At 69.8% G+C, this 55,641-nt stretch carries 56 protein-coding genes and 1 tRNA gene (1 of these 57 only partly in view); 26 read left to right on the plus strand and 31 right to left on the minus strand.

Features of this window, described 5'->3' with window-relative positions; translation table 11 throughout:
* Positions 1-113: 113 nt before the first annotated feature.
* Positions 114-1,070: an alpha/beta fold hydrolase gene (locus ACZ3I4_RS46235; protein WP_465388542.1), complete on the minus strand. Its 957-nt coding sequence runs from the start codon at positions 1,068-1,070 to the stop codon at positions 114-116.
* Between the two features lie 172 nt (positions 1,071-1,242).
* Here ACZ3I4_RS46235 and ACZ3I4_RS46240 point away from each other — a divergent pair, with 172 nt between their 5' ends.
* Complete coding sequence (locus ACZ3I4_RS46240) at positions 1,243-1,863, plus strand: carbonic anhydrase (protein ID WP_465388543.1); 621 nt, start codon at positions 1,243-1,245, stop codon at positions 1,861-1,863.
* Positions 1,864-1,983: 120 nt separating this feature from the next.
* Here the strand turns inward: ACZ3I4_RS46240 and ACZ3I4_RS46245 are convergent, their stop codons facing one another.
* A complete protein-coding gene (locus ACZ3I4_RS46245; protein WP_465388544.1) occupies positions 1,984-2,310 on the minus strand; it encodes a hypothetical protein in 327 nt (108 codons plus the stop codon).
* 234 nt (positions 2,311-2,544) lie between these two features.
* Here ACZ3I4_RS46245 and ACZ3I4_RS46250 point away from each other — a divergent pair, with 234 nt between their 5' ends.
* Together ACZ3I4_RS46250 and ACZ3I4_RS46255 are read left to right on the plus strand one after the other, a co-directional pair.
* Entirely contained in the window at positions 2,545-3,036 is a 492-nt protein-coding gene (locus ACZ3I4_RS46250; protein WP_465388545.1) for a DUF3145 domain-containing protein, read from the plus strand.
* Positions 3,037-3,078: 42 nt separating this feature from the next.
* Complete coding sequence (locus tag ACZ3I4_RS46255) at positions 3,079-4,797, plus strand: glycoside hydrolase family 3 protein (RefSeq protein WP_465388546.1); 1,719 nt, start codon at positions 3,079-3,081, stop codon at positions 4,795-4,797.
* A 42-nt stretch (positions 4,798-4,839) separates the two neighbouring features.
* Here the strand turns inward: ACZ3I4_RS46255 and fabF are convergent, their stop codons facing one another.
* The 5 genes from fabF to ACZ3I4_RS46280 form a co-directional block, all read right to left on the minus strand.
* On the minus strand, positions 4,840-6,066 hold the full coding sequence (fabF, locus tag ACZ3I4_RS46260) for a beta-ketoacyl-ACP synthase II (RefSeq protein WP_465388547.1): 1,227 nt from the start codon (positions 6,064-6,066) through the stop codon (positions 4,840-4,842).
* A 1-nt stretch (position 6,067) separates the two neighbouring features.
* A complete protein-coding gene (locus ACZ3I4_RS46265) occupies positions 6,068-6,310 on the minus strand; it encodes an acyl carrier protein (RefSeq protein ID WP_184953034.1) in 243 nt (80 codons plus the stop codon).
* Between the two features lie 50 nt (positions 6,311-6,360).
* Complete coding sequence (locus tag ACZ3I4_RS46270; protein ID WP_465388548.1) at positions 6,361-7,311, minus strand: beta-ketoacyl-ACP synthase III; 951 nt, start codon at positions 7,309-7,311, stop codon at positions 6,361-6,363.
* Positions 7,308-8,252 (minus strand): ACP S-malonyltransferase, encoded by a 945-nt coding sequence (locus ACZ3I4_RS46275; protein WP_465388549.1) that lies wholly within the window; start codon positions 8,250-8,252, stop codon positions 7,308-7,310. The genes ACZ3I4_RS46270 and ACZ3I4_RS46275 overlap by 4 nt, the downstream gene beginning before the upstream one ends.
* 154 nt (positions 8,253-8,406) lie before the next feature.
* The gene (locus ACZ3I4_RS46280) at positions 8,407-9,603 is read right to left on the minus strand and encodes a PucR family transcriptional regulator (RefSeq protein WP_465388550.1); all 1,197 of its coding nucleotides are present in this window, start codon (positions 9,601-9,603) and stop codon (positions 8,407-8,409) included.
* Between the two features lie 486 nt (positions 9,604-10,089).
* Between ACZ3I4_RS46280 and ACZ3I4_RS46285 the strand changes: the two genes are divergently transcribed.
* The 4 genes from ACZ3I4_RS46285 to ACZ3I4_RS46300 all read left to right on the plus strand — a co-directional run bounded on the left by ACZ3I4_RS46285 (position 10,090) and on the right by ACZ3I4_RS46300 (position 12,448).
* On the plus strand, positions 10,090-10,329 hold the full coding sequence (locus ACZ3I4_RS46285) for a hypothetical protein (RefSeq protein ID WP_465388551.1): 240 nt from the start codon (positions 10,090-10,092) through the stop codon (positions 10,327-10,329).
* A gap of 219 nt (positions 10,330-10,548) precedes the next feature.
* Positions 10,549-11,106 (plus strand): TetR/AcrR family transcriptional regulator, encoded by a 558-nt coding sequence (locus ACZ3I4_RS46290; protein WP_465388552.1) that lies wholly within the window; start codon positions 10,549-10,551, stop codon positions 11,104-11,106.
* 47 nt (positions 11,107-11,153) lie between these two features.
* Positions 11,154-11,660: an RNA polymerase sigma factor gene (locus ACZ3I4_RS46295; protein ID WP_465388553.1), complete on the plus strand. Its 507-nt coding sequence runs from the start codon at positions 11,154-11,156 to the stop codon at positions 11,658-11,660.
* On the plus strand, positions 11,657-12,448 hold the full coding sequence (locus tag ACZ3I4_RS46300) for a hypothetical protein (protein WP_465388554.1): 792 nt from the start codon (positions 11,657-11,659) through the stop codon (positions 12,446-12,448). The genes ACZ3I4_RS46295 and ACZ3I4_RS46300 overlap by 4 nt, the downstream gene beginning before the upstream one ends.
* A gap of 58 nt (positions 12,449-12,506) precedes the next feature.
* Here the strand turns inward: ACZ3I4_RS46300 and ACZ3I4_RS46305 are convergent, their stop codons facing one another.
* From ACZ3I4_RS46305 to ACZ3I4_RS46315, 3 genes are all read right to left on the minus strand, one after another.
* Positions 12,507-13,163 carry a hypothetical protein gene (locus ACZ3I4_RS46305; protein WP_465388555.1) on the minus strand — a complete coding sequence of 219 codons (657 nt, stop codon included), beginning with the start codon at positions 13,161-13,163 and terminating at the stop codon, positions 12,507-12,509.
* A gap of 318 nt (positions 13,164-13,481) precedes the next feature.
* The gene (gltX, locus tag ACZ3I4_RS46310) at positions 13,482-14,888 is read right to left on the minus strand and encodes a glutamate--tRNA ligase (RefSeq protein WP_465388556.1); all 1,407 of its coding nucleotides are present in this window, start codon (positions 14,886-14,888) and stop codon (positions 13,482-13,484) included.
* Positions 14,889-14,901: 13 nt separating this feature from the next.
* Positions 14,902-16,143, minus strand: coding sequence for an MFS transporter (locus ACZ3I4_RS46315; RefSeq protein ID WP_465388557.1), 1,242 nt, complete (start codon positions 16,141-16,143; stop codon positions 14,902-14,904).
* Positions 16,144-16,358: 215 nt separating this feature from the next.
* Here ACZ3I4_RS46315 and ACZ3I4_RS46320 point away from each other — a divergent pair, with 215 nt between their 5' ends.
* Complete coding sequence (locus ACZ3I4_RS46320) at positions 16,359-16,895, plus strand: dihydrofolate reductase family protein (protein ID WP_465388558.1); 537 nt, start codon at positions 16,359-16,361, stop codon at positions 16,893-16,895.
* Here ACZ3I4_RS46320 and ACZ3I4_RS46325 read toward each other — a convergent pair.
* From ACZ3I4_RS46325 to ACZ3I4_RS46335, 3 genes are all read right to left on the minus strand, one after another.
* Positions 16,885-18,996, minus strand: coding sequence for a methyl-accepting chemotaxis protein (locus tag ACZ3I4_RS46325; RefSeq protein ID WP_465388559.1), 2,112 nt, complete (start codon positions 18,994-18,996; stop codon positions 16,885-16,887). The genes ACZ3I4_RS46320 and ACZ3I4_RS46325 overlap by 11 nt on opposite strands.
* Positions 18,997-19,099: 103 nt before the next feature.
* The gene (aceE, locus tag ACZ3I4_RS46330) at positions 19,100-21,838 is read right to left on the minus strand and encodes a pyruvate dehydrogenase (acetyl-transferring), homodimeric type (RefSeq protein WP_465388560.1); all 2,739 of its coding nucleotides are present in this window, start codon (positions 21,836-21,838) and stop codon (positions 19,100-19,102) included.
* A gap of 144 nt (positions 21,839-21,982) precedes the next feature.
* The gene (locus tag ACZ3I4_RS46335; protein ID WP_465388561.1) at positions 21,983-22,390 is read right to left on the minus strand and encodes a YjbQ family protein; all 408 of its coding nucleotides are present in this window, start codon (positions 22,388-22,390) and stop codon (positions 21,983-21,985) included.
* Positions 22,391-22,454: 64 nt separating this feature from the next.
* On the opposite strand from ACZ3I4_RS46335, the gene ACZ3I4_RS46340 reads away from it, so the two are divergent.
* From ACZ3I4_RS46340 to ACZ3I4_RS46355, 4 genes are all read left to right on the plus strand, one after another.
* The gene (locus tag ACZ3I4_RS46340) at positions 22,455-24,725 is read left to right on the plus strand and encodes a thiamine pyrophosphate-dependent enzyme (protein ID WP_465388562.1); all 2,271 of its coding nucleotides are present in this window, start codon (positions 22,455-22,457) and stop codon (positions 24,723-24,725) included.
* Positions 24,726-24,822: 97 nt separating this feature from the next.
* A complete protein-coding gene (locus ACZ3I4_RS46345; RefSeq protein WP_465388563.1) occupies positions 24,823-25,254 on the plus strand; it encodes a DUF3052 domain-containing protein in 432 nt (143 codons plus the stop codon).
* Between the two features lie 60 nt (positions 25,255-25,314).
* Positions 25,315-25,773: a peroxiredoxin gene (locus ACZ3I4_RS46350; RefSeq protein ID WP_465388564.1), complete on the plus strand. Its 459-nt coding sequence runs from the start codon at positions 25,315-25,317 to the stop codon at positions 25,771-25,773.
* A gap of 26 nt (positions 25,774-25,799) precedes the next feature.
* Positions 25,800-25,871 (plus strand) — tRNA-Val (locus tag ACZ3I4_RS46355).
* Between the two features lie 65 nt (positions 25,872-25,936).
* Here ACZ3I4_RS46355 and ACZ3I4_RS46360 read toward each other — a convergent pair.
* The 13 genes from ACZ3I4_RS46360 to ACZ3I4_RS46420 form a co-directional block, all read right to left on the minus strand.
* On the minus strand, positions 25,937-27,232 hold the full coding sequence (locus tag ACZ3I4_RS46360) for a tyrosine-type recombinase/integrase (RefSeq protein WP_465388565.1): 1,296 nt from the start codon (positions 27,230-27,232) through the stop codon (positions 25,937-25,939).
* 14 nt (positions 27,233-27,246) lie between these two features.
* On the minus strand, positions 27,247-27,456 hold the full coding sequence (locus ACZ3I4_RS46365) for a helix-turn-helix domain-containing protein (RefSeq protein ID WP_465388566.1): 210 nt from the start codon (positions 27,454-27,456) through the stop codon (positions 27,247-27,249).
* Positions 27,457-27,773: 317 nt separating this feature from the next.
* Positions 27,774-29,018, minus strand: a complete 1,245-nt coding sequence (locus ACZ3I4_RS46370; RefSeq protein ID WP_465388567.1) for a DUF3631 domain-containing protein — start codon at positions 29,016-29,018, stop codon at positions 27,774-27,776.
* Complete coding sequence (locus ACZ3I4_RS46375) at positions 29,015-30,139, minus strand: bifunctional DNA primase/polymerase (protein WP_465388568.1); 1,125 nt, start codon at positions 30,137-30,139, stop codon at positions 29,015-29,017. Before ACZ3I4_RS46375 ends, ACZ3I4_RS46370 begins: the two co-directional genes overlap by 4 nt.
* Before the next feature lie 152 nt (positions 30,140-30,291).
* Positions 30,292-31,062: an alpha/beta hydrolase family protein gene (locus ACZ3I4_RS46380; protein ID WP_465388569.1), complete on the minus strand. Its 771-nt coding sequence runs from the start codon at positions 31,060-31,062 to the stop codon at positions 30,292-30,294.
* Entirely contained in the window at positions 31,059-31,409 is a 351-nt protein-coding gene (locus ACZ3I4_RS46385; protein WP_465388570.1) for a hypothetical protein, read from the minus strand. Before ACZ3I4_RS46385 ends, ACZ3I4_RS46380 begins: the two co-directional genes overlap by 4 nt.
* Positions 31,410-31,632: 223 nt before the next feature.
* Positions 31,633-33,630: a hypothetical protein gene (locus tag ACZ3I4_RS46390; protein ID WP_465388571.1), complete on the minus strand. Its 1,998-nt coding sequence runs from the start codon at positions 33,628-33,630 to the stop codon at positions 31,633-31,635.
* On the minus strand, positions 33,627-33,989 hold the full coding sequence (locus ACZ3I4_RS46395) for a hypothetical protein (protein WP_465388572.1): 363 nt from the start codon (positions 33,987-33,989) through the stop codon (positions 33,627-33,629). The genes ACZ3I4_RS46390 and ACZ3I4_RS46395 overlap by 4 nt, the downstream gene beginning before the upstream one ends.
* Before the next feature lie 124 nt (positions 33,990-34,113).
* Positions 34,114-34,641, minus strand: coding sequence for a hypothetical protein (locus tag ACZ3I4_RS46400; RefSeq protein ID WP_465388573.1), 528 nt, complete (start codon positions 34,639-34,641; stop codon positions 34,114-34,116).
* A gap of 185 nt (positions 34,642-34,826) precedes the next feature.
* Entirely contained in the window at positions 34,827-34,964 is a 138-nt protein-coding gene (locus tag ACZ3I4_RS46405) for a hypothetical protein (protein ID WP_465388574.1), read from the minus strand.
* Positions 34,965-35,055: 91 nt separating this feature from the next.
* On the minus strand, positions 35,056-35,904 hold the full coding sequence (locus ACZ3I4_RS46410; RefSeq protein ID WP_465388575.1) for an ABC transporter permease: 849 nt from the start codon (positions 35,902-35,904) through the stop codon (positions 35,056-35,058).
* On the minus strand, positions 35,901-36,272 hold the full coding sequence (locus tag ACZ3I4_RS46415) for an RRQRL motif-containing zinc-binding protein (protein WP_465388576.1): 372 nt from the start codon (positions 36,270-36,272) through the stop codon (positions 35,901-35,903). The genes ACZ3I4_RS46410 and ACZ3I4_RS46415 overlap by 4 nt, the downstream gene beginning before the upstream one ends.
* On the minus strand, positions 36,272-36,520 hold the full coding sequence (locus tag ACZ3I4_RS46420; protein WP_465388577.1) for a DUF6284 family protein: 249 nt from the start codon (positions 36,518-36,520) through the stop codon (positions 36,272-36,274). Before ACZ3I4_RS46420 ends, ACZ3I4_RS46415 begins: the two co-directional genes overlap by 1 nt.
* Before the next feature lie 348 nt (positions 36,521-36,868).
* On the opposite strand from ACZ3I4_RS46420, the gene ACZ3I4_RS46425 reads away from it, so the two are divergent.
* The 3 genes from ACZ3I4_RS46425 (at position 36,869) to ACZ3I4_RS46435 (ending at position 38,949) form a co-directional block, all read left to right on the plus strand.
* On the plus strand, positions 36,869-37,108 hold the full coding sequence (locus ACZ3I4_RS46425) for a hypothetical protein (protein ID WP_465388578.1): 240 nt from the start codon (positions 36,869-36,871) through the stop codon (positions 37,106-37,108).
* 199 nt (positions 37,109-37,307) lie between these two features.
* Positions 37,308-38,369, plus strand: coding sequence for a hypothetical protein (locus ACZ3I4_RS46430; RefSeq protein WP_465388579.1), 1,062 nt, complete (start codon positions 37,308-37,310; stop codon positions 38,367-38,369).
* A 4-nt stretch (positions 38,370-38,373) separates the two neighbouring features.
* Positions 38,374-38,949 (plus strand): cysteine hydrolase family protein, encoded by a 576-nt coding sequence (locus ACZ3I4_RS46435; RefSeq protein ID WP_465388580.1) that lies wholly within the window; start codon positions 38,374-38,376, stop codon positions 38,947-38,949.
* A gap of 26 nt (positions 38,950-38,975) precedes the next feature.
* On the opposite strand, the gene ACZ3I4_RS46440 is transcribed toward ACZ3I4_RS46435, so the two are convergent.
* Positions 38,976-40,274: a PIN-like domain-containing protein gene (locus ACZ3I4_RS46440; protein ID WP_465388581.1), complete on the minus strand. Its 1,299-nt coding sequence runs from the start codon at positions 40,272-40,274 to the stop codon at positions 38,976-38,978.
* Between the two features lie 1,092 nt (positions 40,275-41,366).
* On the opposite strand from ACZ3I4_RS46440, the gene ACZ3I4_RS46445 reads away from it, so the two are divergent.
* Positions 41,367-41,675: a hypothetical protein gene (locus ACZ3I4_RS46445; protein WP_465388582.1), complete on the plus strand. Its 309-nt coding sequence runs from the start codon at positions 41,367-41,369 to the stop codon at positions 41,673-41,675.
* Positions 41,676-41,694: 19 nt separating this feature from the next.
* Entirely contained in the window at positions 41,695-42,627 is a 933-nt protein-coding gene (locus ACZ3I4_RS46450) for a zinc metalloprotease (RefSeq protein ID WP_465388583.1), read from the plus strand.
* A 163-nt stretch (positions 42,628-42,790) separates the two neighbouring features.
* Here the strand turns inward: ACZ3I4_RS46450 and ACZ3I4_RS46455 are convergent, their stop codons facing one another.
* Together ACZ3I4_RS46455 and ACZ3I4_RS46460 are read right to left on the minus strand one after the other, a co-directional pair.
* Positions 42,791-43,318 carry a hypothetical protein gene (locus tag ACZ3I4_RS46455; protein ID WP_465388584.1) on the minus strand — a complete coding sequence of 176 codons (528 nt, stop codon included), beginning with the start codon at positions 43,316-43,318 and terminating at the stop codon, positions 42,791-42,793.
* A gap of 55 nt (positions 43,319-43,373) precedes the next feature.
* Positions 43,374-44,003, minus strand: coding sequence for a maleylpyruvate isomerase family mycothiol-dependent enzyme (locus ACZ3I4_RS46460; RefSeq protein ID WP_465388585.1), 630 nt, complete (start codon positions 44,001-44,003; stop codon positions 43,374-43,376).
* A 204-nt stretch (positions 44,004-44,207) separates the two neighbouring features.
* Here ACZ3I4_RS46460 and ACZ3I4_RS46465 point away from each other — a divergent pair, with 204 nt between their 5' ends.
* The gene (locus tag ACZ3I4_RS46465) at positions 44,208-45,068 is read left to right on the plus strand and encodes a hypothetical protein (RefSeq protein WP_465388586.1); all 861 of its coding nucleotides are present in this window, start codon (positions 44,208-44,210) and stop codon (positions 45,066-45,068) included.
* On the opposite strand, the gene ACZ3I4_RS46470 is transcribed toward ACZ3I4_RS46465, so the two are convergent.
* Positions 45,028-45,864 (minus strand): NAD(P)/FAD-dependent oxidoreductase, encoded by an 837-nt coding sequence (locus tag ACZ3I4_RS46470; RefSeq protein WP_465388587.1) that lies wholly within the window; start codon positions 45,862-45,864, stop codon positions 45,028-45,030. The two genes, ACZ3I4_RS46465 and ACZ3I4_RS46470, sit on opposite strands and share 41 nt — an antisense overlap.
* 47 nt (positions 45,865-45,911) lie before the next feature.
* Between ACZ3I4_RS46470 and ACZ3I4_RS46475 the strand changes: the two genes are divergently transcribed.
* Positions 45,912-46,496: a helix-turn-helix domain-containing protein gene (locus tag ACZ3I4_RS46475; protein WP_465388588.1), complete on the plus strand. Its 585-nt coding sequence runs from the start codon at positions 45,912-45,914 to the stop codon at positions 46,494-46,496.
* 63 nt (positions 46,497-46,559) lie between these two features.
* On the opposite strand, the gene ACZ3I4_RS46480 is transcribed toward ACZ3I4_RS46475, so the two are convergent.
* Positions 46,560-47,222, minus strand: a complete 663-nt coding sequence (locus tag ACZ3I4_RS46480; protein ID WP_465388589.1) for a bifunctional DNA primase/polymerase — start codon at positions 47,220-47,222, stop codon at positions 46,560-46,562.
* A gap of 240 nt (positions 47,223-47,462) precedes the next feature.
* Here ACZ3I4_RS46480 and ACZ3I4_RS46485 point away from each other — a divergent pair, with 240 nt between their 5' ends.
* The 7 genes from ACZ3I4_RS46485 to ACZ3I4_RS46515 form a co-directional block, all read left to right on the plus strand.
* On the plus strand, positions 47,463-48,698 hold the full coding sequence (locus ACZ3I4_RS46485; RefSeq protein WP_465388590.1) for a helix-turn-helix domain-containing protein: 1,236 nt from the start codon (positions 47,463-47,465) through the stop codon (positions 48,696-48,698).
* 13 nt (positions 48,699-48,711) lie between these two features.
* Complete coding sequence (locus ACZ3I4_RS46490) at positions 48,712-49,296, plus strand: flavoprotein (RefSeq protein WP_465388591.1); 585 nt, start codon at positions 48,712-48,714, stop codon at positions 49,294-49,296.
* A gap of 80 nt (positions 49,297-49,376) precedes the next feature.
* Complete coding sequence (locus tag ACZ3I4_RS46495) at positions 49,377-50,198, plus strand: Nif3-like dinuclear metal center hexameric protein (protein WP_465388634.1); 822 nt, start codon at positions 49,377-49,379, stop codon at positions 50,196-50,198.
* On the plus strand, positions 50,195-50,929 hold the full coding sequence (locus ACZ3I4_RS46500; protein ID WP_465388592.1) for a zinc ribbon domain-containing protein: 735 nt from the start codon (positions 50,195-50,197) through the stop codon (positions 50,927-50,929). Before ACZ3I4_RS46495 ends, ACZ3I4_RS46500 begins: the two co-directional genes overlap by 4 nt.
* Positions 50,926-52,023, plus strand: coding sequence for a bifunctional RNase H/acid phosphatase (locus ACZ3I4_RS46505; protein WP_465388593.1), 1,098 nt, complete (start codon positions 50,926-50,928; stop codon positions 52,021-52,023). Before ACZ3I4_RS46500 ends, ACZ3I4_RS46505 begins: the two co-directional genes overlap by 4 nt.
* 79 nt (positions 52,024-52,102) lie before the next feature.
* On the plus strand, positions 52,103-53,383 hold the full coding sequence (locus tag ACZ3I4_RS46510; RefSeq protein ID WP_465388594.1) for a glycoside hydrolase family 18 protein: 1,281 nt from the start codon (positions 52,103-52,105) through the stop codon (positions 53,381-53,383).
* A 148-nt stretch (positions 53,384-53,531) separates the two neighbouring features.
* Positions 53,532-55,641, plus strand: the 5' portion of a protein-coding gene (locus ACZ3I4_RS46515; protein WP_465388595.1) for a colicin D domain-containing protein. 1,622 nt of this gene lie beyond the right edge of the window; only the first 2,110 of its 3,732 coding nucleotides appear in the window; its start codon is at positions 53,532-53,534; its stop codon lies beyond the right edge, outside the window.

Consider the following 55,641-nt stretch of genomic DNA (forward strand, 5'->3'; position numbering starts at 1 on the left):
ACGCCGAAGATCCACCAAGTTCTATCGCGGATGCCATGTGGATAACGAGTCAGACTCGCCGCCAAGGGCCACCCAGCATCTCAACGTGGATAACCGCCGCGCTGTGGAAAACCCTAGGCCGCCTTCTTGAGTGTGCTAGCGCTCCGCCGGCTGCGACGGGCCCGGCGGGCGGGGGCCGGGGTGGCTCGCTCGACGATGGCGGTCAGCGCGGCCGACACCTCGAGCGGCCGTTCCAGCGGCAGCATGTGCCCGGCCCCCGGCACCACCCGGAGCTCGGCGAAGGGCAGCGCCTCGGCGATCGACTCGGCGCAGGCGGGCGGGGTCAGCCGGTCCCGCTCGCCGACCAGCACCGCGGCCGGCATGTCGGCCAGGGCGCTCAGCGTGTCGAGGCGCTGCTGGGCGCCGATCGAGGGGCGGAAGGCGCCGATCGAGCGCAGCGGCGCCCGGCCGAACGAGCGCATGGCCAGGTCGAGCGCGGCCTCGTCGCAGTCGTCGCCGAACAGCAGCCAGCGCACGGCCGGGCGCAGGGCGGGCAGCAGGGCGCGGTGCGGACGCCACGCGCCGGAGCGGGCCAGCAGCCCGGCGCCGATCGTCTCGCCCGCTCGCAGCAGCGCGGCGATCCGGCCCGGCAACCCGTACTGCGTGTGGGTGTGGCCCTCGGCCGTGGTCGAGACGAACAGCAGGCCGGCCACGCGCTCGGCGAACAGCTCGGGGTGGGCGTGGGCGAACTCCATGATCGTCATGCCGCCCATGGAGTGGCCGGCGAGCACGACGGGGCCGGTGGGGGCGTAGTGGCGCAGCACCTCGGCCAAGTCGTCGCCCAGCTGGCCCAGCGTGGCCCCGCCGAGCCCGGTGGGGCTGGACCGGCCGTGGCCGCGGGTGTCGTAGGCGATCACACGGGGGCGGCGGGCGCCGAGCACGCGCAGGGCGGCGATCTGGTTTCTCCACGTACGCCTGTCCTGGCACCAGCCGTGCGCCAGCACCACTGTGAGCGGCGCGTCAGCCGGCCCGTACGCCTCGACGTGCAACCGCACGCCGTCGGGAAGAGTCAACTCCGATCGCTCCGACATGGGCACCTCCGTGATCCGCACGGCCCCGTAGTACCCACGGGTAATAAGCATCACTCGCGATCACCCGAAAAGCCACTTCTGATTCGGCGCACCAGGGCCGAAAGTCCTTCGCTGAACGTGAGTTGGCTCGCACTCGCTGTTCATGCGGCCGAACTGGGCCAGAATCACCTATATGACGACCGACCCGTCGGCGGGGCCCGCCGTACCGATCACCAATGCTGCCGAAGCCCTGGCCGAGCTGGTCGCGGGCAATAAACGGTTCGTCAGTGGCCGCCCCGAGCACGGGCATCGTGTCTCGGCCGCTGCCGCCTCGTCGGGCCGGCAGCAGCCGCATGCGGTGGTGCTGGGCTGCATCGACTCCCGGGTGCCGCTCGAGGCGATCTTCGACCAGACGTTCGGGTCGATCTGCGTGGTGCGTTCGGGGGCCCATGTGGTCGACCGCGCGGTGCTGGGCTCGGTCGGCTTCGCCGTGGCCGAGCTGGGCGTCCCGCTGATCATGGTGCTGGGTCACAAGCGGTGCGGCGCGGTGGCCGCGTCGGTCGCGGCCCTGCGGGCGGGCGAGGTCCCGGCGGGAGAGATCGGCTATCTGGTCGACGAGATCACCCCGGCCGTACGCGCGGTGGGCGTCGACGATCCCGACGCCGCCGAGAAGGCGATGCGGGCCCACGTCGGCCGTACGGTCCGCCGGATGAGCGTGGTCGACGTGGTGGCCGACGCCGTGGCGGCCGGGCGGGTCGACGTGGTCGGCGCCGTTTATGACCTGGATACCGGCGTGGTCGAGCTTTTGCCCTGATCTGTCAGTCACGCGATGGTCGTACCCCGGTGATCTCGGTGGGGTGATCATCAGAAGACGCAAAAAGGCGCCTGTCGGCCGTAAGCCGTCAGGCGCCTTCGTGATCTTGCGGGTGGGCTGTCAGCCCTCGAAAACGCCGGCCTCGGCCAGGCGCTTCTCGGTGGCGCTCCAGCCGTGCGACGGGTTCGCCTCGTCGAGGGCGCCCAGCTCGGCACGGATCTTGGCACCGTGACCGGCCGCGGACAGCAGCCGGATCTCCTCGACGAAAGCGTCGGAGTCGGTCTTGAGGTGCGCGGTCTTGCCGTTGGTCAGGTTCCGCACGTACGCGAAGCGACCGTTGGCCAGCGGGATGAGGTATTTGTACTCACCGAGCACGCTGAGGGCGCCACCGGCGCTCTGGCCGGCGCGGACTGATGCGCGGGCGGTCTTTGAGGTGTTGCTCGCCACGGCGGCACTCCTTGGAGGAAAGCAGAAAAGGCCTTGTCGAACTCTACACGATGTCGGCCGGACCGTGCCGTCCGAGCAGGTTGAAGCGTTGAGCAGGGTGTGCCACTACGGCCGATCCGATGTCGATGTTGCCGATTCCCTGGCGCACCATCCGTACCAACCGGCATCATGGGACACGATCAACCGCGGTCGAGGTCGTAGGGGAAGACGCACCTCGGTCTTCGGGAGGTCACCGTGCCAACGTGTGGCGTCGTATACGTCCACTCGAGCCCACTTGCCGTGTGCCAACACGTCGAGTGGGCGATCGCGCGCGTACTGACAGCGCCGGTCACGCTGCATTGGACGACGCAGCCGGTCGATCCCGGCATGCGGCGCGCCGAGTGCAGCTGGACCGGACGTTCCGGTACTGGCGCCGAGCTGGCTGCTGCCCTCCGGCAGTGGCCCATGATCCGTTTCGAGGTGACCGAGGAACCGAGCCCGGGTGTAGACGGCGAGCGTTTCATGCACGTCCCGGGTCGCGGCCTCTTTCACGGGATCATGGGCGCGTCGGGCGACATCCAGATCGGTGAGGACCGGTTGCGCTCGATCATGGCCTCCGCGCGGGCGCCGGAGGCACTTTCGCATGCCCTGGAAAAGGCGCTGGGCACGGCCTGGGACGCCGAGCTCGAGCCGTACCGGTACGCCGGTGACGGCGCCCCGGTGACGTTGCTCACCCGGGTGGGCTGACCCGCGCGTTACGCCCGGATGGCCCCCTGATTCGATGCTTGCATGAGGATCGTCCGAGCCGCCCTGGTTATCCCGCTCGTGCTGGCCGCCGCGGCGTGCGGCTCCGACGACGCCCCGGCGCCGCAGGCCAGCGCCCCGGCGCCACCGGCCGTGCCCTCGAATCCGCCCTCCGCCCCGGCTTCCGAGCCGGTCGGTGATCCCGCGGCGCGGGCGGCCGCCGCCGTGGCCACGATGAGCGACGCCGACCTGGCCGGTCAGGTGCTCATGCCGTACGCGTACGGAAGCGACGCGACGACGGTGGACAAGGGCTCGGCTGCCGGCAATCAGGGTCTGGCCGCGGTGAACACGCCCGCCGAGATGATCGCCAAGTTCCACCTGGGCGGGCTCATCCTGGTCAGTTTCACCGCCAAGGACCCGACCGGCGCCACCAACCCGACCACCAACGTCGAGAACCCGAAGCAGGTCCGCGCGCTGACCGACGGGCTGCAGGCCGCCGCGCGCCAGTTGCCCGGCGGCGCCCCGCTGATGATCGGCACCGACCAGGAGTACGGGGTCGTCACCCGGGTCACCGAGGGCGTCACCATGCTGCCCTCGGCCATGGGTGCGGGCGCGGCCGGTCAGCCCAAGCTCACCGAGGGGGCGTGGCGGGCGGCCGGTGAGGAGCTGGCGGCCATGGGCATCACCGTCGACTTCGCCCCGGTCGCCGACACCCTGGGCCCGCCGGCCAACACGGTGATCGGCTCGCGCGCGTTCGGCGCCGACGCCAAGGCCAACGCCGCCCAGGTCGCTGCGGCCGTACGGGGTCTGGAAGGTTCGGGGGTGGCAGCCGGTCTCAAGCACTTCCCGGGGCACGGGCACACCAGCGGGGACAGTCATGAGGGGTTGCCCGTGGTGGCGCAGAGCAAGGCCGCCTGGACCGCGCAGGACCTGCCGCCGTTCAAGTCGGGCGTGGACGCGGGCGCCGGCGTGGTGATGTCCGGCCACCTCGACCTGCAGGCGCTCGACAAGGGCGTGCCGGCCACCTTCTCCAAAAAGATCATGACGGACGTGCTGCGCGGGCAGCTCAAGTTCACCGGGGTCGCGGTGACCGACGCGATGAACATGCCGCCGGCGATGAAGTGGGCGCCGGGCGAGGCCGCCGTACGCGCCCTGAACGCCGGAAACGACATGCTGCTGATGCCGCCCAGCATCGGCGGGGCTCGCGACGGCATCCTGGCCGGGCTCAAGGACGGCTCGCTCAAGAAGGACCGCCTGGTCCAGGCGGTCACGCGCATTTTGACCCTCAAGTTCCGCACCGCCGCCAAGAAACAGCCGGACCTGTCGGTTGTCGCGTCGCCGGCCCACGAGCAGGCGGTCTCGGCCCTCGACGCCGCCTCCATCACTGTGCTGCGCGGACCCTGCTCGGGCGCGCTGCTCAGCGGGCCGGTCACGGTCACCGCGTCGGGGGGCCGCGAGGTGGCCCGGGTCACCCTCGTCAAGGCACTGCAGGCCCAGGGCTTCAACGTGCAGGCGGCGGGCGGCACGAAGATCCATCTCGTCGGGTACGGGGACCGGCCGGTCGACCTCGACCCGTCCGCCCGGGTGACGGTCGTGATGGACACGCCCCACCTGCTGTCCGCGGCCAAGTCACCGGTGCTCGTGGCCACGTACTCGTCGAGCAAGCTGTCCCTGGGCGCGCTGGCCGCGGTGGTCGCGGGCAAGGCGAAGGCGCCCGGCAAGTCGCCCGTGGCCGTCGCCGGGCTTCCGCGTACGGCCTGCTGAAAAAGGGCCCGGCCGCAGCGGCCGGGCCCTTCTCGGAAACGATCAGGCGCGGGTGAAGACCAGCGCGACGTTGTGCCCGCCGAAACCGAACGAGTTGTTCATGGCGGCGGGGATGTCGAGCTGGCGGGCCTTGTGCGCCGCCACGTCGAGGTCGAGCTTGTCGTCCGGGTCGTCCAGGTTGATCGTGGGGGGAACCACGCCGTCCCGGATGGCCAGGATGGTGGCGATCGACTCGAGCGCGCCGGCCGCGCCCAGCAGGTGGCCGGACATCGACTTGGTCGAGGTGATCACCGGGTGGGTGCCGATCGCGGCCTTGATGCCGAGGATCTCGCCCATGTCGCCGACCGGGGTCGAGGTGGCGTGGGCGTTGACGTGGACGATGTCGGCGCCGGTCAGGCCGGCGTCGCGGATCGCCCGGCTCATCGCCCGGGCGCCGCCCTTGCACTCCGGGTCGGGCTGGACGATGTCGTAGCCGTCCGACGTGATGCCGGCCCCGGCCAGCCGCGCGTAGATCCGCGCGCCGCGGGCCTTGGCGTGGTCGGCCCGCTCGAGCACCAGCACGCCCGAGCCCTCACCGAAGACGAACCCGTCGCGTCCCTTGTCCCAGGGGCGGGAGGCCTTCTCCGGCTCGTCGTTGCGGGTCGACATGGCCCGCATGTTGGCGAAACCGGCGTACGGCAGCGGGTGGATGACCGCCTCGGTGCCGCCGGCCATGACCACGTCGGCCCGGCCGGAGCGGATGATGTCCAGACCCAGCGCCATCGCCTCGGCGCCGGTCGCGCAGGCGCTGGCCATGGCGTGCACCCCGGCCTGCGCGCCGAGCTCGATGCCGACCCAGGCCGCCGGCCCGTTCGGCATCAGCATCGGCACGGTGTGCGGGCTGACCTTGCGCTGCCCCGACTCCTCCAGGATGTCGTCCTGGTTGAGCAGCGTGAGCGCACCCCCTATGCCGCTGCCGAGGCTGACGGCCAGGCGCTCCTTGTCCAGGTTGGCACCCTCGAGGCCGGCGTCGGCCCAGGCCTGCTTCGCGGCGATCAGGGCGATCGCCTCGGAACGGTCCAGGCGGCGCATGCGGACCCGCTCGATGACCTCGGACGGGTCGACCTTGAGCTGGGCCCCGATCTTGACTGTGAGCTGCTCGGCCCACTCCGTGGTGAGTCGACTCACCCCGGAGCGGCCGGCGAGCAAGGCGTCCCAGGTGGACGCGACGTCCCCGCCCAACGGGGTGGTCGCGCCGAGCCCGGTGACGACGACGTCGACGTTGCTCATGTCAGTGGTTCGCCTCGATGTAGCTGACGGCGTCACCGACGGTCTTGAGGTTCTGGACCTCGTTGTCGGGGATCTTGACGCCGAACTTCTCCTCGGCGGCCACCACGACCTCGACCATGGACAGCGAGTCGACGTCCAGGTCGTCGGTGAAGGACTTGCCCTCGGCGACGTCGTCCGGGTTCACGCCGGCGACCTCCTCGAGGATCTCGGCAAGGCCCGAGGTGATCTCTTCGCGAGTAGCCATTGTCAGGTGTTTCCTCTCAAATGGTGGGGACTGCTCCGGTTGATCAACGCTTACGGACAGCGAATGACCTGGCCGGCGTAGGTGAGGCCGCCGCCGAAGCCGAAGAGCAGCACCGGGGCGCCCGAGGCGACCTCGCCGCTCTCGATCAGCTTGGACAGGGCCAGCGGCACACTGGCCGCGGAGGTGTTGCCGGAGTGGACGATGTCCTTGGCGACGACCACGTTCGGGCCGAGGCCGAGGCGCTTGACGATTCCGTCGATGATCCGGGTGTTCGCCTGGTGCGGCACGAAGGCGGCCAGCTCGGACGGCTTGATGCCGGCCTTCTCGCAGGTCTCCAGCGCGAACGGCGCGAGCGCGGTGGTCGCCCAGCGGAACACCGTCTGACCGTCCTGCTCGATGTAGGGCTGCCAGCCCTCGATGCGCAGCGCGTCGCCCTTCTCGGGGGCCGAGCCCCACAGCACCGGGCCGATGCCGGACTGCTCGCCCTCGGCCACGCCGGTGACGATCGCGGCGCCCGCGCCGTCACCGAACAGCACGGCGGTCGTCCGGTTGGTCCAGTCGGTGACGTCCGACAGCTTCTCGGCCCCGATCACCAGGGCGTTGCGCGACGCGCCGGCCCGGATCGCGTGGTCGGCGGTGCCCAGGGCGTACGAGAAGCCGGAGCACGCGGTGTTGAGGTCGTACGCCGCCGGGGCGTTGATGCCCAGCCGCGCCGCGACCCGGGTCGCCACGTTGGGGCAGCGGTCGATCGAGGAGCAGGTGGCCACCGTGACCAGGTCGATGTCGGCCGCGGTCAGGCCCGAGGCGGCCAGCGCCTTCTCAGCCGCGAAGGTGGCCATGTCGGCGACCGACTCGCTGTCGGCGACCCGGCGCTCCGCGATGCCGACCCGGCTCTTGATCCACTCGTCGTTGGTGTCGATCGTCGCCGCGAGATCGTCGTTGGTGACGACGCGCGAGGGCTGGTAATGCCCCATCGCGAGAATGCGGGTGCCCGCGGTCATCGTGTTGCTCCTTCGATCGGGTGCCCGCTGTGCCGGGCGATGAGGTCGCGGGCGGCGGACAGGTCGTCCGGTGTGTTGAGAGTGACGATCTCCGGGGCCCCATCGCCCTTGAGCTCGCGCTTGACCAGCCCGGCCAGGGTGCCGGCGGGCGGCAGCTCGATCACGCCGGTGACGCCCAGATCGGCCAGCGCGCGCATCACGAGATCCCACCGGACCGGCGCGGTGACCTGGCGGACCAGGCGCCCGACCATCTCGCGGCCCTCGGACACGGCCGTGCCGTCCAGGTCGGAGAGCAGCGTGCGGGCCGGGTCGGCGACGGTCACTCCACCGGCCACCGCGGCCAGCGCGGCCTCGGCCGGAGCCATGTACGGCGTGTGGAACGCCCCGGCCACCTCGAGCGGACGGACGCGGGCCTTCTCCGGCGGCTCGGCGGCCAGCTGGGCCAGCCCGTCGAGCGAACCGGCCGCCACGACCTGACCGGTGGCGTTGCGGTTGGCCGGGTGCAGGCCATGCTTCTCGAGCGCGGCGAGCACCTCCTCGGGGTCGCCACCGAGCACGGCGCTCATGCCGGTCGGTTCGAGCGCACAGGCCGCGGCCATTTCCCTTCCCCGTACGCCGGCCAGCGCGATCGCGGCCTCGGCCGAGAGCACCCCGGCGATGGCCGTGGCGCCCAGCTCACCCACGCTGTGACCGGCGACCACGTCGACCCGCTCCAGCGGCAGCTCGCTCGCGGCGAGCAGGGAGGCGGCGACCAGCAGCGGCTGCGTACGGGCGGTGTCCTTGATCTCGTCGGCCTCGGCGGCGGTGCCGAGGTGCAACAGGTCGACGCCCGCGAGCGCCGACCACCAGCGCAGCTTGGTGTCGGCGCCGGGCAGATCGAGCCACGGGGTCAGGAAGCCGGGCTTCTGAGAGCCTTGGCCGGGGGAGAGTACGGCGAGCACCTCTTCGACTCTTCCGGATCGGTCGGGGTTGCGGGGCTGACGGCGTCTACTAAACCCTACGACTGACGTTGTAGGAATCCTACAAACGTGCCCGGAAATCACTCCCCTTTGTCCGGATTCCAGGAGCTGTGAATTGCTGAACCCGGAAGGTGAGCTACGTCGCAGGGTCCAAACGCCCGACCGCCAGCGCGATCCGCAGCGCGAATGCGTCCCGCCCGTCCAGCGGCGACAGTCCGGTGACCTCGGTGACCCGCTTGAGGCGATACCGGATGGTGTTCGGGTGCACGTACAGCTCCCGGGCGGTGCTCTCGAGTACCCCACCGGCGGCGAAGAAGGCGTCCAAAGTGTCGACGAGACCGCTGCCGGCACGAGCCAGGGCCCCGTACGCGTCACGGCGCAGCGTCCGCCGCGCCTCCATGTCGCCCGCCAGAGCCCGTTCGGGCAGCAGATCGTCCGCCGCCACCGGATTGGGCGCACCCGGCCAGGCCGGGGCCGCGCGATAACCGGCCAGGGCGGCCCGCGCCGACTCGGTGGCCTGATCGAGCGACGGCACCGCCGGACCGACCACGATCGGGCCCTCCCCGAAACTCGGCGCCAGCGCCTCCGCCGTCGCCAGCGGATCGGTCGCGCCGCCCATCACCACCACCAGCCGGTCGCCGTGCACCCCGCCGATCACTTCGATGCGGGCCCGGCGCGCGGCCCGGTAGACGGCGTGCAGCACGGCCGTGATGTCACCACCCGGGGACCGCCCCACCACCACGGCCACCGGCGGCGCGTCGGCCCACCCCAGCGCCGCGGCCCGGCTGGCCAGCACGTCGGACGAGTCACCGCGCAACAGGGCGTCCACCAGCAGCGCCTGCAGCCGGGCGTCCCAGGCCCCCCGCGACTCGGCGGCCCGGGCATAGACCCGCGCGGCCGAGAAGGCGATCTCACGTGAGAACTTGAGGATGGCCTGCAGCAGCGGCTCCTCCTCACCCTGCGCGGCCAGCGCGGCCACCTCGGACTCGGCGACGTCGATCGTGACCTTGATCAGCTGAACCGTCTGCGTCAGCGTGATCGACCGGGCCAGCGCGCGCGGCGCGGCCGCGAACACCTCGTCCGAGATCTCCTGCGTGGTCGCCGCGACCACGCCGCCCGAGCGCAGCCACTCCACCAGGGAACGGACGCCGGCCTGAGCCACGAGCATGACCTGGGACCGCTGATCGGGGGGCAGGGCCCGGAACCAGGGGAGCGTCTCGTCCATCCGCGCCACGGCCGAGGTGGCCAGGACGCCCGCGTGCCGCTCGATGCGCCGCAGGGTGGCGGCGGGAGGCGGCTTGGCTGGGCCCCGGGGTGGTGCGCTGTCAGACACGCCCCCAGCGTGCCACGCCGTCGCTGGGGTGCCGGGCTCGCCTCTTTTGGTTTGGGGCGCTTCTCGTTGTTGGGCACTCCTAGCCTTGGCCCACCTCCCCCGGCCACCCACCCGGGGGGCGTGGTTGGGAACTTAGCGGGCGGTCAAGTCGGGGCGGCTGGTTGTCCACAGGGGCGGTGGGCGGCGTTTCGCGTTGTCCACAGGGAGCGGCCGGAGCTGCGTACTGGGCGTGACCTCGGCAGTCGGGGACATGCGGCGACGGTGTGGGCTGAATGCTGCGGTTTCGGTGGGAGTGGCGCGAACGACTCCTGCGTGATTTGTCCGTTTTTAGGCCTATAGTCCGGAGTAGCGGTGCGCCCCTGCCGCGATTTCTGTCGGTGACCTGGCATGGTGTCGTCCTAGCGTCGGCAGACTCGCTGCCGCCGGGGGTAAAAGCAGGCCGCTAGCTGCCGATCAATGAGCGCGAACATGGTGAGGGGAGGCGAGATGACGGAACGGGAGAACGAACCCGCGCCGCCCGCGGAGACGATGGGCGCGGCCCTTCCGGTGATCGCCGGGCCGGCAGTGGAAGAGCCACCGGTCGATCAGGACGATCCCGATTCGGGTCCGAGCCGGGGCGCCTGCCGCACCGAACTGCGGGGCTGGGCGGGAGCCCACCTGCACGGCGCGGTCCGTCCGCGCCGCCGGGCCGCGGGCCGTGGCCGTCCGCCTGGCCGCTGGTGCTGAGCCGGCTACGACAGACGACGGCGACCGGCCTCTAGAACCGGCCGGCGCCGACCGCGCACGAGCCAAGAGCGCCGACCGCGCACGAGCCAAGAGCGCCGAGCGGCGACATGGCGTGCGAGCCGGTGAAGAGCGGGGCGGCTCACCCGACCGGGTGAGCCCAGCCGGCCACGGTGGGCGCGTCACGGTGGGTGCGGGGCCGAGGCCGGGAACGGTGAACCGGTGGACGACAAGAGACGGCTCATTCTCGACCAGGCGCTCGCTCTCGTTGACGAGCGTGGCCTCGCGGCGATGTCGATGCGGGCGGTGGCCGAGCGGGTCGGGCTCACGTCGATGGCGCTCTACCCGTACGTGGGTGGCAAGGACGCCATGCTCGACGGGCTGGTCGACCTGCTCGGCCTGGAACTGGGCAGCGAAGGCAGCGAAGGCGTCGAAAGCGACAAGCCCGGGGACTGGCGGCACCGCCTGCGGGCGCTCGGCCGGGCCGTACGGGGGCTGGCCAAGCGTCACCCGGGTGCCTTCCCGCTGCTGCTCAACCGGCCCGCGTCGGGGGCGTCGGCGTCCTGGCTCACCGCCGCCCTGCGCAGCGTGCTGCACGACGCGGGTGTGGCCGACGCCCAAGTGCCGCGGATGGCCCGCATGATCCTGGCGTTCCTGCTGGGCTACGCGACCGGCGAGGTCACCGGCGCGACCACCGTGGCCACCGACAGCGATGACGAGTTCGAGGACGACCTGACCGACCTCGTACGCCTCGTGGAGGTCGCCGTTCGAGTCGCGTGATCGGCGTTCCGCACCGGACAGGGCAGTTTTCCGCCTATAAAGGGCCTATGTCCGGCGACAACGAGACGGCCGAGGGCACCAAGAGCGACGACGCCGCCCTGCGCGAGTTCGTCACCAGCCGCCTGCCCCAGATGCGGCGCACGGCTTTCCTCATGTGCGGCGACTGGCAGATGGCTTCCGAGCTGACCCGGGCCACGCTGGCCCGCGTGGTGGCCGACAGCCGGCGCGGCGCGGTCGCCGACCCGGACGTCTTCGCGTACTCGGAGCTGATGGAGGCCTGCCGCCGCCGCAACCGCCGCCGGGAGCACGTCTTCGTGGCGTCGGCGGGCGCGGCGGGCGTCGAGGCGGAGTCGATCCTGCTGCTGGACGCCCTGCACAAGCTCACGCCGCGCTGCCGGGCCGTGCTGGTGCTGCGCTACTGGGACGGCTTCGACGTGGACGCCACGGGGGCGATGCTGGACCTGGAGGACGAGCAGGTTTCCGCGTACGAGCGGGCCGGGCTCGCGGCCCTGGAGAAGCTGCTCGGTGAGTCCGAGGCAGCGATGGCCGGATGAGCGCGCCGCTGAGCCGGCTGCTCGAGCATGTGCTCGAGGGCGAACCGCCGATCGGTGACGAGGTCGACGCCATCTTCCGGCGGGCCGACAAGTTGCGCCGGCGGCGTACGCAGGGCGTGCTGGCTCTGGGCGCGGCCACCGCGGGGATCATCGTCGTGCTCGGCTACGTGCTGACCTCGACCCTGCTGGCGCCCCGCCCGGCCACAATGAAGGCGGCGCCGACCACGGCCGGCGTTGCCGCGGTCACGCCGCCGCCCGTGCCCAGCCGGGCCCCGGCGACCCGGCCGGCCTCCTCGGACGCGGTGCTCGAGGTGATCGAACCGCTGGTCCGGGGGCGTGAGCTGCGGGTGGTGCGGGGGTCGTCCGAGCGCGGCAACGGCTGGCGGCACTACGAGCTCGCCGACGAGGACGGGCAGGCTCGCGGCACGGTCGAGGTCGGAATCTTCGACGTACGCAAGAAGTGGTGTTTCCCGGTGGAGGCGGACGCGGACGCGTGCGCCCGCCCCGATCGCGCGGCCGGCCTGGAGTTCGTCCGCTACGACGACGTGAGCGACCCGGACCGGCAGGTGCGGCAGACCATCGCCCGGCGACTGGACGACGGCCGTACGGTGGCGGTCATGGCTGCGGGGGAGCGGGACGAGGGGGCACGTCGCGGGAAGCCGGGGCTCACCGGCGCCCAGGTCGAGCAGGTCGCCACCGACGAGCGGGTGTTCGACGCGTTCAGCCGCAAGGAAGACTGCGACCGGGGATGCCCCGACTTCAGCACCCCGGTCGAGCCGGAGGACTGAGGCACCCCGGTCGAGCCGGAGGACTGAAGGATCCCGGTCGAGCTGGAGAACTGAGCGGTCAGATCCGGCGGCGGATCAGATAGGCGATGCCGGCCAGCCCGATGAAGATGGTCGCGATGACCGCGCCGTTGAGCAGGTAGAGCCGGCGCATCTGGCCGAACACCTCGTCGACCCCGGCCGACGCCTCGGCGTCCGCGTCGAGATCCTGGCCGATGCCACCGCCGATGCCGCCGCCGACCACGTCGGGCTTGGCCTTGATCGGCACGCCGCTGACGCGCAGCGTCTCGGGCAGGGTGAGCCGGCCGTAGAACCAGCCGTCGGCCGCCTTCTTGCCGCCCGGCTGCTTGGCCAGGCGGTGCGCCCGCGGGCCACCGGCGGCCGCCGGGAACACGTCGTACGTCTGCAGGCCGGTCTTGCCGGACAGCACGGTGATCGTGTATTTCGCGCCGAGCTTGTCGGCGGCCAGCGCGGACGTCTGCGACCGCGCCGAGTACATCCAGTTGACCTCGCTCAGCAGGCTCGAGAAGAGCCGCTTGTTCTCGGCCTGGGTGATAACGATCTTGTCGTCGACGCCCTTGCCGGTGATCTGGATGATGTTGGCCTTCGGCGCCGGCTTGGGCGCGCCCTCCGCCTGCGCGGCGGCGGGCGTGAGCCCGATCGCCATGGCGGCCGTCGCCGCGAGCACGCCGGTCGCCGCAACGAACCGCGTGATCACCCCTCGAACCATCGTCCGGCCTCCCCGCCCCGTGGTGGACATGGCTTCGCGAGCCATCAGCCGATCCACCTGTCGTGGAACGACCGAGGCCTCAAGCCTTCCCGAGCTGAGGCTCGGGCGCATCTCGGGCCGCACGAATTGTTGTCATCCGGAGGATGACATCCGAGACGACGACGGCCGTTGATCAGTGGCGAGATAGTACCCAGTCCGCGCAACCGGGAAGGGGGCCGGTCACCCGCTCAGCGGATTTCACCACCGTTACGGCGGCGGGCGATTGGCCGACCGGACCCCTTATGCGATAAAGAACGGCAAACCGGGTCAGAGACGCGCGCGGGCCGCACGCAGGCGGGCGAGCGTGCGCTCCTTGCCCAGCACCTCGATCGACTCGAACAGGGGCAGCCCCACCGAGCGGCCGGTCACGGCGACGCGTACGGGAGCCTGGGTCTTGCCCAGCTTGAGCTCGCGAGCCAGGCCCACCGCCTCGAGCGCGCCCTTGAGCGGCTCGGCCGACCAGTCCTCGAGGGCCTCGAACGCGGTGACCGTGGCGTCCAGGATGTCGGCCGCGCCCTCCTTCATCGCCTTGGCCCACGACGCCTCGTCGATGGCGGGCTCGTCGAGGAAGAAGAAGTCGACGTACTCCACGATCTCGGACAGCACCGCGATGCGGGTCTGTGCGAGCGGCGCCACGGCCGTGAACACGTCGACGTCGAACGCGGCCGGCGACCACGGCGGGGCCGGGATGGTGTCGGTGCCGCTCAGCCAGGGCGTGCAGACCTGGATGAACTCCTCGACCGAGAGCGCCCGGATGTAGTCGCCGTTGAACGCGCGCAGCTTCTTGATGTCGAAGAACGCGGAGGCGTGGTTGACGTCCTCCAGGCGGTACTCCTCCTCGATGACCTGCCACGGCACGATCTCGCGGTCGCCCGAGGGGGCCCAGCCGAGCAGCATCAGGTAGTTCTTCATCGTGGCGGCCAGGTAGCCCTCGTCGCGGTAGCTCTCCAGAGCCACCTTGTCGCGGCGCTTGGACAGCTTCTGCCGCTTCTCGTTGACGATGACCGGCACGTGGGCCCAGACCGGCGGAGTGTGTCCCAGCGCCTCCCACAGCAGCTGCTGCTTGGGCGTGTTGGGCAGGTGCTCCTCGGCCCGGATGACCAGGTTGATCTCCATGGTCATGTCGTCGACCACGTTGGCCAGCAGGAACAGCGGGGAGCCGTCGCTGCGGGCGATGACGAAGTCCTCGATCAGCTTGTTCTCGAAGGTGGGCTTGCCGCGGACCAGGTCCACGACCACCGTCTCGCCCTCGTCGGGCGTGCGGAAGCGCAGCGCGCGGCCCTCGCCCGGCCCGAGAGCCCGGTCGCGGCAGAAGCCGTCGTAGCCGGTGTGCTGGTTGCCGCTGCGGGCGATCACGTCCTCGCGCTTGCAGTCGCAGTAGTAGGCCTTGCCCTCGCCGTAGAGACGGGTGGCCGCGGCGGTGTGGTCCTGCGCGTACGAGGACTGGTAATACGGCCCCTCGTACGAGCCGCGCTCGATGCCGATCCAGTCGAGGGCCGAGAGGATGCCCTCGGTCCACTCGGGACGGTTACGGGCGGCGTCGGTGTCCTCGATGCGGAGCACGAATACGCCGTCGTGCTGCTTGGCGTAGACCCAGTTCTGCAGCGCGGTGCGGGCGCCGCCGACGTGGAACATGCCGGTCGGGGAAGGGGCGAAGCGTACGCGAACAGTCACCCGCCCAGACTACCTAGGGGACCGAACGGATTTTCACCACGGCCACGGCCCCGACCAGACTGACCAGGGCGGTCAACGCGAACAGGGTGGGATAACCGCCCAGCGTGGTCACGATCGGGGCGGCCAGCAGCGGGCCGAGCGCCTGCGGGGCGGCGCTGGCGATGTTGATGACCCCGAGGTCGCGGGCCCGGTCGGCCTCGTTCGGCAGCACCTGGGTGATCAGCGCGGTGTCGACCGCCAGGTAGACCCCGAAGCCCATGCCGAACAGGAAAGCCGCGACCAGCGAGATCGGCCAGGTCGGCCAGATCGCCAGCAGGGTGGCGGCGATCGCGATGAGCACACCCGACCAGATCACGAAGATCTTGCGGCGGCCGAGGCGGTCGGAGAGCCAGCCGCCGATCATCGCCGTGCTGATCATGCCGACCGTGTAGAGCAGGATCATGTAGAGCAGGCCGGAGTCGGGGTCGTCCAGTCCGACCGCGTCGTCGAGGAAATAGAGCAGGTAGAGCGTGCCGAGGGCGTTGCCCAGCTGCACCAGGAAGCGGGTGCCCCAGGCCCACATGTAGTCGGGGTGGCCCCGCAGGTCGATCTTCCAGCGCACCCGCACCCGGTGGCCCGGCGGCAGCGGATCGTCCTTGGTCAGCAGTGCGAACGGCACGGCCAGCACGACCAGGCCGAGCCCGAGCGCGATGTAGCCCGGGCCGATGTCGGTGAACACGGCCGTGACCAGGATGGCCCCGATGACCAGGCCGAGTGCCTGCGGCATGCCGATCCAGCCGGACACCAGTCCGCGCTGGGACACCGGCACCCGGTCGGGGACGGCGGCGGTCAGCGAGGCCAGCATGATGTTGATGCCGACCGTGACGAAACACCAGGCCACGATCACGGTGAGCAGGTTGGACGCCTCGGCCAGCACGGCGATCGAGAGCACCGAGAGGGCGCAGCCGGCCAGGGTCCAGACATGCCTTCGCCCGTACGCGCGTCCGAAGAACTTGATCCTCGTACGGTCGGAGAGCGCACCGGCCAGCGGATTGACGACGATGGCCACGATCGCGCCGATGCCGGTGACGATGCCCAGCCACAGTTCCTTGCTGTCCGGAGTGATCTCGGCGACCTGCTCGGGCAGCAGCACCTGGATCGGCGTGAAGTACGCCATCCAGAGCCCCAGGTTCGCCGCGAACAGCAACCCGATCCATGACCGCCGGACGGGCTCGACCGGTGTGGCGAGGACAGGGACTCCGTGAGCGACGGCCATCCGGCCTCCTCGGGGCGTGTTTTCCTCGGAGATTAGAGGATCACCGATTCCTCGGGAAGGCCCCGTTGCCACCCACGAGGGCAGCTTACGGAAATCTCGCACCACCGGTCCATACTCCGGAACGCATCCGAACGGATACTTTCCGTGCGTCCCCGCATCGCCGGTCCCGGTCCGCTACGGTCGGCGTCGGCCGGTATCCCGGAGAAGGAGAATTCATGGGGAAGATCGTTGCCGTTGAATACGTGACGCTCGACGGAGTGTTCGAGGAGCCGTCCTGGAGCGGTCCGTACTTCAACGACGAACTGGGTGGCTGGCAGGACCGGAATCTGCAGGAGGCCGACGCGTTGCTGCTCGGCCGCAAGACGTACGAGGGGTTCAAGGCGGCCTGGCCGCAGATGGAGGCCGCGACCGGCCACTTCGGCGTGAAGATGAACTCGATGCCCAAGCACGTCGCCACCACGACGCTGACCGAGCCGGAGTGGAACGCGACGTTCCTGCGCGGCGAGGTCGCCGACGCGGTCCGCGAGCTCAAGTCCGGCCCGGCCCACCTGCTCATCAACGGCAGCGCCGACCTGGTCAACTATCTGACCCGGCACAACCTGATCGACGAGTACCGGATCATGGTCTACCCGGTCGTGCAGGGCGAGGGGCGCAAGCTCTGGGCCGAGGGCACGAAGGTCGCCCTGACCCTCACCGGCACCTGGCAGACCAAGACCGGCGTCGACGTCGTGACGTACGTGCCTACACCGTGAACCTGTCCACCAACCCGGTCAGCCGCCGGGCGGTGGCGTTCAGCTCGTCGGCGGCCTGGTGCGACACCGCCACCGAGGCCCGGGTGCCCTCGACCGCGCCGCTGACCACCCCGATGCCCTCGGCGATGTCGCGGCTGCCCGAGGCCACCTCGGAGATGTTGCGGGCCATCTCGGCCGTGGTCGCGGCCTGCTCCTCGACCGCCGCCGCGATCGCCGTCTGATAGTCGTTGACCTGAGCGATCCGGGCCGAGATGGCCTCGATCGCGTCGACCGCCCGGGTCGTGTCGTTCTCGATCGCGGCGACCCGTGCGGTCACGTCCTCGGTGGCCCGCGCGGTCTCCTGGGCCAGCTCCTTGACCTCGCCGGCCACCACCGCGAAGCCCTTGCCGGTCTCGCCGGCCCGGGCCGCCTCGATGGTCGCGTTCAGGGCCAGCAGGTTGGTCTGCTCGGCGATGCTGGCGATCAGGCGTACGACGTCGGCAATCTGGGTGGTCGAGTTGCGCAGCTCGCCGATCACGCCGGCCGCGGCCGCGGTCAGGCCCACGCCGTCGCGGCCCGCGTCGGCCGCGTCCTGAGCGTTGGTCGAGATCTCGCGGATCGAGGCGCCCATCTCCTCGGCGCCCGCCGCCACCGTCTGCACCACGGTCGAGACGCTCTCGGCGGCCACATTGACGTGACCGGCCCGCGCCGAGGCCGCCTCAGCCGACCCGGCCAGGTCACCACCGGTCGCCGCGACCTGGTGCGCGGTCGACGCCAGATCCCGCGAGGCGCCGGTCACCTCGACCATCACCGTGCGCAGCTCGCCGGCCGCGGTGTTCAGCGCGGTCGAAGCCGTCGCGATCTCGTCCCGGCCGTCCACCGGCACGGCCACCGTCAGATCCCGCTGCGACAGCCGGGACAGCGCGCCGGTCAGACCGGCCAGGCGGCGCGAGATGCGCCGGGCCAGCACGCCCGCGACGACGCCGCCGATCAGCGCCAGCAGCACGGCCGCCACGACCAGCGTCCACAGCATCTCCGTACGCCCGTCGCGGACCGTGTCGACCGGACCGGCCGCGTCGTGGTCGAAGCCGCCGACGACGATCGCCCAGGAGTACGGCGCGTAGAAGGCGAGCGTGGTGGTGGTCGGCCCGGCCGGGGCGCCGGCCGACCCGGGAAGCTGATACTTCGTCGTCCAGGTCTGCCCGTCGGTCAGGGTGGGCGCCCTGGTCACCAGCTCCTTGACCCAGGGGGCGCCGCCGGCGTCGGTCGACGAGAGATCCACGCTGTTCGCCGCACCCTCGATGTTCGACGCGACGACCCGGCCGGCGTCGGCCGCCGCCGTGCTCAGGATGGTGAGCCAGCCGTTCGCGCCGACCTCGCCCGCCTCGACCGCGGCGTTCAGATTGTCCAGCGCCTCCGCCTGCGGCACACCGGCGTAGAGCGCGCCGATGACCTCGCCCGCCGCGTTCTTGATCGGGTCGTAGGCCGAGACGTACGGGGTGCCGACCACCTGGGCCACACCCCGGTACGGCTTGCCCGCCTTGATGGCCGCGGCGACCGCGTTCGGCTTGCCGTCCGTCACCGCGGGGATGTACGTGCCGATCGCCCGGGTGCCGGCCTTGCTCCGGACGGTCGTGCCGACCCGCAGCAGGTCGCCGGCCGGGTTCATCCGCTGGAACACGGTGATGGTCGAACTGGACAGCGAGGCCGCGTCATCGACGAACGGGGTCCGGACGTCGAAGTCGGTGTTGCGGCCCAGCCAGGTGCCGTCGACCGTAAGCCGGGGCAGCCGCACCGTGGTCTCGGCCTGGCTCACCTGGTTGACGGCCGTCCATGTGGTGTCCTGGCCGGACAGGCGGGCGCCGCCGCGCTGGGCCAGCAGCGACGAGGCCGCGCGCATGCTGACGTTGACGCTGTTCTGCACCTCGTTGCCGACCGACCGCACCAGGGTGGCCACATCGGCCGTCGTGCGGTCGAGGGCGGCGGCGTTCTGCGCCACCACCTGGCGCTCGGTCCCGCCGGCAAATTCGCCGCTCTCCCAGGCGCCCACGATCACCAGGACGGCGGCGGTGCCGATCACCCCGCCGAGGCCCAGAGCGAGAAGCTTGTGACTGATTTGCATTCCACGGCTGTTCCGTCTCACCTAGGATTTTCGGCTCGGTTGGGAGCCGGCTGAGACGGGAAACGCCGGATTCGCCCCGGAAAGGGCGAATCCGGCTTGTGATCTAGCTATCGCCGCCCGTTTCGCCGACCGGCGCCGCGTTCACGTCGTCGATCGCGTACTTCTTGGCCGCCTCGGCCGGCACGTGCGACGGCACCTTGCCGCTCAGCGCGAGCTGCCGCAGCGTGGCCACGACGACCGACTCGGCGTCCACGTGGAAGTGGCGCCGCAGCGCGTGCCGGGTGTCGCTCATGCCGAAGCCGTCGGTGCCCAGCGAGGTGTAGGCGTTCGGCACCCAGCGGGCGATCAGGTCGGGCACGGCCCGCATGAAGTCGCTGACCGCGACGACCGGGCCCTCGGTGCCCTCCAGCTTCTGCTGGATGTACGGCTTGCGGGGCTGGTCGCCGACGTGCAGCAGGTTGTGCTCCTCGGCCTCGACCGCGTCGCGGCGCAGCTCGGTCCACGACGTGACCGACCACACATCGGCGCCGACGCCCCAGTCCTGGGCGAGCAGCGTCTGCGCCTTGAGCGCCCACGCCACGCCGGTGCCGGAGGCGAGCAGCTGCGCCTTCGGGCCGCTGGTCTCGGGCGCCGCCGCGTACCGGTAGATGCCCTTGAGCAGGCCCTCCCGGTCGACGTCGGCCGGCTCGGCGGGCTGCACGGCCGGCTCGTTGTAGACGGTGAGGTAGTAGAAGACGTTCTCCTGCTTCTCGCCGTACATGCGGTGCAGGCCGTCCTCGACGATGTGCGCGATCTCGAACGCGAACGCCGGGTCGTACGCCACCACGGCCGGGTTCGTCGCCGCGATGAGCAGCGAGTGGCCGTCCTCGTGCTGCAGGCCCTCGCCGTTGAGCGTGGTGCGCCCGGCGGTGGCCCCGAGCAGGAAGCCGCGGGTCATCTGGTCGGCCGCCGCCCACAGCTCGTCGGCCGTGCGCTGGAACCCGAACATCGAATAGAAGATGTAGAGCGGGATCATCGGCTCGTCGTGCGTGGCGTAAGACGTGCCGGCGGCGATGAAGCTCGCGGTCGACCCGGCCTCGTTGATCCCCTCGTGCAGGATCTGGCCGTTGGTCGCCTCCTTGTACGACAGGAAGAGCTCGCGGTCGACCGAGGTGTAGGTCTGGCCGTGCGGCGAGTAGATCTTCTTGGTCGGGAAGAGCGAGTCCATGCCGAACGTACGGGCCTCGTCGGGAATGATCGGGACCCACCGGGCGCCGAACTCCTTGTCCTTCATGAGGTCCTTGAGCAGGCGCACGAAGGCCATCGTGGTGGCGATCTTCTGCTTGCCGCTGCCCCGCTTGATGTCCCCGAACTGCTTGGTGTCGGGGATCTGGAGCACCTTGCCCTTGGTGCGCCGGCTCGGGATCGACCCGCCCAGCTCACGGCGGCGCTCGAGCATGTACTGCATCTCGTCGGACTTCTCACCGGGGTGGAAGTACGGCGGAAGGTACGGGTTGTCCTCGAGCTGCTTGTCGCTGATGTCGAGGTAGAGGCGGTCGCGGAAGCCCTTGAGGTCGTCCAGCGTCAGCTTCTTCATCTGGTGCGTCGCGTTGCGGGCCTCGAAGTGCGAGCCCAGCGTCCAGCCCTTGATCGTCTTGGCCAGGATCACGGTCGGCTGGCCGGTGTGCTCGGTGGCCGCCTTGTAGGCCGCGTAGAGCTTCTTGTAGTCGTGGCCGCCGCGCTTGAGGTTCCAGACCTCGTCGTCGCTCATGCCCTCGACCAGCTTGCGGGTCCGCGGGTCACGACCGAAGAAGTTCTCCCGTACGTACGCCCCGGACTCGCCCTTGTAGGTCTGATAGTCGCCGTCGGGCGTGACGTTCATGAGGTTGACCAGCGCGCCGTCGGTGTCGGCGGCGAGCAGCGGGTCCCACTCCCGGCCCCAGACGACCTTGATGACGTTCCAGCCGGCGCCCCGGAAGAACGCCTCCAGCTCCTGGATGACCTTGCCATTTCCCCGTACGGGGCCATCGAGGCGCTGCAGGTTGCAGTTGATGACGAAGGTGAGGTTGTCGAGCTCCTCACGGGCGGCCAGGCCGATCGCGCCCAGCGACTCGACCTCGTCCATCTCGCCGTCGCCCAGGAACGCCCAGACGTGCTGCTGGCTGGTGTCCTTGATGCCGCGGTTGTGCAGGTAGCGGTTGTACCGGGCCTGGTAGATCGCGTTCAGCGGGCCGAGACCCATGCTGACCGTCGGGAACTCCCAGAAGTTCGGCATCAGGCGGGGGTGCGGGTACGACGGGAGGCCGCCGCCCGGGTGCGACAGCTCCTGCCGGAAGCCGTCCAGGTCGTTCTCGCTGAGCCGGCCCTCCATGTACGCCCGCGCGTACATGCCGGGGGAGGCGTGACCCTGGAAGAAGATGTGGTCGCCGCCGCCGGGGTGGTCCTTGCCGCGGAAGAAGTGGTTCATGCCGACCTCGTAGAGGCTGGCGCTCGACGCGTACGTCGAGATGTGGCCGCCCACGCCGATCTCGGGGCGCTGCGCGCGGTGCACCAGCATCGCGGCGTTCCAGCGGATGTAGGCCCGGATCCGGCGCTCCACGAACTCGTCGCCCGGGAACCAGGGTTCCTGCTCGGGCGGGATCGTGTTGATGTAGTCCGTGGAGGTCAGGGGCGGGACGCCGACCTGTCGCTCCCGGGCCCGCTCGAGCAGGCGCAACATAACGTAACGGGCTCTCTTGGCGCCGCGTTCGTCGATGACTCCGTCGAGCGACTCGACCCACTCATTGGTTTCTTCGGGGTCGATGTCCGGAAGCTGGCTCGGCAGGCCGTCGCTGATCACCGGGCGCTTGCGCTCCGTGGCCACAGGCATTCCTCTAGGTCGGTGTCGGACCGGGCGCCCCATTGTGTGAGCCGCTCGGGTATAGCTCCATCCTGCCCCTTCGCCGTGCGCATCGTCACGCCTACCGTGCGGGTACGCGATTCGCGACACACGTACTGACCAGTAACTTCATTGGCCGGGCAGAAAACTGAACCTTACTTGGCGCTCCGGGTTGTCCCCGTTGGTGTCCACAAGACAGATCGACTGCCAGGTGCCGAGCGCTATCCGGCCCCCGATCACGGGCAGCGACGCGTACGGGGGAATCCAGGCCGGCAGCACATGGTCGCGCCCGTGCCCCGTCGAACCGTGTCGATGCCGCCACCTGTCCTCGGCCGGCAGCAGCTGGTCGATCGCGGCCAGCAGGTCGTCGTCCGAGCCGGCCCCGGTCTCGATGATGGCCAGACCGGCGGTCGCGTGCGGCACGAACACGTGCAGCAGCCCGTCCCCTTCGGACTCCACGAACCGCTCCGCCTCGCGCGTGATGTCCCGCACCACGGGACGCGAGCCGGTCCGGACCGTGATCACTTCGGTACGCATGAACCGAGTCTGCCAGCCCTTCCCTGGTCACGCCCCGACAGCCCGCCGATCGCCGGATTCCGACATGGCGGGGCTGGCCCGGGTGGGCAATGCTGGTCGGGTGACCACCCCGCAGAACCTCGACGAGCGCTTCCGGGAAGCGGTGTCGGGCCTCGCACCACCGGAGGCCCGCCGCGCACCCGGCGACGCCGTCCGCGACGGATCCACCCTCACCGGCGCCCGCGCCCTCGAGCTGTTCGACGCCCAGCTGGCCAGCCGCCACCTCGACCTCGCGGCCCGGTGGCTGCGCAGCTTCAACGAGGGCTTCTACACGATCGGATCCTCCGGCCACGAGGGCAACGCGGCGGTGGCCGCGGCGCTGCTGCCCACCGACCCGGCGCTGCTGCACTACCGGTCGGCCGCGTTCTTCGCCGCCCGCGCCAAGAGCCTGCCCGACGCCGCCCGGGACGTGCTGCGCGGCGTCGTCGCCTCGGCCCACGAGCCGATCGCCGGCGGCCGGCACAAGGTCTTCGGCAGCGCCGACCTCAACATCATCCCGACCACCTCGACCGTGGGGTCTCACCTGCCCCGGGCGGTCGGCCTCGCCTTCTCGCTCGCACGCCCGCGCCCCGACAGCCGGTGGCCGCGCGACTCGATCGCCGTGGCCTCGTTCGGCGACGCCTCGGCCAACCACGCGGCGGCCACGGCCGCGCTCAACTCGGCCGGCTGGTTCGAGCACACCGGCGTACCGATGCCGCTGCTGTTGATCTGTGAGGACAACGGGCTCGGCATCAGCGTGCCCACGCCCGGCGGCTGGCTGGCGGCCATGCTGCAGTCCCGGCCCGGCCTGCGATATTCGGCGGCCGACGGCTGCGACCTGACCGACACCTACGACGCCGCGATCGAGGCGGTGGGCTACGTGCGCCGCGAGCGTCGGCCCGCCGTGCTGCACCTGTCGACCGTGCGCCTGATGGGCCACGCCGGAGCGGACGCCGAAGTGGCCTACCGGACGGCCGACGAGATCAGCCGCGACCTGGAACGCGACCCGCTGATCGGCACCGCCCGGCTGCTCGTCGAGGCCGGACTCCTCGGGCCGGACGAGGTGATCAGCCGCTACGACGAGGTCGGCTGGCAGGTCCGCAAGGTGGCCGAGGAGGTGCTCGGCGAGCCCAAGCTGGCCAACGTGGCCGAGATTGTCGCGCCGCTGGCCCCGCGCCGCCCGCTGCGCGCATCCCACATGATCACCGAGGTCGCCACCCGGGCCCTCGGCCCCGGCGCCGCCGCCCGCTCCCGCGCGTTCGGCGGCAAGCTCCCCGAGCAGTCCGGGCCGCTCACGCTGGCCCAGACCATCAACGCCACCCTGACCGACGCGCTCGCGTACGACCCCGGCGTGCTGGTCTTCGGGGAGGACGTCGGGCGCAAGGGCGGCGTCTACGGCGTCACCAAGCACCTGCAGGAGCGCTTCGGCGACGAACGGGTCTTCGACACCCTGCTCGACGAGACGACGATCCTCGGGCTGGCCCTGGGCGCCGGGCTGGACGGGATGCTCCCGGTCCCCGAGATCCAATATCTGGCCTACCTGCACAACGCCGAGGACCAGCTGCGGGGCGAGGCGGCCACGATGTCGTTCTTCTCCTCCGGGGCCTATCGCAACCCCATGGTCGTACGGGTGGCCGGGCTCGCCTATCAACAGGCGTTCGGCGGCCACTTCCACAACGACAACTCGGTCGCCGTGCTGCGCGACATCCCCGGCCTGGTGCTGGCCGTGCCCAGCCGCCCCAGCGACGCCGCGCCCATGCTGCGGTCCTGCCTGGCCTCGGCGGCGTCCGACGGCAGCGTCTGCGTGTTCCTCGAGCCCATCGCGCTCTACCACACCCGCGACCTCTACCAGCAGGGCGACAACGAGTGGCTCGCCCCGTACAGCGGGCCCGGCGCCTGGACCACCGAGCACGTGCCGATCGGCCGCGCCCGCACCTACCCCTTCGGCAGCGCTGAAGACCTCACCATCATCACGTACGGCAACGGACTGCGCATGTCGCTGCGTGTGGCGGCCCGGCTGGCCGAGCAGGGCTACGGATCCCGAGTGGTGGACCTCCGCTGGTTGAATCCGCTTCCCGTCAACGATCTCGTACGCGAGGCCGCCGCCACCGGCCGGGTGCTGATCGTCGACGAGACCCGCCGCTCCGGCGGCGTCGGCGAGGGCGTTCTCGCAGCTCTGGTCGACGGCGGCTTCGTGGGCGCGGCCAGGCGAATCGCCTCCGCCGACTCGCTGATTCCCCTGGGTCCGGCAGCACAGCATGTGCTCGTGGGGGAAGATGCCATCACACAGGGTGCCCACGCCCTGCTGGCGCGGTAAATTGCCACACACCCGGTGCGCCACTTGCGCCGGGAGCCCGGAGTGTGTGGACTACCCCAAGGTTTTTCGTAATTTGACGGCTAGGAGGACTTAGACAGTGAGCGCGACCGCTGGTCAGGCCGACGGCGTACGCAGCCTGGCGGACCGGTTCGGCTTCGAGCCGAACATGGTGGTCATGGAGATGGGCTTCGACGACGACGTCGACGAGGACCTCCGTGACGCCCTGACCGAACGCGTCGGCGAGTTGGTCGACGAAGACACCGACGAAGTCGTCGATGCGGTGCTGTTGTGGTACCGCGACGGCGACGGTGACCTCTTCGAGATCCTCACCGATGCCCTGGGCCCCCTCGCCGACAACGGCGTGGTGTGGCTGCTGACCCCCAAAGCCGGCCGTGACAACCACGTCGAGCCGAGCGAGATCAGTGAATCGGCCCCGACCGCGGGCCTGCAGCAGACCTCGACGGTGAACGCGGGCAAGGACTGGACCGGTGCCCGGCTGGTATCCCCCAGGGGCAACAAGAAGAAGTAGCTCGCTGCGTTCCCAGCCCGACCGGCGTCCGTGGGTGCCGGTCCGGTTAGGGTTGTCCACATGACGGTTCCGGTCGGCGCCACCGCGCCCGAGTTCACCCTCAAAGACCAGAACAACCAGGTCGTACGCCTGGCCGACTTCCACGGCCGCAAGGCGGTCCTGCTGGTCTTCTACCCGTTCACCTTCACGGGCACCTGCCAGGGTGAGCTCGCCGAAATCCGCGACAACCTGCCCGCCTATCAAAACGACGACGTGCAGGTGCTCGCGGTCAGTGTCGACTCCGTCTACAGCCACAAGGTGTGGGCCATGCAGGAAGGCTTCGACTTCCCCCTGCTGGCCGACTTCTGGCCGCACGGAGCGGTCGCCCAGGCCTACGGCGTCTTCAACGACGGCGGCGGCATGGCCAACCGGGGCACGTTCCTCGTCGACCGCGACGGCACAATCCGTTTCGCCGAGATGACGGGCCCCGGCCAGTCCCGCGACCAGAAGGCCTGGCGGGCGGCTCTGGGCGACCTTTAGGTAGGATGACGTCTCCGGTTCACACCGGGCGCGTAGCTCAGTGGGAGAGCACCCGCCTTACAAGCGGGGGGTCGTAGGTTCGAAACCTACCGCGCCCACTCGCTGACCAGGGCCGGAGCGGACAGCGCCCGATCGGCTGACCGCCCCGGTCTCAGTTTCGGTCTCAATTGGTGCGCCAGAGCAGGCCGGCGACCTGCTCAGCGATGCCGCTGGCCAGTTCCGGCGCGAGATGCTGATACCGGGTCGTCATCGCCATCTGTGACCAACCCATTACCTCCATGACCGCCCGAGTCGGCACGCCGAGAACCAGCAGCATGGTCGCTGCGGTATGGCGCGCGTCGTGCAACCGGGCGTCACGGACTCCAGCCTCTTGCAGAAGTGCTTTCCAGGCGTCGTGATCGGCCCGGGGGTCGATCGGCCGGCCATTGGGCTGGGCGAACACCCAACCGCCTTCCTCCCACAGTTGGGCGGCTCTCTGGCGTTCGACCTCCTGAGCATCTTTGTGGCGCCTGAGCGCTTCGACCAGCGGGGCCGGAATGCCAACGGCACGCCGACCGGCCCGCGACTTCACATCAACCTCTTTCAGGCCGCCCCCGTGCCGCTGCGGACATTTGCTGGCGTGCCGGCGGCAATCCTTTGGGCACGGTGGAGGACAAGCGAGCTGGTGACGGGTGCAATTCGGCGGGCACGGCGCCGTCTTGTGTAGCCGCGCGCCGCATTCGTACGGATCGTCGCATCCGTGCTGCCAGCGATGACGCTGCAACTGGCGAGGCGTGCGCAAGAGTCCTTTCTCCAGGTCGACACGCCGCCATTTCAGCCCCAACGCCTCGCCCTTGCGTAAGCCGAGAGCCAGCGCAAGGGCAAAACGCACCCCGTTACGTTTCTCGGCGGCGACTTCGAGCAGGCGTTGCGCCTCAGCAACGGTGAACGGCTCGATCTCCTGCTCATCGAGGCGAGGCGCTTTCGCCAATCGGGCGACGTTGCGAGTGAGATGCCCCCGCCGCACGGCGACGTTGAGCGCGGTCTTGACGGTGCGATGCACCTGGTGAGCGGTGCCCGGCGCACTCCCGCGCCGGATCATGGTCATGTAGAGCTGCTCAAGGTGCTCCGGTTCCAGTTTCTCCAGGCGGTGCGCGCCGACGCCCGGAATTAGGTGTTTGTAGACGGCGGCGCGGTAGCCAACCATGGTGGTCTCCCGCACGGCCGGCGCGGCGATGTTCTCCACCCAATGCGTCAGCCACGTCGCGACCGTCCACCGTTGGCTGACCTTCCGGATGGTGCCGCTGTCGCGCTCCCGTTCCAGGTCGCGAACCTTGCGGATGACGATGGCCTCGGTCTTACCGCGCACGTGCCGCCGGTCGGGCCGACCGTCGGGCTTGATGCCGACGGTGACCCGACCGTGCCACGCGCCATCGACGCCGAGGTAAATGCTCGATGCGCCGTTGGGCTTGCGTCCCATCTGTGCGGTTCCTTTCAGGCGGCGGGCGGCAGCTGCGTGTTCTGCGCGCGGAGCCGGTTGACGTAGGTGGTCAGGCAGTCGGCGGGGATGCGGCGGAGCCGGCCGATGGTCACGGATTCGATCTCCCCACTGGTGACGAGCGCGTACATGAGGGTTCGGCCGATACCAAGGCGCTGGGCGGCCTGCTCGATGGTCAGGACGAGTGGTGTCGGGTCGGTTGCCATGGAGGTTCTCCCCGTGGTCGGTTCGGCAGGGCGTTGAGCGGCCTTGTACGGCCCGCTGGGATGTGGCACGGGTCGGATCGCAGGCTCATGCGAGGGCGGCGTGAGCTGCCGGAGAGCGGCACGCTGAGAGCCACGTACAGCCAAGATCCGGGGTGGGCGAGAGTGGTTGGATGCCCCGAAGCGGCAGCGCGGGTCTGAGCGGGTCGCTTTTCGATCTCATTGCGGCTCGGCGGCGCTTGGGAGGGGGTAAGCCGTACCAGCCGTACCAGCCGTACCAGTGCAGGTCAGGGGCGGTACGGATCTTGGAGTGGTACGGCTCAAGCCGTACCAGCGGGGTTCTCGTCCGGCGGCGGGGGCATCTCATCAAGGGCGGCTTGGTACGGCTTGAGCCGTACCACGTTGTCAAGCCGTACCGCCTCTGAGCTGGGTTGGTACGGCTGGTACGGCTGGTACGGCTCCCCCTCGGGCACTTGATCGGCGGATTCCGGGGCGTAGCGCTGCCAGGCGTCGCGGAAGTCAGCGCGTCGGTAGCCCTTGACTTGCCCGGTCGGTGGCGGGAAGCGGATCGTGTCGGGCCGGATGTCGTACTCGCGCAGCAACGCGCCAAGCTTGGCCCCGGTCAGCCCGGTACCGCCGTACTCGGCCCACGGCGCTTCGGGATCGGCTTTGAGCCGTTCCATCAGGGCGGCGGTCGGGATCGCGTCGAACGGGCCGAACGCCGCGCGGCAGTCGATCAGCAGCCGGAGCCGGTCGGAGAACTCGGTGTCGCCTTCACGCGCGGCGGTGAGGGCTTGTGCGGCTCGGCGCCCGCGGTCGGGCCAGTTGCCGCCGGCGAGGTCGGCTACGGCGATCAGCGGTTCCCAGGTGTCGGCGGCCCGGTCTTCCAGCGGCATCGCCGGTTCCGCCTTCTCGAGTTCGAGCAGGTTGGCGCGCAGCCAGGTGGTGAGGTCGGCGGCGAGCTTGCGCAACGCCGGGCCGTCGCGGCGCTGCCGGTAGGGCGACACCTTCTCGGTCGCGGTCCGGCGGCGCATCTTGACGACCACGGCACGGTCTTCGATGGTGTCCGGCATCTGCCCGATCCCGGCGAGCGCGGCCATGGCGAACGTGGCGATTTTCTCGACTTTGTTGGTGGCGTTGTTCCACCGGATCGTGGGCCGGTTGCGCTGGTGACCGGCGTTGAGCAGACCGCGGAGATCCTCGTTGGTCTCGCCCGCTTTGGCCCCGAAAATCGTGTCGGCCTCATCGAGCAGGATCGTGGGTGGCTCGCCCTCACCGATCGAGCGGTACACCGCGGCAGTGGAGGCGTTGACGGTGATCAGCGGGCTGTAGCAGGTGCCTTCCACCACGTCGAGCAGGCGGGACTTCCCGCACCGCTTTTCCGGCGCCCGGATGACCAGCCGGGCCGCGTGCGCCCATGCCGGCTGGGCGTGCGTCGCGGCGATCCACAACACCACCGCGTCGATGGCTTCAGGCGCGGGCAGGATTACGTATCGGGTGATGGTGGCGTGGAGACGATCCAGGATGGCCGCGCCTTCGTTGGCGCGGTCGGTTGGGTCGGTCATGCGGCAATCCCTTCTGTGGCAACGGATTCGGCGCGGAATCCGCCGGTGATGGCGGCGTTGACGTCGCGGTCGCTCTGCCCGGCAGCGCGGCCGGCGGTGTAGAGCGCGTTGTGCGCGTCGGCGGGGGTGAGCGCTCCGGCGGCGACCATGCGGGCCACGCCGCGGGCGGCGCCGTAGAGCGTGGTGCGTCGTCGGCCTTCGGGGGCGCGGGCTACGGCGTCGAGGTGCGCGGCGAGCAGGGCGGGCGCCGATGAGATGCCCCTCCCGTTGCTCGTCGGGGTCGGGCCGGGTGTCGGGAGCGCGGGCGCCTCGGTCGGCCGGCACGCGGCGAGCAGCGGCGGGGGCATCTCAATGACAGGCCGGTCACCCACCCACCGGTACGGCTGACGGGTGCTCGGATGGATCGAGGGCGGGGCGACTACATAGCCGCCCTCGGCCTTGACGTCGATGCCCGGATGCCCGTGAAGCTTGGCTGCCAGCGTGCCGCCGGGGTGGCGGTAGTACAGGTGCCAGCCGCCCGATCCGGTTCGCACGCAACGGGTTGCCGGCATCAATTCGGGCAGCACCCTGCCGTCGTTGCGCGGGTCGATGTCGATCACGGCCAGGTCGGACGTGACTCCGGTGCGGATCGCGAGCATGCCGCCGCGCACGATGCGGTGCATGGCGGTGATCCGGTCAGGGTTACAGGTGGCGGCGTAGAAGCCGTGGCAGGTCAGACATGCACACGCTTCGGGGTCGTGGCTCGGGTCGGCGTCGGCTTTGGGGCAGGCCGGGCAGTTGGCGACGGGGCGTTTCGTGCGGCCGAGCCAGAACACCGGCAGGCCCTCGGCAGCGAGAGCGAGCGCGGCGGCCAGCATGGGGCCGGTGTCGGGCATGCGCCCAGGTCCTTTCAGAGGATGAGGCGGCGGTACGCCGTCCGCTATGGCTTGCAGGCGCCCGGAGGGCGTACGTCGCGCGGTCAGCGCTGGAACCTCAGCCCGGTAGAGCCGGGCCAGTGGCGCGCGCCGGGCCAGCCGGCGGAGTAGCTCAGGGTCGCTGCCGGCGGTCATGGGACAGGCGAACAGGTCATGGATGCGCACCGCGGCGATGCCGTGGGCGGCGCCCAGGGCGGTTCCGGTCATCAGGCAACGCCAGCACTGCCACCGGTCCACCGGCGCGGCCGTGTGTGGCTCGCAACCGGGGTGCCGGTCGTGGCCACCGGCCGCCGCCGCGGGATGCAGCGGTACCCCGCAGCCGGCCGCGCATCGGAAAGGCGGTGCGGCGGAGCCGCTCATCAGGCTGCCCTTGACCCGAAACGGGCGAGGGTGCCGGTAGCGGCGCGGAGGAAGGCCCGGCCGATGTGCTCGGTGTAGACGGGCGGGATGGCCTCGGTGAGTTCCTCACGGACGTCGGTCCAGTCGATGCCGAGCGCGTGTTGCATCTCCGCGACGGTGGCCTTGCCGCCGCCGTTGCCGTACGCGGCGACGTACGGGCCGTCCCGGAAGAACCCGGGCCTTGCGCCGGCCCGGCCGCGGTAGCCGCGCACGTAGCCGCGGTGACCGCGGACCGGCCCGACCGGGTGGGCGGGTTGGGTGACGGTGAAGCCGTGGATCTCGAAGTCGCGGTGGCGTTGCACCCACGGCGGCGGGCCGACGTCGAACATGTCGGTGCACAGCATCAGATCGGCGCGGATCAGCCCGCCGTGGTTGCTGGGTTGCTCGATGTAGAACGGCACCCCGGCGGCCAGCAACAGCGCCCGGGTGGCCGGGACGAGTTGCGAATGCTCGCTGCCCCATCCGCGGGCCAGGTTGGTGCCCTGCCGCAGGGTGCACCGTTCCTGGCACGGCGCGGACGCCCCTACCAGTGCGTACCGGCGGATCTGCCCGGTGTCGATGATGTGTCGTAGGAAATCGAGCGCGTCGGCCTGCACGAAGTGCTCACCGCAGTAGTTCGGCCGCGGTCGCACGTCCACGCCGGTCACCCGAAATCCTGCGAGTTGCAGCCCTCGGGTCGCCCCGCCGGCACAGCAGTACAGATCGAGCGCCTCGGGCTGATCGGTGCTCACCGCAGCCACCACACGGCCGTGCCGAGTACGCCGGCCAGGGCGACCACTGCGGCGGCAACGGCGGTGTGCGGCAGTCCGGCGCGGAGTTCCCACCGATAGCGGTAGGCCAGCCGGATCAGGACGGTCAGGCCGCCGGCGATGGCGGCCAGGGCGATGATGCGCGGCATCCACCATGCCGCGGTGCGGACCGCGAACCAGGCAGCCGCGGCCACCGAGGCGATGATCAACAGGGTCGGCAGGACGATGCGGAAGAACCATCGGATGATCTCGAACGCGGCGAACCAGCGCCACATTCGACGGCCGATCTCGTAGGCCGCACCGCGCCGGATATCCCGGAAAAAGGACATAAGGGATTCCTTACTGTGTGTATAACTTCACGGACTTCACGGATTTCACGGTTCTGGCGCGCGCGGGCGCGCGCAGGCGCGCGCGTAGATGCGCTTTCAAGCGGGTGCGTGAAGTGCGTGAAGTGCGTGAAGACGCACCCGCGGGTGTGACGCTGCGTAGAGCGCGAGGGGGGCGCAGGGCCGCGCGGGACGGGTTAGCGTGTCCCGCGCGGCAGCTCGGTCATCAGGCAGCGCCCGCGTAGGCGGGCATAGGCTCGGGAAGGTTGATCTCGTAGAAGCCCTTGTCGTCGGCACGCCGCAGCAGCGGCTCGGGTCCGCCGCAGAACTCTTTGAGGATCTTGGAGATGGTGGGCGGCTTGAGTCCTTCCTCACCGACCTTGCCGACGATCGGGGCGAAGTTGCTCGGCCGCACCGATCGCACCCCGTTGGAGTGCGCCGTCACGATCGCGTGGCGGAACATCTCGCGGATCTCGGTCGGGCTGTACTGCCGGCCGTCTTCGGGGCCGAGATCGAGCGGCACCCGCCGGCGGGCCGGGACGGTGATCGGCTCGTGCGGGTCCTCATCCGGCGGGCAGTCCGGATCGACCGGCGGCGGCACCAAATCGGGGTCGTTGTCGAGGTCCGGATCGTCCCGGTCGTCGGCAGACTCCGAAGTGCCCGGCGCGTCCGGCGCCGCGGTTTGTGCCACCGGCCGGCCGGCCGGGTACTCGCCACGGGCCGCGAGCACAGCGAGCAGTTCGCCGACCACGGCGTCCCGGTCGATCTTGTAAGTGCGGCCGGGAAGTGACCAGTCGTCGGGGTCGGTGCCGGGCAGCTCGGCGTACAGGGCGCCGGGCTTGCGGTTCTTCCAGGACGGATCCGCGCCGGCCTCGATGGTCTCTTCCGACAGCACCCGGGCGGCTTCGGCGACGTCCTTGACGCCCATGCAGATCACTCCGCCGATGGTGCTGCGGACTGAGGTCGGCAACCGGTCGCCGGTCGCCCGCTGGATGCCGAGCAGGACGAACATGCCGACCGATCGGACTGATTCGGCCAGTTCAACGAGGGTGTCTTCGGCCTCGATGAACTTGGACGCCTCGTCCACGATCACGACGCGGAACTTCGGGCACTTGGCGCACCCGCGGGTCCACTGTTCGTGGCCGTGGCCGCCGATCTGCGCGGCGCGCTTGGCGACCTCGGGGATCATGCTGTCGAGGTAGCGCTCGCCCTCGGCAGCGTCGTGGATGAACACGTGCATGGCGTTGCGGAAGTCGGCCGGCAGTTGCAGGCCCTTGCGGCCGTCGATGTAGACGACCTCGGCATCGACACGCGAGCGGGACTCACACGCCAGTTCGAGCTGCAACGCCGTCTTGCCCGAGCCGGACGCACCGAGGGCGAGCAGCACACCGATCGCGTTGCGTTCCTGCTTGGCGTCACCGGGCAGGATCAGCGGCACGACCGATCCGGTCTGATAGACCGCCACCCGCAGCGGTTCGGCGATGGAGCCGCCCGGCGCGGACAGGCCGGGCCATGTCGGCGGGTTCTCGAGCATGTCCACCGGGGATACCTCCATGCGTCCCGTGCGGGGTGTGTTGCGGTCACGGATCATCCGCACCCCGCCCACCGGCACATCGAGCGCTGACGCGATCGCGGTGCGGACTTCCGGCTTGGCCAGGGAGCCGAAGTCGGCGCCGGGCTGCATCTCGGCGTGGGTGACGATCCGGCCCTCGATCTCCTTCGGTCGGCCGGTCGCCCCGACGTCCTGCAATTCGCGGACCCGCTCGCCCAACTCGCCGAACAGGTTCGCGCGGGCGTCGGTGCCGTCACCACGCAGCAGCTTGGTCACCGCGAGCAGGACCGAGGTGGTGACCATGACCAGCAGATAGACCATCACCGAGTCGAACGAGAACCCGCGGAAGGTCAGCACGAACAGGCCACCGCACGAGCAGGCGGACATCAGCAGCGATGCGGCTCGGAGCTCGATTTTGCGGGCGCGGCCGACACCCCAGGTGCCCCAGATGATGACCGCCGAACAGGCCAGGATCAGCCCGGCCCGCCAGGCGACCTGCCACACGGTGGGATCGGCGTAGGCGCCCCACATCCGCGAGAGCACCCCGGCCAGGATGAGGTTCGCCAGGCCGGCGATCGGGGGGACGAGGTAGGGAAGCGGGTTGCCGCGCACTTCGTAGGAGGCGCCGCGGGCCAGGTCGGCGCCGCGGGTGTTGCGGGTCTGTCGGCTCATGCGGCGTTCCGTTCCTTGCGGCCGCGGACGGTGAAGTCCGAGGCGCCGGGCTGTTCGTCATCGAGGGCGATCAGGAACGCCTCGAACCGGTTGCGGCACACCCGCGCGTACGCGGCGACCGCGAGCATCTCGTCAGCGGACTTGATCAGAGGGCGGGCGACCTGCCGGCCCCAGAACTTCGCTCGCATCCGGGACAGGCCGTTACGGCGGCCGTAGCGTTCGATCTTCATCCGGACCATGCCGGCCAGTTCGTCGATCTCGTCGTGACCGGCGATGCCGACCTGCCGGATGCCTTCGAGCAGGTTGAGCAAGTCTTCGTCGTCGCGGATATCCACATCGGGGATGAGGCGGTGCGCCATCACACGTCCTTCCAGGCAGAACAAGGCAGAGGGAGAGGCGCGGGGGGGGGGGGGGGGGGGGGGGGGGGGGGGGGGGGTGGGGGGGGGGGGGGGGGGGGCCCCGCGGGGGCCCCCGCGGGAGGTGTCAGCGGTCGCAGTACAGCCGGCCGGTCGTCGTGATCTTGACTTTCACGGCGTCGATCCAGACCTCGGCGCCGCCGGGCAGCACCAGCTTGGAACTGGTGGACCATCGCCGGTGGGCGTTGCCGAGATCCACGTTGTCGTCATCGATCAGGCCGTACAGCAGGCCCTGGCGGGCCAGCTCGGCCATGTCCTCGAACAGGACCATGCCGAGCAGGTAGCTCAGGCTTTGGCCGTATTTGGTCCGGCCGAGCGAGCGCAGTACACGCTGCGGGTGTTCCCAGTAGTAGTGCTCGCCGGCGGGCGACAACTTCAGGTACAGGCTCCGGCGATGGGTCTTGATCAGGCCCGGGGTGAGGTCGATGGGTTCGCCATCGAGCCGGGCGACGATCAGGCCGCGCTCGGTCATCTCCGACAGCGTTTCCGGGCTGACCTCTTGCGACTTCATCAGGTCACTCAGTCGTGCCCGGTCGCCGCAGAGGTAGATCAGGCGTCCCAGGACGCGCCACTGTTCCGGATCCAGCGTCTTCATCAGGGGTGTTCTCCGATCAGGCGATAGAGAGGGTGATCAGCGGCGTCGTGCGGCACCGTCAGTGACCGAGCGGCGGTAGTCCTCGGCGCGGGGGTACCGGGCGCGCGGGTCGGTGTAGGGCCGCGATTCGGAGTCGACCGCGGCGAGCAAACGAGCAGTTGCCGGGTCGGCCGGGCGGCGGCGCATCAGCTGGCCTGCTTAGCGGCCTGAGCGGCGCGGCGCGCATCGGCGAGGCGCTGGGCCTCGGCCAGGGTCGTGAGACGCTGCTGCTTGTTGCGGTCGACGACCTCGGCGTGCTGGGTGTCGAGCTGGCGTTGGGACATACTGAGCCTCTCTTCGAGGTCTTACGGGATCGATGGGGAGACCGGCGGCATGGCATCTGCTTGGCGGTAGGGGCCGTGCCGCCGGGCGGATCTAGTTGCGGTGCATCAGGTGTGCGAGTGCGGCGCCCATGCCGAGCACCGCGACCGGGATGCACGCGACAGTTGCGGTGATCAGCCACGGCGCCGACGTCCAGCCGGCCGCGGCCATCAGGTGATAGGCGATCTGGCCGAGCGCGCCGATGCCGAGCGACGCGATGGCCGACCACTTCGCGAACTGGCGGGCCTTGACCGGCGCACGGCCGGACAGCCACGCCCACAGCGCGTACGCGGCGTAGGTCTCGACCCCGATCGGCAGCGTGATCGCGGTGTCGAGCATGACCTGATCGGCGATGCCGGGCAGCAGCGCGACCTTGCCGAACCCGGTGAGCCTGCCCATCTCCACCCACCCGGCCCAGATGGCAACGAACGCCGGCAGGCACAGGATGAGTACCGGCCACACGATCGGCTTGCGGGACGGCTCGGCCTCCGCGGCGGGGGCGTCGGGAACGGCGGCCGGAACCGGGTCTACGACGGGGGTGTCCTGCGGCGATGTCGTCGGCGTCGGCGGGGTGTCGGAGACGTCGAGCGCGGCGAAGACCTCGGCGAGGTCGATCACCGGGACCGGGTCCGTGGTGGGCTTGTCGGCCGGGGTCGGCGGGTCTGGCTGGGAGTCGAGCAGCGTTTGCATTTCGTCGTGGACGGTGACGACCGGGGTCAGCTCAGGCGGCGCGGTGAGCGCGGCGAGCACGGCACGAGCTTTGGGCGTGCCCACCTTGAGGGCCTTCTTCAGCCGGTTCTGGGAGGGGATCTCGCCAAGCTCGGCGGCCAAGTCGCGGGCCTGTGGGATCAGGTGCTCGACGTCGGACGGGTAGGCGCTGGGCGCCAGGGTCGGTGCGGTCATGCGGCAGCCTCCAGGGGTGCGCAGGAAAGGCACTCGCCGAGCGAGCGCGGGATGACATAGGGCCGCACGCGGCGGCAGGTCGGGCAGGTGCACCGGGCGCGCATCGCCTTTGCGAGCGCCGCACGCACCGCCGGGGTGGCAGTGCGTTTGGGCCGGGCCAGATCGAGCCGGTAGAGGTGGGCGGCTCGGATGCCGCCCACGCCGGCCCACAGGAGTTGAGCGGCGACCGGCTGGCCGCCGGGGCAAAGACCGCGTTTCCGCAGTTGCCGGCGAGTGGCGTAACCAGCCGGGGCACCCTTCCACCAGAAGGTAGGGATGCCGTACCGGTCGCCGTCCGGGTCGTGGAACGCGGCCCGGATCCGAGCCATCAGGCCGCGCGAAGCGGGGTCGGGCTGCACGAACGAGCAGCGACGTACGCGAATGTCTCACGGATGACGCGAGCTTCGGCACGGCGCAACCGACGCCAGTCCAGAACACTCGCCCCGCCGTGCTCGTCGGCGGTCAGCATGCTGATCTCGGCGTCAAGCCATGCAATCTCGGCGTCGACCAGCGGCTGTTCGGTCTTGATCGCGGCCAGGTCGGCGGCGGTCGGCTCAACATCGAAGTGATCCCTCACGGGATGTCCTCCAAGAATGAAGTCAGCGCGGCAGCAGCACACGGCCGATGCCGCGCTGACCAGCGGGTATCAGGAAAGTGAAGTGCCGACCTGAGCGGCACGCGTTGACCTTTTCGGCCGTTCGATACGGCTACGGGGAGGTCACGACCCTCTATTCAGTTCTCAATGATCAAGCGCTCGGCGGGACGATCACGATCGGTGCAGCCCTTGAGCCGCGGGCCGCCGTGTCGGAGCCCGACCGGCTGAAGAGAATGCGGTGAAGCGAGCTTCTGTAGCGATTCTCTGTTGCGCATCACCGTAGCGATTCGCCAGCGAGTTGCGCAAGTAGGTGGCGGTAATCTGTTGGCTATGACCGATGCAAGAAGCGCACTAGCTGCGGCAACGCGTCGCTATGAACAGACGGAGGCAGCCCACGAGAGCGCTCGCCGGGACGCCATCGAGGCCGTGCTGATGGCTTTGAGAGCGGGCATCGGTCCCTCCGAGGTGGAGCGGCTCTCGCCTTTCACGGCCGCGTACGTCCGCAAGCTGGCCCGCGAGAACGGGATCCCGCCAGCTCCGCCGGGGCCGAAGCGAGCGGTCACCACCTGATGGCGTTCTGTCCTCTTGGGTCATGCATCGAGCTTTGCCCGAAAGGGCCCCAAGCGGCAGTTGACAGCTAAGACACAGGGGGACAGGGGACATGTCCACGGACAGAGCATCGTCGGGCCGGCGGCTCCAGCCGAACCTAGTGCTAACGGCGAAACGGGAGTCTCGCGGTTGGACCTCGCGTAAACGGGCTGCCCGAGAGTTGCACAGAATCTGGCGCGAGAACTGGCCCCAATGCCCGGACATCGAATCGCTTGAGAAGTCCCTGTATCGCCATGAAACTGGCCGCGTCCAGGTCCGCGATGAAAGCTATCGAAAGCTGTATTGCCTCGCATATGATGCAAGCCCTCACGAGCTATTTGGTTCTGTTGAGACAGAATCTACCAGCGCTCAAAGCCTGATTGTCCGTTCACACAAATTCATCACGGCTTTCGTTGGTGTCGAGGCAGCCGCTCAGTTACGCGCCAACCCTGCCGCCGTCGAGAGTGCCAAGCATTGGCTCGACTGTCGAGTCACCCCTATTGAAGTGATCAACGGAAAATGCGAACTCCACGTGTGGCCTTTTGGGATAGCGATTTTCCACCTAGTTGAAGACCTCGCGTTGCCAAATATCGCAGCACTCAGCACGTGGCGTATCCAGTCATACAAAGACAATATGGTCTGGGCGGCCAGAAAGTTGCGAGAACTAACCGGGCAGGAGGGCGCGGAGGCTGCCTATATTTTGAGCGCTTACTGGGTCGATGACGCGCCCTGGACAGGCGACACGCTTGATACCGCTCTGCGCGTTCTTTCGATACCGAAGGTTCTACTTGAGCGTGATGTCGAACCTGCCCGATCGTTGCACCAAGCTGAGTTGGTTGAGCGGACATTGCTTGCGGAGGGATTCGATCACGCTGGCATAGTTTCCTTCGGGCTTAAGGGGATCGCCATCGGATACGCCTCGTGGTCCGGCGTCGTATACTTTCCCGTAGCTGAGAAGAGAGCTTTAGCCGAAGAAGACCTGGTGCACTGCGAACTTGCCGTCCAGTCTCTATGGGCTTATTCGGACCATCTGAATAGGCTGATCGAGAGGGGAGTGGACCCCATTGTGCCCGATAATTATGGATGGCGGTTCATACGTGGGGCGCGTTCACGTATCACCAATGCGCGGCCACAGGAGAGCGAACAGCACCGCTCGATGCGGAACGCAATCCTGTCCACCTGTGAACTTGAAAGCAATCTCGCTCAAGCTATTGAAACGTTGCGCGATAGCGTCGGAGGATAAGTAAGTGATTCCGAAATCGTCAGTATTAGTGGTTGTTGACGTTCAGAACGGCTTCATTCGACCGGCTTCCGCCCCAGTAGTCCCGATCATCAAGGATTTGGTTGAGCAATGGCGGCAGGGTGGAGGGGACGTCGTTTTCACGCGTTACCTCAACTATCCGGGAAGTCCATTCGAGCGCATGATTCATTGGGAGAAGCTGCAAACCTCCCCGGAAACCGACATCGTTCCCGAACTCGCGCAGCTAGCCTCCAAATCAATCGTGCTTGATAAAACGATTTACAGCTTTTTCTCGGCGGACGGTGCTCGCCTTGTGCGTGATAAAGGTTGGAAAGACATCTACATCTGCGGAATCGCTACGGAAAGTTGTGTCCTGAAAACCGCCGTCGACGCCTTCGAGCTTGACCTGACCCCATGGGTAATTGCGGAAGGTTCCATAAGTCATGCCGGCCAAGAGGCTCACGACGCGGGCATGCTCGTTATCCGACGATTCATAGGGCAAGGTCAAATTATCAATATCTCGGATCTACCACTTTCCGCAGACAGCTATGCTCGAAGCGAAGCTATCCGAAGTGACAACTGAAACCCTATGACGGGGCCGTTCGCCAGTCATTCAGATGTGCGTTTCTTGAGTCCTTCGTATTGTTCCATTATCGCTGTGCGGCGCGCATCATTTTCGGCCAACGCTTGATTGCCGGATCCAATGTTGTGATCAACGAGCGTTAGCCTTTCTTGTGCGGCTTTTAATCTTAGTCGCGCTTGGTTGAGTCGGTTACGCGCCTGAGCAAATTCTTCGAGTTTGGCTGCTGGGTTATCGTCGTCCTGTGGTGATACGGTGGCTTCAACCCATCGAACTTCGGCGGCAGTGCACGCATTGGCGGCTTCCGCGATTTCCTTCTCAAGCATGGCGCGCTCGACTGTCAGTTGATTCAACCTTTCAGTATTTCGTATGTGGTCGATTTCGTAATCGTGAATCATGAACCGCATTTCTTCAAGAAGTTTGCGGTCATCCGCCATTTGAGACTGCTCGGCCTGACGAATGGTTTCGTCGCTTACATCGGCTTGGAGGAACTCTTTCGCATAAGTTAAGAATAGTTGGGTCGGCATCAATACCAACCGTGCACCGGTCCTTTGATGACACTCAAGAGCCAGCTCAGGCCGAGCCATGACTGCGTGTCCTTTAAGGCGCATGTACCAATCTTCTTTTGTATCGTTTGTGACAAATACCAGTACATCAACCTTCCTCGCCTCGGCCTCTTTTAAGGTTTGACACCATGCAAAGTAGTCTCCGTGCGGCTCGTCCTTGTCGGCGTCCTTATAGCCAGGAGGAATTCGAGCCTCGATTCTCCGAGAGGCTTCTGTCAGCTCCGCTGCCTGCTGCTCATCCCCAAAATTCCCGCCTACTTTGCCAATGAAGATGGCAATCAGGCGGTCGAATATCGGATCGCTCGCACCGGGTTTGCCAACCCCGTGATCGCGGCGAAGTTTCTCTAATGAAGCGCTCAATTTTTCGAGACTAGTCTCTAGCGATCGCAATAGGCTATCCCGCTCAGAATTGGGTAGAGCAACCCTGTTGCTGAGTTCTCGAATTTTTCGGTCGATCTCTGGCACCACCTCTTGTCGGCGTTGTGTCAGAAGTTGCAACGCATCTCTATACGCCGAATCGTAGTCCGAAATTACTTTAAGCCTATTTCGATGAAATTCCAACGCTACCTGATGGGGAATCCACAGGCGTTTTTCAAGTAGCTCTAGTGCATTGAGCAACTCTTGCCGAGACTTCGGTGCAAATCGATATGCGCTGAGCAGCACATTTGCGTCAAGGGCGATTAGGCCATTAACTAATCCGTTTTTAATTGTGGCGTCGTCCGGGGGTATAAAATGCATGAAGCTGTCGCTCAAATCCGGCATATATCGCCTTTCTCGAATCCCGCCTGCTGTGAAGCTGCACATCATTTCGCGACGAGTCCTAGCTCTGTCGAGGGGGCCTAGGAGCCGCCGTGGTGATGGCGAGTGTCTCATGAGGGCGGTCTCAGAGCCGGTCTCGTTCACGGCCGTTCAGTAGGGTCCGGCGAGGGTGCCTGCAATCGCGCTATCGCACGTCCCGAACGTCCCGGGTCAGTGCCGAACTGCTGCTCGCAGACCTTACAAGCGGGGGGTCGTAGGTTCGAAACCTACCGCGCCCACGAGTCGAGGCACCCTGTGTCCGCTGGGAAGCGCGGACCTGGTCGACTCGTCATGCCTGCTCCGGGGGCCGAGCCCCCGGAAGCCCCGCGGTGCGGTGGGCGCGGTGCGCCTCTCGCTTACGCATCGAAGTGCTGGCTCACGTGGGCGGACCATCGAGCGGCCGGACTGCCTGCGGCGCGGTGCGCCTCTCGCTTACGCGTCGAAGTGCTGGCTCACGTGGCACGACCATCGAGCGCCCGGACTGCGCGCGGCGCGGTGGGTCTCTCGCTTTGCGCGTCGAATTGCTGGCTCTCGTGGCCGAACCGCCGAATCCCGGACGACCCGGGTGCGCCTCTTGCTTACGCATCGTTTGCCGGCTCATGGCCGAACCCCGAACCTCGAACCCCGAACCCCGAACCCCGAACCTCGAACCCCGAACCTCGAACCTCGAACCTCGAACCTCGAACCTCGAACCTCGAACCTCGAACCCCGAACCCCGAACCGGCGAACCGGCGAACCGCGAACCGGCGAACCGCGAACCGGCGAACCGCGAACCGGCGAACCGGCGAACCGGCGAACCCTCCGCGGTGTGGTGGGTGGTTTGGCTGCGCGTCGAGCTTGGTTGGGGGCGCTGGGGGTTTGGCTTGGCTGGGCGACTGGGCGGACCGTTGGCGCAGGTGCGCGGGACGGTTGGTCAGGGGGTGGGGGCCGTTCGTTTTGAAGAGCGGGCTGGGGTTGTCGGATCGAGGACCCAAGGCGGCGGGGGGTGGGGGGACGCTGCCACTCTGCGGGGCACCACCACGAAAATCAGCATTCTGCGAGGCGGTTCGAAGCTTGATGGCCGAGATCTCTGCGGACCTTTTCCGGCGCTGGTATCGGTCCTTCGAGGAGGATTCCGACGACCAGGCGGTCTATCGGCCCGGCGACTACGCGTTTCCGCCCAGCCGGGCGCCTCGGCCCAGTCTGGAGTTCCGGCCGGGCGGCGGCTACGTCGAATATGCCGCGGGGGCGGCCGACCGGGCCGTGCCGGAGCGGGGCAGCTGGGAGGCCGCCGAAGGGGACGGCCTCCGGGTGCGGGCGGGGGCCGGAACGCGGGTGCTGCAGATCGTCGCGCATGACGCGCAGGTGCTGAGGATTCGTAAATAGCGCGAGGAAAAGAGGCACGATGGACAATGCCGACATCGTCGAGACCCCGGCCCGGCGCCGCTGCGGCACCGAGGACGTGCACCGCCGCATGCTGAACGAGAGCTTGAACTATCGGCTCAACCGGGCCGCCATCGAAAACCTCGCCTTCGCCTACGCCACCGGCGAGCAAAAGCCCACGCGCGACGGCGTGCTGACCATCGACGTGGTCGTCCACATCGTGCACGGCACCGACGAGCAGAACCTCTCCGAGGAACAGATCGACAGCCAGATCGCCGTGCTCAACGAGGACTTCCGCGCCACCAACAGCGACGCGAAGCAGGTGCCTCCGGTGTGGCAGGGCCTGGCCGCCGACGCGCGGATCGAGTTTCGCCGGGCGAGCACCGACCCGGACGGCAAACCGTCCACCGGCGTCACCCGGCGGCAGACCGACGCCCCCTCGTTCTCGGACGACGACGCCGTCAAGTTCACCGCGCGGGGCGGCGCCGACGCCTGGCCGGCCGATCGCTATCTGAACATCTGGGTCTGCCGGCTCTCCGGCGGGCTGCTGGGCTATGCCCAGTTCCCGGGCGGGCCCGCCGAGACCGACGGCGTGGTGATCACCTATACCGGTTTCGGCACCTCGGGCACGGCGGCGGCGCCGTTCGACCTCGGCCGCACCACCACCCACGAGATCGGGCACTGGCTCAACCTGTTCCACATCGGCGGCGACGACGGCACCGGCTGCAGCGGCACCGACTTCGTGGCGGACACCCCCAATCAGGCCGGCCAGAACTTCGGGACGCCGACCTTCCCGTCGATCACCTGCAACAACGCGCCGAACGGCGACATGTTCATGAACTACATGGACTACACCGACGACATGGCGATGTTCATGTTCACCCACGGGCAGATGCTCCGGGTCGAGGCCTGCCTGGCCGGCCCACGCCAGACGCTGGTCGCGGCACCGGCGTAGACGGCGCCGGGGGAGGACCGGTCGCGGGCAACCATGCCCCGCCCGCGACCGGGCCCGCCCGGCGGGTCACCACCGGGAACGACCGTCGGCCGGCGGCCGCTCCCGGGCGTGGTGGCGACGACGTGGGGCCGGGCGCACGGGACGCGCTCGGCCCCACTGCGTGTCAGCCGGCCGGCTCGGCGCCCGCCGGGGTGGTGGGATCGGCGCCCGGCTGGTCGCCGGGCGAGCGCCAGCGGCCGCCGGGGGTCAGCTCGCCCAGGTGTTCCAGGCGGGCGCGGATGCCGCCGCTGCTGCGCCCGAACTCGGTCACCAGGTCGCGCTGGCGGGCCCCGGCCCGATAACGCTCGACCAGGCGCTCGTCGTCGGCCGGCGTCCAGCGGGTGCCCTGGTTGGGGTGCCGGTCGCGCCGGTCGGGCGGGAGGCCGGCGACCGCCGGGGCGGGCCGGGCCCGGGTCATCGCGATCAGGCCGGCCAGGGTCGAGGTGAGCACGTCGGTGAGCCCGGGCAGGTCGGCCGGGGCGATGCCGCCGCTGATCTCGCTCACCACGTGCCCGTCGCCGTCGCTGCTCACGATGCAGAGATCGATGCGGTGATCGTCGGTGGGAAAGGCGGTGACCTGGTAATCGATCTCGCCGAGCAGCAGGCGGCGGTCGAGGGTGATCGGGGAGGACTGGAGGGCGGTGTCATTCATGGGGGCGAACATAGGGCGACCCTCTGACAGTTTCCGGCGCCGGCGGGCGAGCGCCTCAGCCGAGCCGTGCGGCCAGGATCCGTACGCCCGGGCCGTCGATCTCCCCGAGCACGGCCGCCCGGCCCGTCACCGCCATCATCAGCGCCTCGGCCGGCCCGCTGACCAGGGCACCCTCCCCGTACGCCCAATCCAGGTCGGTGGCCTCGAACCGCAGCCCGGCCAGCCGCTTGCGGGGGGTGAAACCGACCGCCCGGCCCCCGGTCAGGAAGTCGAGCGACATCCTCAGGTGGTCGAGCGCGAGCCCGTGCGGCAGTCCGAGCGGGCGGCGCATGTCCTGCCCGTGCACCTGCAGATCGGTCAGCTGCCCCGGATAGCCGACGATGGGCGGCCGGAACGGATCGGTGGCGTGGCGGCGCAGACCGTCGGCGAGCTCGGCCGCCGGCCGCTTGGCGATCTCGGCGGCGAGCATCGCGTTGGCCCGGTGGATCCGGAATCCGCTGCGCAGCATCACCGACATGGTCAGGCCGCGCGGCGCGTCGACGGCGGCCAGCAGATGCCCGGCGACCTGACGCACGGTCCAGACGCCGCAGAGGCTGGGTGAGTCGAGCCGGTCGGGGCTCAGCGAGTCGACCAGGTCGGCGATCCGGCGGCGCTCACCGGCGATCGCACTGCGTACGGCATCCACCAGCAGCACCCTACGGAACCGGGACCGATCCAAGGCACACCCGCCCTGCAACCGGACGTTCCTCAACCGGGCCCCGCGATCACCGATTCCTTCTGTTGCCGGCGGGATGTCCCACCGGCGGGCGGGCCCCGGTCGGCATCCCCCCGGCGATCGGGCCCGCCCTGCCGACGGCATCACGTTTCGAGAAACTCGGGAGGCGGGCGCATGCCGTCGGAGCTGCACATCGGCATGGACGACGAGAAGACCGTCCTTTCCCCGTACGCCCTCCAGCTGCGCGCCGGACGCGTGACCCGGCACCGCGCCGGCTCCGTGACCGAGGTCGTCCCGGTGACCCCGAGCGGCGTGTCCCGCGAGGCCCGGGCGGCGTTCGCGGCCCGCCTCAGTCTTCCGCTGATCTTCGCCTCGGCCCTGCTCTTCGCGACCGGGCTGCCCTGGTGGCTGCCGTTCGCCGCCTCGGTCGCGACCGTCGCCACTGTCTGGCGCCGGCAGGCCCGGGCCGCCCAGTTCGCCCGCTTCGAACTGCCGTCGGCCGAGGGCAGCCGTGTGCTGGTGAGCGGTGCGGAGCGCGATGTCCTCAAGCGGGCCGTGGGCGTCTCGCGCCGGATCCGGCGTACGTGGCCCGGCCTTCCCGGCATGATCGACCCCGAACTGGCCGACCAGTCGCTGACCAGTGCCCTCGACGACCTGGCCGCCCTGCTGGTGCGGCGGCAGGAGCTGCGCCGGCTCCGGGCGGAGCTCGAGGGCGTAGGCGACCGGGACGTTCCCGCCGACAGCCCGGCCGTGCTCGCTCTCTCGACTCAGCGCGACCGCGCCGAACTGCTGTGGCGCGAGACCGGTGACCAGGCCAACCACATCCTGCGCAGCCTCGACCGGGCGGCGCTGGCCGGTGAGGCGTTCCTGCGCGAGCGGGCGATGGGCGAGACCGCGCGGCAGGCCGAGCTGGTGCTGGCCGGGCTGGCCCACGAGCCGGGCACGCCGGTCGCCGAGGCCGGCCCGGAGCTGGCCGACCGGACCGCCGCCGTGATCACTGCTTATCGGGAACTGGCGGCAGCAGGTCAGCGTTGATCATCGCCCCGGCCGTCAGCCCCGCGGCCGCCGACGAGATCACCTGAGCCATCGGGTCGGTCACGTTGCCGGCCACCCAGACCCCCGCCACCTCCGTACGCCCGGACGGGTCGATCGCCGGCACATGGGTGCCGATGCCCATCGGGTGCTCGACCGCCTTGAGGCCGAGCGAGTCCAGGAACCCGGCCCGCGCCTCCATCCGCGTGCCGACGACCAGGTACTCCCGCTCGACCAGGGCGCCGTCCCGCATCCGTACGCCGTCCGCCTCGACCGCCGCGATCTCGTCCAGCGGCAGCAGGCGCACGTCGGGGCTCCACTGCCCCCACAGCCGCAACCGGTGCTCGGTCCACTCGTCGCCCGCGGTCCCGATCACGCCGATCGCCCGTCCGCGCACCTCGTAGCCGTGGCAGTAGGGGCAATGCAGCACGGTCGTGCCCCAGCGCTCGGCCAGCCCGGGCACGTCGGGCAGCACGTCGGTCAGCCCGGTGGTGATCAGCAGCCGCCGCGCCCGGTGCACGTCGCCGCCGGCCAGCGTCACCTCGAAACCGGGTGCGGCCGACACGACCTCGCCCTCGATCACCGTGCCGCCGTACCGCTCGACCTCGGCCCGCCCGGCCGCGCGGAACTCGGCCGGGGTCATCCCGTCGCGGGTCAGGAAGTTGTGGATGCCCTCGGCGGGCGCGTTCCGGCCACGGCCGGAGTCGATCACCAGCACCGAGCGCAACGCCCGTCCCAGGGCCACCGCGCCGCTGAGCCCGGCCGGTCCGCCCCCGATCACAATCACGTCGTAAGTCATGTGCCCATGGTGGCCACGCTTTACCGGAAGAGGGAAACTTCTTTGCCATGACAGCAAAAGACTTCCTGCAGGAGGTCGGCCCCCGCCTGCGTGCGCTGCGGAAGGACGCGGGCATCACGCTGACCGCGCTGGCCGACACGACCGGCATCTCGGTCAGCACCCTGTCGCGGCTCGAGTCCGGTCAGCGCAAGGCCACGCTCGAGCTGCTGATGCCGCTGGCCCAGGCCTACCGGGTGCCGCTCGACGAGCTGGTGGGGGCGCCGCAGACCGGAGACCCGCGGGTGTACGCCCGTCCGATCCAGCGGTTCGGCCAGACGATCCTGCCGCTGACCCGCAACCCGGGCGGCCCGCAGGCGTTCAAGCACGTGATCGGGGCCGGTGACCGTCAGACGCCCGACCCCAAGACGCACGAGGGCTACGAGTGGCTTTACGTGCTCAGCGGACGGCTGCGACTGGTGCTGGGCGAGCACGACCTCGTGCTGCCGGCGGGCGAGGCGGCCGAGTTCGACACCCGGGTGCCGCACTGGTTCGGCAGCGCCGAGGGCAACCCGGTGGAGTTCCTGTCCATCTTCGACGCGCAGGGCGCGCGGATCCACGTACGGGCTCGTCCGAAGAAGACATCAACCGTTTGAGTGACTCGACCGTCACGCTACGGGGCATTAGGTTTGTCACTCGACATGCTGATCGACAACGCGTCATCCACCCCGGCGGGCGGTCGACAACTGCCGGGGAACAGTGAGCCGGGGCTCTCGCACAGTGCCGAGCGCGTCGGTCATCAGCTGCTGCACCGTCTCGGCCGCGGGCAACCGCCAGGGGGCCGGCCCGGGAGGCACGGCCCAGCGCGTCGGCCCCTCGAGCATCCGGGTCGGTGGGGCCGGGATCCACGAGCCGAGCCCGTGCCGCACCACGTCCAGCCGATGATCCAATGCGGACCGCAGTGGCACCCCGGGCTCGACCAGGAACATCCAGCGGCCGGCGGCGGTGACGGCGACGGGCCCGCGGGCGTCGGCCCGCCGGTTGAGCCGCACCGTGCCGAGCACCCGCAGGCCGAGCGCGGCGGGCACCTCGATCGCGTCGAAGGTGCGGCCGGTGACCAGCAGCACGCTGTGCGGCTCGTGCCGCCACCACGCCCGCACCTGGGCCGGATCGGTGCTTGCCGTGTCCTCCCACGACTCGAGCGCGGGATGGCACGCCATGATCGGGCAGCCCGGCCGTCCACAGGCGAACCGATGGCCGGTCAGGCGCGCGCCCGGCGTGACCGCCCAGCCGTGCGCCGCATAGCGGAGCGCGGCCCCGCGCATGCGGAGCCGATCGAGAAGGCCCGCCGGGACGAACGGCCGAGGAACGGTCCACTGCATGGCTAGATAACCCCCGATCTAGGTGGTCCGGTGCTATATCAGCCTGGTACGCCGTATCCAAGCGCGACACACCTCGTTGGTTTCGGCAGATCCACCCTTTGCAAGTTGCAACAAAAACTACGAGCATCAGTTAGCAGGCGATCACACACGCTGTGCGACGTGCGCGGACGTGGAGGGTCCACACTGCAGAGGACACAAGGATTCGCCGGCGGGGGTCGCCGGTGAGTCGGGGGAGGCACCGTGGACGAGCTGCCGATCGGCCGCCGCGTCGCCTATTGGCGCGGTCGACGCAAGATGTCCCAGCAGGTCTTCGCTGACCGGCTGGGAAAATCCAAGAGCTGGGTCGACAAGGTGGAGCGGGGTGTCCGCCGGCTCGACAAGTTCTCCGTGGTCTACGAGATCGCCGACGTTCTCCAGGTCGACGTCCAGCTGCTGCTGGGCAAGGACGTGGAGCGCCGGCCGGAAACGCAGAACTGCATCGACCAGGTCGAGGTTGAGGAGATTCGCGCCGCTCTGGAGCGTTATGACCAGATGAGTGCGTTTTTCCAAGCAGCGCCGCATTCGCCGGCGCTGGCCGAGATGCGCAAGGCGGTCAGTCACGCCTGGCTGACCTATCAGCACGCCAAGTACGGCGTGCTGGCCCGGATGCTGCCCAAGCTGCTGCGCGACGCCCAGGCGGCGGACAGCGCGTACGCGACCGGCGCCGAGGCCAAGGACGCGGCGCACCTGCTGGGCCAGGTCTATCAGATCGCGTCGTCCGCGCTGCGCAAGGTCGGCGAGCACGAGCTGTCCTGGCTGGCCGCCGACCGCTCGATCGCCGTCTCGCAACGGGCCGGCGACCAGCTCCTGGCCGGGCTGGCCAGTTACCGGGTGGGCAGCGCGCTGCTGGCCCTCGGCCGCGTGCGGCCCTCGCTCGAGGTCAACGTCAACATCGCCAACCGGCTGGCGCCCAGTCACGTCACCGAGCCCGAGACCCGGGGTCAGCGCCTGTCGGTCTACGGCATGCTGCTGCTGAACGGGGCCATGGCGGCGGCCCGCATCGGCGACAGCGCGACCGTCCGCGACCTGCTCTGCGGCGCCGAACAAGCCTCGCTCGAGCTGGGCGGTGACTACAACCACTACTGGACCAGCTTCGGCCCGACCAACGTGCAGCTGCACCGCTGTGCCACGGCGGTCGAACTGGGCGACGGCCGCACCGCGGTCGAGACGCACGAGAAGATCGACGTGATCGGCTTCAACGCGATGCTGCCGGAACGCCGGGCGCACCACTTCCTGGACATCGCCCGCGGTTACACGCAGATCGGCAACGTCGACAAGGCCAGCGAGATGCTGCTCGAGGGCGACCGGCTCGCCCCGTCCGAGATCCGCTGCCGCCCGCTCGCGCACGAGGTTCTTTCCGACGTGCTCCGCCGGACGCGGGGCACTCCGCCGGCTCCCATAGCGGAGCTGGCCGAGCAGATGGGAGTCGGCGTATGAGGTGGGTCAGCACGTGACGACTGGTAACCCCGCGCCCGGTGTGCTGTACGTCCTGGTCTGCGGTTCTCCGATGGCCCGCGACGTCGGCATCCTGGTCGGCCTGGCCCAGCAGGAAGGCTGGAAGGTCTGCGTGATCACCACCCCCGACGGACGCAAGTTCGTCGACGTGGCGGCGCTACAGACCCAGACCGGCCACCCGGTACGCACCTATTACAAGAGCCCCGGCGACCCCGACGTGCTGCCCGAGGCGGACGCGATGATCGTCGCGCCCGCCACGGTCAACACCGTGAACAAATGGGCCGCCGGGATCACCGACACCCTCGTCCTGGGCCTGCTGGTCGAGGGCTACGGCTACGGCGTGCCCACGGCCGTCGTCCCGTACACGAACAAGGTCATGGCTCTGCACCCCGCGCTGCACGAGAGCCTGGCCAAGCTCCGCGACTGGGGCGTGCACGTGCTCTACGGCGAGGACGTCTGCCGGCTGGGCGGGCCGGGGCAGACCGACCGCTTCCGGGGCCAGTTCCCCTGGCGGCGCGCTCTGCAGGCGGTCAGCAACCCGGTGTCGATGAGCAGCAGCGGTCCGGTGGAACGGGCGTAGGCCGGTACCGCCGATTCCCCGGCGGAAGCCCGATAGAGTTGGCGGCCGTGACCGACACTGCCGCTGCCACCGTCCTCGACGTGGTGAACGCCCTCGACCGGCGTTACCCGCGCACCTGGGCGGAATCGTGGGATCGCGTCGGCACGGTGCTCGGCGATTTCGAGCGCCCCGTCCGGCGCGTCCTCTGCGTCGTCGACTGCGTGCCCGAGACGGTGGAACAGGCGCTCGACGAGCGGGCCGACCTGATCGTGGCCCACCACCCGCTGCTGCTCAAGCCGGTCTCGTCGATCGCCCCCGACACGTACAAGGGCCGCATCATCCACCGGCTGATCCGCAACGACGTCGCGCTGTACTGCGCCCACACGAACGCGGACGTCGCCAATCCCGGCGTTTCGGACGCCCTCGCCGCCCGTCTGGGGCTGCGCGACCTGCGTCCGCTCGTGCCGGCCACCGGCGCCGCCGAGGGTTCGGGCCGGGGCATCGGCCGCATCGGCGAGCTGGCCGAGCCCCTCGACCTGGCCGCGTTCACGGCCTTCGCCGCGAGCCGCCTGCCGGCCACGGCGGCCGGTGTCCGCGCGGCCGGTGATCCCGCGCGCGTCCTGCGTACGGTGGCGGTCTGCGGCGGGGCCGGCGACTCGTTCCTGGCCGACGCGACCCGGGCCGGCGTCGACGCGTACCTTTGCGCCGACCTCCGCCACCACCCGGCCAGCGAGCACCTGGCCGAGAACGGTCCCGCGCTGCTCGACGTCGCACACTGGGCCACCGAGCGTCCCTGGCTCGACGACGTCGCGGCGTGGCTGCGCGAGGAGTTCGGCACCGAGACCATCGTGTCCGATCTGGACACCGACCCCTGGACCGTGCACGCCAGGGAAGACCCCGACAAGAAGGAGCCCCTGCCGTGAAGGCCTCGCCGGACGCCCAGCGCCGATTGCTCGACCTGCAAGCCGTCGACACCGCCCTGGCCCAGCTCGCACACCGGCGTAAGTCGCTGCCCGAGCTGGCCGAGATCGCCGCCGTCGGGCGCGAGATCTCCACGCTCGAGGACGAGCGTGCCCGGGCCCAGGTCGCCGTGGACGACCTCGAGCGCGACATCAGCCGCTTCGAGAAGGACATCGAGCAGGTACGCCTCCGCAAGGACCGTGACCAGGCCCGGCTCGCGGCGGGTGGGGCGCTGCGCGAGATCGAGGGCCTGCAGCACGAGCTGGCCACGCTCAACCGCCGGCAGTCCGAGCTCGAGGACGCCGAGCTCGAGCTGATGGAGCAGAAGGAGTCCGCGGACGCGGCCCTGGCCGAGGTGCAGCGGCGGATCGACGGGGCCGTCGGGCGGCGCGACCAGGCCGAGCGGCGGCGCGACGAGGCGTACGCGGAAATCACCAAGGAGCAGGAGTTCAAGAACTCCTCCCGGGGCCCGCTGGCCGCCGATCTGCCGGCCGACCTGGTCTCGCTGTACGACAAGATCCGGCTCGACTCGGGTCTGGGCGCCGCGCTGTTCCAGTCCGGCCGGTGCGGGGGCTGCCGCATCGAGCTCTACGGCGCCGACCTGGCCCGGGTCAAGGCGGCCGACCCCGACGAGGTGGTGCGCTGCGAGGAGTGCCGCCGCATCATGGTCCGTACGAAGGAATCCGGTCTGTGAGGGTCGTTGTCGAGGCCGACGGCGGCTCCCGGGGCAATCCGGGCCCGGCCGGCTACGGCTCGGTGGTGCTCGACACCGACGGTCAGGTGCTGCTGGAACGCCAGGGCTCGCTCGGCACCACGACGAACAACGTGGCCGAGTACACGGGCCTGATCGAGGGGCTGAAGGCCGCCCACGAGCTGGGCGCCACCGAGGTCGACGTGCGGATGGACTCCAAGCTCGTGGTCGAGCAGATGTCCGGCCGCTGGCAGATCAAGAACGCCGGTCTGCGGCCGCTCGCCGCCGAGGCCGCCCAGTGGGTCGCGCGGATCGGCCGGGTGACCTTCGAGTGGATCCCGCGCGAGCGCAACAAGGCGGCGGACGCCCTGGCCAACCGGGCCATGGACGAGGCCGCGGGCAAGCCCGTCCGGGACCGCGCCGAGCCCGAGATCGTCACGCCGGCGGCCCCGCGGTCGTGGGCGCCGCCGTCGCTCGAGAACGCCACCCGGCTGATCCTCGTGCGGCACGGCGAGACGGCGTACACGCAACAGGGTCGTTACTCCGGGCGCGGCGACGTGCCGCTGTCGGAGCAGGGTGAGGCTCAGGCGATGGCGGCCGGTGGCCGGGTGGCCGGCCTCGCGCGCGACGTCACGGCCGTGGTCAGCTCGCCGCTGGGCCGCTGTGTGCGCACCGCCGAGCACATCTCGTCCGAGGTCGGCGGGGTGCCGGTGACGATCGTCGACGACCTGATCGAGGTCGACTTCGGGTTGTGGGAGGGCCTGACCTTCGCCGAGGTGCAGGAGGGCTGGCCGGGCGAGATGAACGCGTGGCTCGGCTCGACGAGCGTGGCGCCTCCCGGCGGCGAGTCGTTCCAGGCGGCCGCCAAACGGGTGCGCGGGGCGATGGCGACGATCCTTTCCTCGTACGGGGGAGGGGTCGTGGTGGTGGTCTCGCACGTGTCGCCGATCAAGCTGATCCTGCGCGATGCGCTGGCCGCCTCCGACGCGTTCCTGCACCGGCTGTTCCTCGACGCCGCCGGCATCTCCACGATGGACGTGTGGCCGGATGGGAACATAGCGGTGCGTTCCGTCAACGAGACGGCCCATCTGCGCTGACCTTCTTGCCTCCGGGGTTCGAGACGTTTAGCTTCCTCGATTAGGAAACTTTCTTCAACGTTTCGGCCCGGGAGGGCTCATGCGCGTTCTCACCCGACGTCTCGTCGCCGTGGCGGCCCTCGCCGCGGTGGCGTCGACGGTCGCGGCAACACCCGCACAGGCAAGCGTCAAGCCGTACGTCAAGGTCGGCTACTTCACCCAGTGGGGCATCTACGGCCGCGACTTCCAGCTGGCCAAGGTGCAGAAGTCCGGCGCCGCGGCCCGGCTGACCCACATCAACTACGCGTTCGGCCCGGTCACCGCGGACGGCCTCTGCGCCTCGGCCGACGCGTGGGCCGACTGGCAGACCCCGTTCTCGGCCGAGAACAGCGTCGACGGTGTCGCCGACGTCGAGGGCCAGCCGATCGCCGGCAACCTCAACCAGATCAAGGAACTGAAGGCCAAGAACCCGAAGCTGCGCGTGCTGATCTCGCTCGGCGGCTGGTCCGGCTCGAAATACTTCTCGGACGCGGCCCTGACCGACGCGTCCCGCAAGAAGCTCGTCTCGTCCTGCGTCGACCTGTGGATCAAGGGCAACCTGCCCGGTCTGCCGGCCGGGGTGGCCGCCGGCATCCTCGACGGCATCGACCTCGACTGGGAGTGGCCCGGATCCGCGGGCGAGGTCGGCAACATCATCCGGCCCGAGGACAAGCAGAACTTCACGCTGCTGACCGAGGAGTTCCGTTCGCAGCTGGACGCTCTCTCGCGCTCCACCCGCAAGCACTACGACCTCACGGCCTTCCTGCCCGCCGCGCCGGTCAAGGTCGACGCCGGCTTCGAAGGCAAGATCTTCAAGTACCTCGACTTCGCGACCGTGCAGGGCTACGACTTCCACGGCTCGTGGGAGGCCCGCACCAACCAGCAGTCCGCGCTCTTCGTCCCCAAGGGCGCACCCGACAACCCGGACTTCTCGTCCGAGGTCGCGATCAACAAGTGGCTCTCGGTGGGCGCCCCGCGCAAGAAGCTGGTGCTCGGCCTGCCCTACTACAGCCAGGGCTGGACCGGCGTCACCGCGGGCGGCAACGGTCTGTTCGCCCCGGCCACCGGCGCGGCGCCGGGCAAGTTCGCGGCCGGCACCGAGGACTACAAGACGGTCAAGACCCTGCCCGGCTTCAAGGTCTACCGCGACCTCAAGGCCGGCCACTCCTGGCTGTTCGACGGCACCACGTTCTGGACCTACGACGACCCGGCCATGATGCTGCAGAAGACCCTGTACATCCGGGCCAAGGGCCTGGGCGGCGCCATGATGTGGTCGCTCGACGGCGACGACGCCAACGCGTCGCTGACCAAGGCCGTCCACACCGGTCTCTGGACCCCCTGACCGGTTGCTCCGCTGTCTGCGCCCATCCCCGTCCGGGGGTGGGCGCATTTTTTCGGCCCGGCATGCTTCAATGTCTCAGCCGCATCGAGACTGATCACTTGACGCAGGCGTCTTTGCAGTAAGTACACGGGGGAAATTGAATATGCGAATGCGACGACGGCTGCACACCTTTGTGACGGCCGTACTGGCAGCGGCTGTCCTCGTCCCGGTGGTGCACGCGCCGCCCGCGGCGGCGGCGCCCTTCTCCGCCCGCCTGCTGGCCGAAGGCGATCCGCTGCCCATTCCGCCGCTCGTGACGGAGTCGTGGGACGGCAAGACCGGCATCGACACCTCGAACGAGCGGTGGCGCAAGGCGGTCGCCGACGTGGCCAAGTTCACCGAAGAGCCGGAGATCCGCGACGCCGCCCTGGCCGCCCTGGCCGCCGCCGACCCGGCCGCCATCCAGAAGTTCGCCATGGTGGACATGCCGGCCCTGACCAAGCAGGTCGCCGCCCGCAAGAAGCAGGAGGCGGCGGACAACCTGACCCGGATCCGGGCCATGGCCGGCACCGGCGGTCCCTACTTCAACGCCGAGGTGCAGCGGGTACTGGGCGGCACCGACGGCGACCGGTCGGCGTTTCTCGCCTACGGCGCGGACGTGGCCCGCGCCCGTGACGAAAAGGTCGCCGCCGCCGGCCGGGAGCGCGCCACCCAGCTGCGCGACCGGTTGCGGGTGTTCGCCGCCGCCGCGCCGGCCGGGTCCCAGGTCAAGCTCACGGCCGACCAGGCCCTGGCCGGCGATGACGCCGCGGTGGCGGCGTTCTGGGCGACCGGATATCTGGTCGCGGCCAAGGCCGATGCCGCCGAGCGCGAGCAGTATCTGAAGGACCTGGAGGCGCGGAACAAGGCCGCCGAGGAGCTGTCCGACCTGGCCCAGCGGGCCAAGCGGGCCTCCGAGGCGCGGACCCGGCTGCTGGCCGCGCACGGTGATGCGGTCCGGGCGCTCCAGCGCGCGGCCAACGCCATGGGTGGCGCCGCGAACGCGGCCCGGCACGCCGAGCGTGTGCTGACCGCCGGGGCCGGCACGTCGGCGTCCAAGGTGCCCGAGCTGAACGCCGCGAAGACGCAGTCCGCCAACGAGCTGCGCGCCGCGCAGCAGGCCGCCGGCCAGGCCGCCTCGGCGGCGGCGATCGCCACCACGGCCGCCGACGATCTGGTCGACACCGGCCTCGTCTACGGGGCCGAGTGGTCGCTGATCGTCAACGGCATGTCGGAGGCGTCCACCGCCGCGGTCGGGGCGACCGAGACCGCGCTGAACGCCATCGACGCCACCATCGCCACCAACAACGCGCAGGACGCCCAGGCCAAGGCGGAGGCACACGCCCGGCAGGCGGAGAAATGGCGCAAGCTGGCCGCGGACCACGCGGCCGCCGCCAAGAAGCTCGCCGCGGCCGCCGCCAAGCAGGCCGCCGCGGCCAAGACAGCCGCCGCGCGCACCAAGGCCGCCCGGGCCAAGGCTGAGCAGGCCGAAGCCACCGCCGTGGCCGCCGCGGCCCGCGCCCACCAGCACCGGTTGACCGCCGAGGCCGAGGCCGAGACCGCGCGGCAGCAGCGCGTCATCGCCGAGCGGGAGCGGGCCAACGCGGCCGCGGCGCGGGCCCGGGCCGAGGAGCAGGCGGCCATCGCCCGGTCGGCTCGCGGCAACGCGGACGCCCAGGCGGCGATCGCCCGCGGCGCCCGCGACAAGTCGGTCTCCGCCAACCAGGCGGCCGAGCAGGCCGACGTCCGAGCCTGGAAACAGGAGGACGCGTCCCGGCAGGCCCGCGACGCCGCGCTCGAGGCCGAACGGGCCGAGCAGACCGCCAAGGCCAAGGCCAAGGCGCTCGAGGCGCAGGCCAAGGCCTACGCGAGCGACTCCGCCGGCGCCGAGGCGCAGCGTCAGGCCGACGAGGCGAACGCGCAGGCCGGCGTGGCCGGCACCGCCGCCCGCTCGGCCCGGGGCTCGGCCAACGTCGCCACCGGCGCCGCCGCCAACTCCCGGGCGGCCGCCACCCAGGCCCAGCAAGCCGCCTCTCGTGCCCTCGCCGCCGCGCAGGCCGCCGAGGCCGCCGCGGCCCGCGCGGACGCGGCCGCCGACGCCGCCGAGGCCGACGCGCGGGCGACTCACGCCGCGCGTCTGCGGGCCGACGCCCAGGCCGCCGAGGCCACCCGGCAGCAGGTCAAGGCGGCCGAGGCCGCCGCGGCCGCGGTGCGGTTCGCACAGCAGGCCGCGGAGGAAG

It is taken from the genome of Actinoplanes sp. NPDC021490 (assembly GCF_055562135.1).

Bases quoted from the DNA above. Each gene is read 5' to 3' on its own strand.
- ACZ3I4_RS46235 (WP_465388542.1), bottom strand. From the start codon at position 1,070: ATGTCGGAGCGATCGGAGTTGACTCTTCCCGACGGCGTGCGGTTGCAC.
- ACZ3I4_RS46240 (WP_465388543.1), top strand. From the start codon at position 1,243: ATGACGACCGACCCGTCGGCGGGGCCCGCCGTACCGATCACCAATGCT.
- ACZ3I4_RS46255 (WP_465388546.1), top strand. From the start codon at position 3,079: ATGAGGATCGTCCGAGCCGCCCTGGTTATCCCGCTCGTGCTGGCCGCC.
- fabF (WP_465388547.1), bottom strand. From the start codon at position 6,066: ATGAGCAACGTCGACGTCGTCGTCACCGGGCTCGGCGCGACCACCCCG.
- ACZ3I4_RS46265 (WP_184953034.1), bottom strand. From the start codon at position 6,310: ATGGCTACTCGCGAAGAGATCACCTCGGGCCTTGCCGAGATCCTCGAG.
- ACZ3I4_RS46270 (WP_465388548.1), bottom strand. From the start codon at position 7,311: ATGACCGCGGGCACCCGCATTCTCGCGATGGGGCATTACCAGCCCTCG.
- ACZ3I4_RS46285 (WP_465388551.1), top strand. From the start codon at position 10,090: ATGACGGAACGGGAGAACGAACCCGCGCCGCCCGCGGAGACGATGGGC.
- ACZ3I4_RS46295 (WP_465388553.1), top strand. From the start codon at position 11,154: ATGTCCGGCGACAACGAGACGGCCGAGGGCACCAAGAGCGACGACGCC.
- ACZ3I4_RS46300 (WP_465388554.1), top strand. From the start codon at position 11,657: ATGAGCGCGCCGCTGAGCCGGCTGCTCGAGCATGTGCTCGAGGGCGAA.
- ACZ3I4_RS46315 (WP_465388557.1), bottom strand. From the start codon at position 16,143: ATGGCCGTCGCTCACGGAGTCCCTGTCCTCGCCACACCGGTCGAGCCC.
- ACZ3I4_RS46320 (WP_465388558.1), top strand. From the start codon at position 16,359: ATGGGGAAGATCGTTGCCGTTGAATACGTGACGCTCGACGGAGTGTTC.
- ACZ3I4_RS46325 (WP_465388559.1), bottom strand. From the start codon at position 18,996: ATGCAAATCAGTCACAAGCTTCTCGCTCTGGGCCTCGGCGGGGTGATC.
- ACZ3I4_RS46335 (WP_465388561.1), bottom strand. From the start codon at position 22,390: ATGCGTACCGAAGTGATCACGGTCCGGACCGGCTCGCGTCCCGTGGTG.
- ACZ3I4_RS46340 (WP_465388562.1), top strand. From the start codon at position 22,455: ATGGCGGGGCTGGCCCGGGTGGGCAATGCTGGTCGGGTGACCACCCCG.
- ACZ3I4_RS46350 (WP_465388564.1), top strand. From the start codon at position 25,315: ATGACGGTTCCGGTCGGCGCCACCGCGCCCGAGTTCACCCTCAAAGAC.
- ACZ3I4_RS46360 (WP_465388565.1), bottom strand. From the start codon at position 27,232: ATGGGACGCAAGCCCAACGGCGCATCGAGCATTTACCTCGGCGTCGAT.
- ACZ3I4_RS46365 (WP_465388566.1), bottom strand. From the start codon at position 27,456: ATGGCAACCGACCCGACACCACTCGTCCTGACCATCGAGCAGGCCGCC.
- ACZ3I4_RS46370 (WP_465388567.1), bottom strand. From the start codon at position 29,018: ATGACCGACCCAACCGACCGCGCCAACGAAGGCGCGGCCATCCTGGAT.
- ACZ3I4_RS46375 (WP_465388568.1), bottom strand. From the start codon at position 30,139: ATGACCGGAACCGCCCTGGGCGCCGCCCACGGCATCGCCGCGGTGCGC.
- ACZ3I4_RS46385 (WP_465388570.1), bottom strand. From the start codon at position 31,409: ATGTCCTTTTTCCGGGATATCCGGCGCGGTGCGGCCTACGAGATCGGC.
- ACZ3I4_RS46390 (WP_465388571.1), bottom strand. From the start codon at position 33,630: ATGAGCCGACAGACCCGCAACACCCGCGGCGCCGACCTGGCCCGCGGC.
- ACZ3I4_RS46395 (WP_465388572.1), bottom strand. From the start codon at position 33,989: ATGGCGCACCGCCTCATCCCCGATGTGGATATCCGCGACGACGAAGAC.
- ACZ3I4_RS46400 (WP_465388573.1), bottom strand. From the start codon at position 34,641: ATGAAGACGCTGGATCCGGAACAGTGGCGCGTCCTGGGACGCCTGATC.
- ACZ3I4_RS46405 (WP_465388574.1), bottom strand. From the start codon at position 34,964: ATGTCCCAACGCCAGCTCGACACCCAGCACGCCGAGGTCGTCGACCGC.
- ACZ3I4_RS46410 (WP_465388575.1), bottom strand. From the start codon at position 35,904: ATGACCGCACCGACCCTGGCGCCCAGCGCCTACCCGTCCGACGTCGAG.
- ACZ3I4_RS46415 (WP_465388576.1), bottom strand. From the start codon at position 36,272: ATGGCTCGGATCCGGGCCGCGTTCCACGACCCGGACGGCGACCGGTAC.
- ACZ3I4_RS46425 (WP_465388578.1), top strand. From the start codon at position 36,869: ATGACCGATGCAAGAAGCGCACTAGCTGCGGCAACGCGTCGCTATGAA.
- ACZ3I4_RS46440 (WP_465388581.1), bottom strand. From the start codon at position 40,274: ATGCCGGATTTGAGCGACAGCTTCATGCATTTTATACCCCCGGACGAC.
- ACZ3I4_RS46445 (WP_465388582.1), top strand. From the start codon at position 41,367: ATGGCCGAGATCTCTGCGGACCTTTTCCGGCGCTGGTATCGGTCCTTC.
- ACZ3I4_RS46450 (WP_465388583.1), top strand. From the start codon at position 41,695: ATGGACAATGCCGACATCGTCGAGACCCCGGCCCGGCGCCGCTGCGGC.
- ACZ3I4_RS46455 (WP_465388584.1), bottom strand. From the start codon at position 43,318: ATGAATGACACCGCCCTCCAGTCCTCCCCGATCACCCTCGACCGCCGC.
- ACZ3I4_RS46465 (WP_465388586.1), top strand. From the start codon at position 44,208: ATGCCGTCGGAGCTGCACATCGGCATGGACGACGAGAAGACCGTCCTT.
- ACZ3I4_RS46470 (WP_465388587.1), bottom strand. From the start codon at position 45,864: ATGACTTACGACGTGATTGTGATCGGGGGCGGACCGGCCGGGCTCAGC.
- ACZ3I4_RS46475 (WP_465388588.1), top strand. From the start codon at position 45,912: ATGACAGCAAAAGACTTCCTGCAGGAGGTCGGCCCCCGCCTGCGTGCG.
- ACZ3I4_RS46480 (WP_465388589.1), bottom strand. From the start codon at position 47,222: ATGCAGTGGACCGTTCCTCGGCCGTTCGTCCCGGCGGGCCTTCTCGAT.
- ACZ3I4_RS46510 (WP_465388594.1), top strand. From the start codon at position 52,103: ATGCGCGTTCTCACCCGACGTCTCGTCGCCGTGGCGGCCCTCGCCGCG.